37 protein-coding genes and 1 pseudogene (1 of these 38 cut by a window edge) are annotated in these 43713 nt (G+C 70.5%); 25 read left to right on the top strand and 13 right to left on the bottom strand.

The window, feature by feature from the left end; translation table 11 throughout:
- Positions 1-103 precede the first annotated feature (103 nt).
- Entirely contained in the window at positions 104-1084 is a 981-nt protein-coding gene (locus tag ACFVYN_RS22315) for a YihY/virulence factor BrkB family protein (protein WP_390001146.1), read from the bottom strand.
- Between the two features lie 79 nt (positions 1085-1163).
- On the opposite strand from ACFVYN_RS22315, the gene ACFVYN_RS22310 reads away from it, so the two are divergent.
- From ACFVYN_RS22310 to ACFVYN_RS22300, 3 genes are all read left to right on the top strand, one after another.
- Positions 1164-1865 carry an antibiotic biosynthesis monooxygenase gene (locus ACFVYN_RS22310; RefSeq protein WP_390001145.1) on the top strand — a complete coding sequence of 234 codons (702 nt, stop codon included), beginning with the start codon at positions 1164-1166 and terminating at the stop codon, positions 1863-1865.
- A 61-nt stretch (positions 1866-1926) separates the two neighbouring features.
- Positions 1927-2523 (top strand): ArsR/SmtB family transcription factor, encoded by a 597-nt coding sequence (locus tag ACFVYN_RS22305; RefSeq protein WP_390001143.1) that lies wholly within the window; start codon positions 1927-1929, stop codon positions 2521-2523.
- Between the two features lie 3 nt (positions 2524-2526).
- A complete protein-coding gene (locus ACFVYN_RS22300; protein WP_390001141.1) occupies positions 2527-3261 on the top strand; it encodes an SRPBCC domain-containing protein in 735 nt (244 codons plus the stop codon).
- A gap of 12 nt (positions 3262-3273) precedes the next feature.
- Here the strand turns inward: ACFVYN_RS22300 and ACFVYN_RS22295 are convergent, their stop codons facing one another.
- The gene (locus ACFVYN_RS22295; protein ID WP_390001140.1) at positions 3274-5097 is read right to left on the bottom strand and encodes an endonuclease/exonuclease/phosphatase family protein; all 1824 of its coding nucleotides are present in this window, start codon (positions 5095-5097) and stop codon (positions 3274-3276) included.
- 276 nt (positions 5098-5373) lie between these two features.
- Between ACFVYN_RS22295 and ACFVYN_RS22290 the strand changes: the two genes are divergently transcribed.
- The gene (locus tag ACFVYN_RS22290; RefSeq protein WP_390001139.1) at positions 5374-6798 is read left to right on the top strand and encodes a hypothetical protein; all 1425 of its coding nucleotides are present in this window, start codon (positions 5374-5376) and stop codon (positions 6796-6798) included.
- Between the two features lie 208 nt (positions 6799-7006).
- Positions 7007-8449 carry an alkaline phosphatase PhoX gene (locus ACFVYN_RS22285; RefSeq protein ID WP_390001138.1) on the top strand — a complete coding sequence of 481 codons (1443 nt, stop codon included), beginning with the start codon at positions 7007-7009 and terminating at the stop codon, positions 8447-8449.
- 1188 nt (positions 8450-9637) lie between these two features.
- On the opposite strand, the gene ACFVYN_RS22280 is transcribed toward ACFVYN_RS22285, so the two are convergent.
- Positions 9638-9769, bottom strand: coding sequence for a hypothetical protein (locus ACFVYN_RS22280; protein WP_390001137.1), 132 nt, complete (start codon positions 9767-9769; stop codon positions 9638-9640).
- Positions 9770-9881: 112 nt separating this feature from the next.
- Between ACFVYN_RS22280 and ACFVYN_RS22275 the strand changes: the two genes are divergently transcribed.
- From ACFVYN_RS22275 to ACFVYN_RS22260, 4 genes are read left to right on the top strand one after another with little or no spacing between them, the layout of a single operon-like run.
- Positions 9882-10529, top strand: a complete 648-nt coding sequence (locus tag ACFVYN_RS22275) for a GntR family transcriptional regulator (RefSeq protein ID WP_390001136.1) — start codon at positions 9882-9884, stop codon at positions 10527-10529.
- A 29-nt stretch (positions 10530-10558) separates the two neighbouring features.
- Positions 10559-11575, top strand: coding sequence for a 1-aminocyclopropane-1-carboxylate deaminase (locus tag ACFVYN_RS22270; protein ID WP_390001135.1), 1017 nt, complete (start codon positions 10559-10561; stop codon positions 11573-11575).
- Positions 11576-11593: 18 nt separating this feature from the next.
- The gene (locus tag ACFVYN_RS22265; protein WP_390001133.1) at positions 11594-12001 is read left to right on the top strand and encodes an NUDIX domain-containing protein; all 408 of its coding nucleotides are present in this window, start codon (positions 11594-11596) and stop codon (positions 11999-12001) included.
- Positions 12002-12018: 17 nt separating this feature from the next.
- Positions 12019-12585 carry a TetR/AcrR family transcriptional regulator gene (locus ACFVYN_RS22260; protein ID WP_390001131.1) on the top strand — a complete coding sequence of 189 codons (567 nt, stop codon included), beginning with the start codon at positions 12019-12021 and terminating at the stop codon, positions 12583-12585.
- Positions 12586-12747: 162 nt separating this feature from the next.
- Here the strand turns inward: ACFVYN_RS22260 and ACFVYN_RS22255 are convergent, their stop codons facing one another.
- The 7 genes from ACFVYN_RS22255 to ACFVYN_RS22225 form a co-directional block, all read right to left on the bottom strand.
- A complete protein-coding gene (locus ACFVYN_RS22255; protein WP_390001153.1) occupies positions 12748-13986 on the bottom strand; it encodes a TerD family protein in 1239 nt (412 codons plus the stop codon).
- Between the two features lie 95 nt (positions 13987-14081).
- The gene (locus ACFVYN_RS22250; RefSeq protein WP_390001130.1) at positions 14082-15071 is read right to left on the bottom strand and encodes a zinc-dependent alcohol dehydrogenase family protein; all 990 of its coding nucleotides are present in this window, start codon (positions 15069-15071) and stop codon (positions 14082-14084) included.
- Positions 15068-15940 (bottom strand): carbohydrate ABC transporter permease, encoded by an 873-nt coding sequence (locus tag ACFVYN_RS22245; protein ID WP_390001128.1) that lies wholly within the window; start codon positions 15938-15940, stop codon positions 15068-15070. The genes ACFVYN_RS22250 and ACFVYN_RS22245 overlap by 4 nt, the downstream gene beginning before the upstream one ends.
- Positions 15937-16875, bottom strand: coding sequence for a carbohydrate ABC transporter permease (locus tag ACFVYN_RS22240; protein WP_390001126.1), 939 nt, complete (start codon positions 16873-16875; stop codon positions 15937-15939). Before ACFVYN_RS22240 ends, ACFVYN_RS22245 begins: the two co-directional genes overlap by 4 nt.
- Positions 16872-18245, bottom strand: coding sequence for an ABC transporter substrate-binding protein (locus tag ACFVYN_RS22235; protein ID WP_390001124.1), 1374 nt, complete (start codon positions 18243-18245; stop codon positions 16872-16874). Before ACFVYN_RS22235 ends, ACFVYN_RS22240 begins: the two co-directional genes overlap by 4 nt.
- A gap of 77 nt (positions 18246-18322) precedes the next feature.
- The gene (locus tag ACFVYN_RS22230) at positions 18323-19090 is read right to left on the bottom strand and encodes a DeoR/GlpR family DNA-binding transcription regulator (protein WP_390001123.1); all 768 of its coding nucleotides are present in this window, start codon (positions 19088-19090) and stop codon (positions 18323-18325) included.
- Positions 19091-19396: 306 nt separating this feature from the next.
- The gene (locus ACFVYN_RS22225; RefSeq protein WP_390001121.1) at positions 19397-20206 is read right to left on the bottom strand and encodes an NAD-dependent epimerase/dehydratase family protein; all 810 of its coding nucleotides are present in this window, start codon (positions 20204-20206) and stop codon (positions 19397-19399) included.
- Positions 20207-20391: 185 nt separating this feature from the next.
- On the opposite strand from ACFVYN_RS22225, the gene ACFVYN_RS22220 reads away from it, so the two are divergent.
- Positions 20392-21339, top strand: a complete 948-nt coding sequence (locus tag ACFVYN_RS22220; RefSeq protein ID WP_390001120.1) for a 5-dehydro-4-deoxyglucarate dehydratase — start codon at positions 20392-20394, stop codon at positions 21337-21339.
- Entirely contained in the window at positions 21336-22496 is a 1161-nt protein-coding gene (locus ACFVYN_RS22215) for a hypothetical protein (protein ID WP_390001118.1), read from the top strand. The genes ACFVYN_RS22220 and ACFVYN_RS22215 overlap by 4 nt, the downstream gene beginning before the upstream one ends.
- On the opposite strand, the gene ACFVYN_RS22210 is transcribed toward ACFVYN_RS22215, so the two are convergent.
- The 3 genes from ACFVYN_RS22210 to ACFVYN_RS22200 all read right to left on the bottom strand — a co-directional run bounded on the left by ACFVYN_RS22210 (position 22433) and on the right by ACFVYN_RS22200 (position 29011).
- A complete protein-coding gene (locus tag ACFVYN_RS22210; RefSeq protein WP_390001116.1) occupies positions 22433-23740 on the bottom strand; it encodes an MFS transporter in 1308 nt (435 codons plus the stop codon). The two genes, ACFVYN_RS22215 and ACFVYN_RS22210, sit on opposite strands and share 64 nt — an antisense overlap.
- A 67-nt stretch (positions 23741-23807) precedes the next feature.
- Positions 23808-27539: a helix-turn-helix domain-containing protein gene (locus tag ACFVYN_RS22205; protein WP_390001114.1), complete on the bottom strand. Its 3732-nt coding sequence runs from the start codon at positions 27537-27539 to the stop codon at positions 23808-23810.
- Between the two features lie 161 nt (positions 27540-27700).
- Entirely contained in the window at positions 27701-29011 is a 1311-nt protein-coding gene (locus ACFVYN_RS22200; RefSeq protein ID WP_390001112.1) for a hypothetical protein, read from the bottom strand.
- A 292-nt stretch (positions 29012-29303) separates the two neighbouring features.
- On the opposite strand from ACFVYN_RS22200, the gene ACFVYN_RS22195 reads away from it, so the two are divergent.
- From ACFVYN_RS22195 to ACFVYN_RS22130, 14 genes and pseudogenes are all read left to right on the top strand, one after another.
- Positions 29304-29888, top strand: coding sequence for a TIGR03086 family metal-binding protein (locus ACFVYN_RS22195; protein WP_390001110.1), 585 nt, complete (start codon positions 29304-29306; stop codon positions 29886-29888).
- 184 nt (positions 29889-30072) lie between these two features.
- Positions 30073-30828 (top strand): MBL fold metallo-hydrolase, encoded by a 756-nt coding sequence (locus tag ACFVYN_RS22190; protein ID WP_390001108.1) that lies wholly within the window; start codon positions 30073-30075, stop codon positions 30826-30828.
- Between the two features lie 161 nt (positions 30829-30989).
- Positions 30990-31646: a GntR family transcriptional regulator gene (locus tag ACFVYN_RS22185; protein ID WP_390001107.1), complete on the top strand. Its 657-nt coding sequence runs from the start codon at positions 30990-30992 to the stop codon at positions 31644-31646.
- Entirely contained in the window at positions 31643-32554 is a 912-nt protein-coding gene (locus ACFVYN_RS22180) for a dihydrodipicolinate synthase family protein (protein ID WP_390001105.1), read from the top strand. The genes ACFVYN_RS22185 and ACFVYN_RS22180 overlap by 4 nt, the downstream gene beginning before the upstream one ends.
- Positions 32551-34287, top strand: coding sequence for an L-arabinonate dehydratase (gene araD / locus ACFVYN_RS22175; protein WP_390001104.1), 1737 nt, complete (start codon positions 32551-32553; stop codon positions 34285-34287). The genes ACFVYN_RS22180 and araD overlap by 4 nt, the downstream gene beginning before the upstream one ends.
- Positions 34288-34420: 133 nt before the next feature.
- Positions 34421-35356, top strand: coding sequence for a carbohydrate ABC transporter permease (locus ACFVYN_RS22170; RefSeq protein ID WP_390001102.1), 936 nt, complete (start codon positions 34421-34423; stop codon positions 35354-35356).
- Positions 35353-36249, top strand: a complete 897-nt coding sequence (locus ACFVYN_RS22165) for a carbohydrate ABC transporter permease (RefSeq protein WP_390001100.1) — start codon at positions 35353-35355, stop codon at positions 36247-36249. Before ACFVYN_RS22170 ends, ACFVYN_RS22165 begins: the two co-directional genes overlap by 4 nt.
- A 50-nt stretch (positions 36250-36299) precedes the next feature.
- Positions 36300-36452 (top strand): annotated as a pseudogene (locus tag ACFVYN_RS22160) (pectate lyase); the annotation flags it as partial.
- Positions 36449-37603, top strand: coding sequence for a Gfo/Idh/MocA family protein (locus ACFVYN_RS22155; RefSeq protein WP_390001098.1), 1155 nt, complete (start codon positions 36449-36451; stop codon positions 37601-37603). The pseudogene ACFVYN_RS22160 and the gene ACFVYN_RS22155, both read left to right, overlap by 4 nt.
- Positions 37600-38445 (top strand): PmoA family protein, encoded by an 846-nt coding sequence (locus ACFVYN_RS22150; protein ID WP_390001097.1) that lies wholly within the window; start codon positions 37600-37602, stop codon positions 38443-38445. The genes ACFVYN_RS22155 and ACFVYN_RS22150 overlap by 4 nt, the downstream gene beginning before the upstream one ends.
- Before the next feature lie 23 nt (positions 38446-38468).
- Positions 38469-40004: a family 43 glycosylhydrolase gene (locus tag ACFVYN_RS22145; RefSeq protein ID WP_390001151.1), complete on the top strand. Its 1536-nt coding sequence runs from the start codon at positions 38469-38471 to the stop codon at positions 40002-40004.
- Between the two features lie 33 nt (positions 40005-40037).
- Positions 40038-42017, top strand: coding sequence for a pectinesterase family protein (locus tag ACFVYN_RS22140; protein ID WP_390001095.1), 1980 nt, complete (start codon positions 40038-40040; stop codon positions 42015-42017).
- Positions 42018-42090: 73 nt separating this feature from the next.
- Positions 42091-43434 carry an ABC transporter substrate-binding protein gene (locus ACFVYN_RS22135; RefSeq protein WP_390001093.1) on the top strand — a complete coding sequence of 448 codons (1344 nt, stop codon included), beginning with the start codon at positions 42091-42093 and terminating at the stop codon, positions 43432-43434.
- 94 nt (positions 43435-43528) lie between these two features.
- Positions 43529-43713: the 5' portion of a rhamnogalacturonan acetylesterase gene (locus ACFVYN_RS22130; protein ID WP_390001092.1), read on the top strand. 616 nt of this gene lie beyond the right edge of the window; the window shows 185 of its 801 coding nt (coding positions 1-185); it begins with the start codon at positions 43529-43531; the stop codon falls past the right edge of the window.

Genomic DNA, 43713 nt, shown 5'->3' with positions numbered 1-43713 from the left:
ACTCTGTTGCCCGCGCACCGGCGGGCCCCCGCCGGGCCCGCCCCGGCCAGACTGGGGTCCCCCCCACGTCCGTGCGTGCGCGTGCCGGGTGGCCCCGGTCGGCTCACTTGCCCCTGGCCCTCCAGGACGCCCGCAGCCTCGGCGGCCACTTCCGCGTGTCCCGGGGCTCCACGTACGGCTCCTGGGTCGGCTCGGCCGCGCCGGAGGCGATCGCCCGCTCCCGGGCCAGTTCCGCGTCGAACTCCAGACCCAGCAGGATCGCCAGGTTCGTCAGCCAGAGCCACACCAGGAAGACGATGGCGCCGGCGAGGGTGCCGTAGGTCTTGTTGTAGGAGCCGAAGTTGGCGGCGTAGAGGGCGAATCCCGCGGAGGCGGCGAGCCAGACCAGGGTGGCGACGACACTGCCGGGGGAGATCCAACTGAAGCCTCGGCCACGGACGTTGGGGGCGGCCCAGTACAGCAGCCCGATCATCATGACGACCAGGAGCAGCAGCACCGGCCACTTGGCCACGCCCCAGATCGCGATCGCCGCGTCGCCGAACCCCACCGCCCTGCCCGCCCGTTCGGCCAACGGGCCCGTGAACACCACGATCAGCGCGCTCGCCGCCAGCATCAGCATCAGCGTCACGGTCAGGGCCAGCCGCAGCGGTGTCAGCTTCCACACCGGGCGGCCCTCGGGAAGGTCGTACACCGCGTTGGACGTGCGGATGAAGGCGGCGACGTACCCGGAGGCCGACCACAGGGCGGCCAGCAGTCCGAGGATCGCCAGGACACTGCCCGTGCCGCCGCTGTCGCCGAGCTGGACCACCGCGTCCCGCAGGATGTCCCGGGCCGGGCCCGGCGCGAGGTCCCCGATGTTGTCCAGGATCTTGTCCGTGGCACGCTGTCCCACCACGCCCAGCAGGGAGACCATCACCAGCAGGGCGGGAAACAGCGACAGGACGCCGTAGTACGTCAACGCCGCCGCACGGTCGGCGAGTTCGTCGTCCAGCAACTCCTTCGCCGTGCGCCGCAGTACCGCACGCCAGGCTCGCGCGGGCAACTCGGAGGGGCTGCTGGGCTGGTCGTCGGCCTGCTCGTCCATGGCGTGGCGGGTCTCCCGAAACCACCGTCCGAACCGCCGACTTGACCTGAATCGTGGTTGAGGTCGGAGGGTGGCCGGTATGACACGTCGTACCGATACTCACCCCGACCCGACCGGCCCTCGCGTCGGTGCCTCCTTCTTCAGTCACTGGCGGGTGGGCACCCCCCTGCGCCAGCGGCAGACCGTCGAGGCCGTCGCCACCGTCTGGGAGCGGCGGCCCTGGCCCGCCGACGGCCTGCTCGGCTATCACCTCTACAGCGGGCACGACACCGCCACCCTGATGCACTACTCGCAGTGGACGAGCGAGCAGGCCTACGAGGCCTTCGTCAAGACGCACCGGCAGGAGCGGGTGGACGAGATCGACACCGCCGTGCCGGGCATCGAGCGGCTGGGCCTCGGCCGCTACCGGCACTACCGCAGCGCCGTCCAGGACGGCGACCGGCGGGTTCCGGGCTGCATCGTGATCGTCGACGTCGAGTTCGACGGGCCCGACCCCGACCGGCAGCGCGCCTGGGTGGACGCCGTCCTCGGAGCGCTGGAGAGCGAGCCCAATCCGCACCCCGGCGGCATCAGCGCCCACTTCCACCTCAGCACCGACGGCACCCGCGTCCTCAACTACGCCGAGTGGGAGAGCGCCCAGGCACACCTCGACGCGCTCGCCGCGCGGGGGGACGGGATCGGCTCGGCCTCGGACCAGTGGGAGCGCGTGCAGACCTGGCCGGGGCTGAAGAGCAGCGTGGTCAGCCGCTACGACCACGCTCTCGGGCTGATTCCCGACTAGGGCACCCGCCGAACACTCGAACCGTCTGGACAAAAAAAGTGTTCGGTGAGACGGTTGACCCATGCTGGACGTCACCGTGATCGAGGACCCCGAGGCCGCAGCCGTCTCCCTGGACCCCATACGGGCGAGGCTGCTCGCCGAGCTGGCGGCCGGCCCCGCGTCGGCCGCCATGCTGGCCGGCAAGGTCGGGCTGCCCCGGCAGAAGGTGAACTACCACCTGAAGGCGCTGGAACGGCACGGCCTGGTCGAGCTCGCGGGGGAGCGCCGCAAGGGCAATGTCACCGAGCGGCTGATGCGGGCGACCGCGGCGTCGTACGTGATCTCACCGCTCGCCCTCGCCGCCGTGCAGCCCGACCCGGACCGCTTCCGCGACCAGCTCTCCGCGCGCTGGCTCCTCGCGCTGGGAGCCCGTCTGGTGCGGGACGTCGGCCAGTTGATCACCGGTGCGACGAAGGCCCGCAAGCGGCTGGCGACCTATGCGCTGGACGGCGAGGTGCGCTTCGCCTCGGCCGCCGAACGGGCCGCGTTCATCGAGGAGTTGACGGCTGGTGTCACCGGCCTGATCCGCAAGTACGACGCCCCGGACGCCGAGGGGGGTCGTGACCACCGGATCGTGGTGGCCGTCCATCCCACGCTCAAGCAGACCGAGTTGGAGTAGATCATGTCCCAAGAGTTCGAGATCGCCCGCGAGTTCGAGGTCGACGCTACCCCCGAGCAGGTGTGGGAGGCGATCACCACCGGAACCGGCGGCTATCTGTGGCCGATGGAGCCGCCCGAGCCCCGCGTCGGCGGCAGGGGCCCCTTCGGGTCCAGGGTCACCGCCTGGGACCCGCCGCACCGCTACACCAACCGGGTCGAGGACGTCGAGGGCATCTCCCAACAGTCCCTCAACCAGCTCGACTACACCGTCGAACCCCGTGACGAGGGCCGACGGGCCTGGGTGCGGTACGTCCACAGCGGGATCTTCGTCGACGACTGGGACAACCAGTACGACGGCGCCGCCAAGCACACCGACTTCTATCTGCACACCCTGCGCGAGTACCTGACCCACTTCGCGCCCCGCCCGGCCGCCTTCGCGACCTTCGACGGACCCGAGGCGTCCAAGGCGCCGGACGCCCTCGCCGTCGTGGGACGGGCCCTCGGCGTCGGCGAGGACGTGGCCGCCGGCACACATGTGACCGTCCACGGCCCGGACACCTTCGACGCCGTGGTCGACTTCCGCAACCCCTACTTCATCGGGCTGCGCACCGACCGGGGGCTCACCCGTGTCTTCGGGCGCAACCACTGGGGCCACTCGGTCGGCATCTCCCTGCACGACTTCTCGGCGGACGCCGACATCAAGGAGTGCGAGAACGAGTGGCAGGCCTGGCTGAACGGGGTGTTCAACCAGGCCTGACATCGCGGGGTGTCACGGCTTGAAGCGCAGCACCTGCGGGTCGTGGTCGCTGATCTGGTCGTGGAACTCCGAGTTGATGTGCACGCTGTCGTACTCGAAGTCGCAGCCGCGCCGGATCGACGGGCTGACCAGGATCTGGTCCAGGACCTGCTGGTTGCCCTGGTAGTCGTAGGTGTAACGCTCGCTCTTCGGCAGCGACTTGATCGCCGACCACAGCTCGCCGTCACCCTCCAGGATCTTCGCCGTGTCGGAGAACTCGAAGTCGTTGATGTCGCCGAGGGCGATGACGTCCGCGTTCTTCTGGGTGTCGAGGATGTCCTTGACGAAGGCGTTGACCAGCGTCGCCTGCTGGTGGCGCTGGATCTCCGAGCTGCGCGGCACCGGCTGGGTCGCCGAGGTCAGACCGAGGTCGCCGCCCTTGGAGTTGAGGTGGTTGGCGATCACGAAGACCGTGCGGCCCCGGAAGACGAACTCACCGGCCAGCGGCTTGCGGCTGGACTTCCAGGCGTCGTCAGCGGGGGCGACACGGCCCGGGGAAGCCGTCAGCTGCGCCTTGCCGTGGACCTTGGTGACGCCCACCGCCGTGGTGGCGTCGCCGCCCGCGCGGTCCGTGAAGGAGACCCGCTCCGGATTGAAGAGGAACACCTGACGGATGTTGCCGCCCGGCTCGCCGCCGTCGGTGTCGTTGGTCGGGTCGATCGAGCGCGACTCGTACCTCGGGCCGCCCGCCGCCACGATCGCGTCGATCAGCTTGTTCACCGTCACGTCGGCGGCGGTCGTGCCGTCGTCCTTCGCGCCGTTGTTGTCCTGGATCTCCTCCAGGGACACGATGTCGGGCGACTGCAGGTTGTTCACGATCGCGGAGGCGTGCTCCTCGAAGGTGGCGTCGGACGGGTCCAGGTTCTCGACGTTGTACGTCGCGACCGCGAGCTCCCCGTTCCGCTGCTTCTGCGTGGTCTCCCGTGCGAGGCCGGCGCTCTTGAGCGTGCCGATCTCGTTCGCCACCAGGGTGTAGCCACCGAACTGGTTGTAGTCCAGCGGGCCCGCGGTGGAGCCGGTGAGGACGTCACCGACGTTCGCGACGGGGAAGGCCGAGGTCGCGCCCAGCGACTGGATCTGCAGCCGTCCGGTGTTCTGCGAGCTGTAGGAGCCGTAGAGCGTGCCGCCCCGCGGGGTGGCGTTCTCGCGCGGCTTCACCGTCACCCACAGCTCGGTGTACGGGTCGCTCGCGCCGACCACGCGGGTGTCGGCGACCTTGACGTTCATGCCCTCCAGGGACTCGTAGTAGTCCAGGGCGTACTTCTTCGGCTGCAGCGTCAGTCCGTTGATCGAGTTGCCCGCGGCGGGGTCGCCCTCCGGGGCGTACGCGGCCGGCACCGACTTCGCGTCGATGACCGTGGCGGCGGGGACCGCGTTGCCGCTGGAGACGACCGTGACGGTCGGCTTGGTGATCTCGGTAACCGACTGGTTCCCGCTGGAGGTGCCACCCGGGACGTACTCCGAGACCGTGCCGGTGACCGTCACGGCGTCACCGACGGCGACCTTCGGGGCGGAGCTGGTGAAGACGAAGACGCCCTCACTGGTGGCCGGGTCGGCGTCGGGGTTCGGATCCTGGATCCAGAAGCCCTTGGAGGAGCCGTAGGTGCGCACACCGGTGACGATTCCGGCCACATCCGTGACCTTCTGACCGGCGTACGGGGATATCCGGGTCGCACCCTGGATGTCATGGATGCTCATCGCGGCCGCGTGGGCGGGCGAGACGAGGACGACGGTGGAGGCCGCGGACAGCGCGGCGACAGTGAGCGCGGCGAGACGCGCGGACTTCTTGTTCGGCAACGGGATCCCTCCGGGGACGAACGTAGGCGCCTGGGACGAGGGTGAACGTGGAACGGGGGAGCCGCGACCTGTGGGGCGGTGGCGACGCGCGTAGAAACTACAGTGAACAGATGTCCGCCGGATTTCTACGCGCGTCAATCTCCTGCCTGGTCAGTCCAGTTGTCAAGGTTTCAGCCATGTACGGACCCTGTCGGGGAGATGAACCGGGCGGCATAGGTGGATATCCGTCTACGCTGAGCGGCTGAGTGGCACGACGCGTCCTAGGAGAACCAGCCGATGTCAGACAGCTCCCCCCTGCCGCCAGTGCGGCTGCACCCCGAAGCGGAGCTGGCGCGGGACGCCCTGTCCACGCCGTTGCTCGCCCGGGCCGCCCGGCTCGCCCGCTGGGCCGGCGAGGACACGCGGGTCGACGCCGGGGGCGGACTCGTCGAGGAGCAGCTGCCCGCGGCGGCCGCGCACCTCCACCTGACCGGGGACGACGCGGCCGCCCACGCGAGCGAGGCCTGGCGGATCGCCGTCGACACCGGGCTCGTCGAGATCGTCGACGAGGAGGAGGGCACGGTCACCGCGGGCGCGGACCTGGCCCTGCTGTCCGGAGCCCCGCAGGACGTGCTCGCCGTGTGGCTGACCGCCCTGGAGACAGCGCTGGCCGACGCGAGCGTGCCGGATCTGGACGATCTGGTCGACGCCCTGGACGAGGGCGGCGAGGTCGATTTCGCCTCCCTGGACTGGGACCCGCAGGCCGAGCAGGAGTTCCTCGACGGCGTGCTCGGCAACCTCTACCTGCTCACGGTCAGCGCCGACGGCCCCGGCGACGGACCGGTACCCCTGCCCGCCCTGGCCGCGTCGATGATCGTGCCCAGCGACATGGGCGAGCCCACCAACGACGTCCTGGAGCAGGTGTCCGACGCGATGATGCGGCTGGACGACCAGTTCCGCATGCTGGAGCCGGTCGGGATCGTCGAGTACCAGCCCGTCGACGAGGCGCTGATGGCCGACACCGACGAGGAGCCCGCCGCGATCGTCGACGACACCGACGTCTCCCGGTACGGCATGGTCCGGCTGACCCCGCTCGGACTGTACGGGCTGCGCTCGCGGCTGCTGGAGGCCGGAACCCCGGCCCCGGCCGTCGGCGACCTCGCCGACAAGGGGGCGGACGCGCTGCTGGACGGGACCGCCGGCTTTCCTCCTTCCGCCGCCCAGGCCGAGACCGAGCAGTGGCTGGACCGGCGTGAACCTCTGGCAGCGGCGCGGGAGTTGCTGGCGGCGGCTCGGGGGAGCGACGCGGGGGCGCCGCTGCGGAGGCTGCGGTGTCAGCAGGCGCTGTCGTTGGTCGGCGCGGTGGCCGAGCCCGCGTTGCGGGAGGTCCTCGACGACCCCGAGCTGGGCGGCCTGGCCCGGGTCTGGCTGACCGAGAGCGGGTTCGGGGACGTGCCCGCGCCGTCCCAGGACCTGGTGTTCTGGCTGACCGTCGACACGATCGCCGCGCAGCTGGCCGCGGAGGGGAACTCCGAGGAGCTGCAGGGGCTGGTGGAGGGGCTGGCCCAGCAGCACGGTGGGTTCTTCGCGGCGGCCTGGCGGGTGGATCACCCGGCCACGGCGGATGTGCTGGAGGCGATGGGGCGGTTGCATCCGGACAAGCGGGTGGCGAAGGAGGCGCGGAAGGCGGCGTTCAAGGCGCGGTCGCAGCAAGGGGGTTGAGGGCGGATTGCGCGTGCGGGTTAGTTGTGGCTGGTCGCGCCGTTCCCCGCGCTCCTAAAGGGGCGCTTTTCCTGCCCTTTGTTGATTCATTGAAGTTGCTGCACTGAAGTCTCCTGGCGTTCAACCGGTGTTCAGATGTGGGCGGGAGCGTAGCGCCGACCCGAGGTCCGCCACCCTCCACGGCTTACCGACCGTCTCAGGAGACACCATGTCGCTCACCCGCAGGGACTTCGCCGCGAAATCCGCGATCACCGGGGCCGGTGTCGCCTTGGCGGGCAGTGTCGGCGCCCTCGCCACCGCCCCCAACGCGCTCGCGGCCACCGACGTCGAGGGCGCGGACGCGGAGGCCGCAGGCGCCCACCGCGGAGTCGGCTACGGCCCGTTGATCGCCGACCCCGAGGGCCTGCTCGCGCTGCCCGCCGGGTTCACGTACAAAGTCGTCACCTACAGTGGCAGGACGAAGCTGGAGTCGGGCGAGTTCACCCCCTCCAACCACGACGGTACGGCCACCTTCCGCGGCCCCCGCGGCGCGACCCTCCTGGTCAACAACCACGAGCTCAAGGGCCCGCGTGCCAACTGGCCCCACCCCGTGCCGCTCACCGAGGGCCTCGTCTACGACCCCGCCGCCTCCGGTGGCTGCACGGTCGTCGAGGTCCGCCACGGGCATGTCGCCGAGTGGGTCGGCATCGCCGGCACCTCCACCAACTGCGCGGGCGGCAGCACCCCTTGGGGCACCTGGCTCACCGGCGAGGAGACCGAGGACAAGGCCGGCCAGAACGGCATGACCAAGGACCACGGCTACATCTTCGAGGTCGACCCCGAGGACCGCCGCGCCAACCGCGACCCCAAGCCCGTCAAGGCGTTCGGCCGGTATGCCCACGAGGCGGTCGTCATCGACCCCAAGCGCGGCCACGCCTACCTGACCGAGGACGCTTCCGGCCCCAACGGCCTGCTCTTCCGCTGGACCCCGCCGACGGGCTTCCACCACGGCCGCGGCAAACTGCGCACCCTCGGCGCCGACGCGGGGGTCCTGCAGGCCTTCAAGTGCTTCGACTCCGGCGGCAAGTTCGTCGACGACCTCTCCCGCGCCACGAAGATCGGCACGGTGTACGGCGTCGACTGGGTCGACGTCCCCGACCGCGACGCCAGGACGGTCTCCGTCCGCAAGCAGTTCACCGACGGCCAGGTCACCCGCGCCCGCAAGCTCGAGGGCATGTGGTGGGGCGACGGCGGCGCGTACGTCGTCTCCTCGTACGCCCGTGAGGAGAGCCCCGTCCAGCACGACGGCCAGGTCTGGTTCTACGACCCCAAGCGCCGCACGCTGACCCTGAAGGTCCTCCTCGGAGTCAACCCCGACCCTTCCGTCGACGGCGCCTTCGACGGCCCGGACAACATCACCGTCTCCCCCTACGGCGGCCTCGTCATCGCCGAGGACGGCGAGGGCGTCCAGCACCTGTTCGGCGCCACGGAGAGCGGCCGCACCTACCCCATCGCCCGCAACGAACTGAACCAGGGCACCGAAGAGGAGCCCGAGTACAGCGAGTTCACCGGCGTCACCTTCTCGCCCGACGGAAAGACCCTGTACGCCAACATCCAGACCCCGGGGATCATGCTGGCGATCACGGGGCCGTGGAAGCGGCAGCGTCGCTGACGCTCCGTCCCTCGATCTAGTGACCTTCACCCGAAGGCACTGAACTCGCCACTCCATCGAAATATCGTTCCCTCATCGAACTGCTTGTTGGCCGAGGTGGGCGGGGGTTGTGAGAGTGCAAGCACAGGGAGGAATCGCCGTGGGGTCTCGGGTACGGCTTCCCGATGGCTCGGTGCGCGCGATCGAAGAGGTAGTGGCGCAACGCCTCCCTGTGCTTTCCTTCAGTAAGGAATGGGACTCCAGGCCAGTTCGGTATGGAGCGAATCAAGGACCACGCGACCATTCGGTTGGCGAGCTCGTCTCAAGTTCCCCCGATGCCTGGCAGGGGGGCGACCTGAGAGAGGTGCGCAGCGTCAGGTTCGTTTCCGGTCGCATTATTGAAGCTTCGCTGGACCAGCGTTGGATTACACAGCGACGAAAAGGGCGACAAGCTTGGGAGTGGAAACGAACCAGTGATCTGGTTCCAGGAGATCGAATCCTGTTTCCGCTGACGACTGGCCGCTTTGGATCAGAGGAGGAAGCTCGCGACGGATATTTTGTCGGTGCCATGCTCGGTGATGGCGGGATGACATCTTGCACGCCCGAATTTCATGGTGACCCTCTGGATGGTGCCGTGCAGTTCATGCGCGTGTTTGCTGCAGAACATGGGTGCGGTGTGCGTGAGATCCCGCAGGGGAGCATCGTCCGTGTACGGTTCCCTTTCCGGGCGGGTCATCGCAATCCCATCACGGATTGTCTCAGGCGTTTCGGTGTGTGGGGTCAGCGGTGCGACGAGAAGCAGCTCCCAGACCTGCGGTTGAGTCGCGAATTCTGGATCCTGTCGCTCGTGAAATCTCCACGATATTAATCGGCCGCCTAGGCGTTGGTCCGCCTTGCTGGGATTCTCAACCTTCGTATTGGATATAAGGCGCTCAAATTAAAAGGGCTGGCGCGTACGGTCGGTCATGTGGCTCCCGCAAAGAGTGAGATGCATGGGTACGACGAATCTGTGGCATTGGATCGGGTGAAAGACGTTTCGACGTCAGCGGTCCGACGGGTGTTCGGGGTGACGGTGAATCCCTCGTGTTTGTTCGTGGTCAATGGTCTTGTGGTGGGGGCGATGCTTGAGCCAGGTCCTGTGGCCCCGTGACGAATGGCACTGAGCGCCCTCTCCTTATGGTTAACGGAAAGGGCGCTCAGGATGGTCGGTTACTTCCGACCGCCGATCCGCTTTCGGATCGCCTTGATGAGCTTCTTGATCGCTTTGATGAGTTTCTTGTGGCGGTAGAGGATGGCTGCGATCACCATCAGAGCGGGGTACGCCACATCTCCGGATGTCACGATATGAATTTCCAGCATGAGTGCCTGTCCCGACATGTCGAAGGAAGGCCTCATGCCTGAGATCAAGGGGAGGGTTGTGCGCGAGCGAAGCTGACATCTAACATTTCAGTCCATGGAGGCCATACGACCGCTTGCCCGCACCCTTCTCCGCGACCGTGCCTACGCGTCCATCCGGGACGCCATCGTGGCCGGCGAGATCGAGCCCGGGGAGGTGGTGCGGGACGCCGATCTCGCCGAGCGGCTCGGGCTGTCGCGGGCGCCGGTGCGGGAGGCCTTCGCGCGGCTGGTCGACGAGGGGCTGCTGGAGAGCAAGCCGCAGAGCTACACCCGCGTGACGCAGGTCGTCGCCGCCGATGTGCGGGACGCCGCCGCCGTGGTCGGGGCCATGCACGAACTGGTCACACGGGTCGCGGTGCCCCGCCTGTTCGCCGCCGACATCGAGACGATGCGCGCGGCCAACGAACGGTTCGCTGCCGCCGTCACCGCCGGTGACGTGGACGAGGCCCTGCACGCCGACGACGCCCTGCACGACGTCCTCGTCCGTGTCAGTGGCAACCGCGCGGCAGCCGCCACCACCGCCCGCTACACCCCGCTCATCCGCCGGCTGGAGCGACGGCGCTTCGGCGAGGGCGGCAACTGCCGTTCGGCGGGGCTGCACGACCGGCTGATCGAGGCCTGCGCGGCCGGTGACGTGGACGAGGCGGTCCGGGTCACCGCGGAGATCTGGCGGGGCCTTGCCGAACTCGCCGACAGCGACTGAGCCCACAGCGACCCACCCGGGAGGTCCCCATGCCCCTTGCGTCCTACGACCGTTACCCCCTCCTCTTCGGACCGTCCCCCGTCCACCGCCTGGAGCGCCTCACCGCGCACCTCGGTGGTGCCGCCCTGTGGGCCAAGCGCGAGGACTGCAACTCCGGGATCGCGTACGGCGGCAACAAGACCCGCAAGCTGGAGTACCTCGTCGCGGACGCGCTCGCCAAGGGCTGCGACACGCTCGTCTCGATCGGCGGCGTCCAGTCCAACCACACCCGTCAGGTCGCCGCCTGCGCCGCTCGGGCCGGGCTCAAGTGCGTGCTGGTGCAGGAGAGTTGGGTGGACTGGCCGGACGCCGTCTACGACAAGGTCGGCAACATCCTGATCAGCCGGCTCGCCGGAGCCGACGTACGGCTGGTGAAGGCCGGGTTCGGGATCGGGTTCAAGGAGAGCTGGGAGCAGGCGCTCAGGGATGTCGAGGAGGGCGGAGGCAAGCCGTACGCCATCCCCGCCGGAGCCTCCGACCACCCGCTCGGGGGCCTCGGATTCGCCGCTTGGGCATACGAAGTGGTCGACCAGGAGCGCGAGTTGGGCGTCTTCTTCGACACGGTCGTGGTCTGCTCGGTGACCGGGTCCACCCAGGCCGGCATGGTCGCCGGGTTCCGGGCGCTGGAGGAGGCGGGCGGCCGGCCCCGGCGCGTGCTGGGCATCGACGCCTCCGCCAAGCCCGTCGCCACCCGGGAGCAGATCGCGCGGATCGCCCACCGCACCGGGCAACTCATCGGCGTGCGCAAGGAGTTGACCGAGGAGGACGTAGAGCTGGACGAGCGGTACCACGCGGGCGTGTACGGCATCCCCGACGAGACCACGCTGGAGGCGATGCGTCTCGCCGCCCGCACCGAGGGGATGGTCACCGACCCCGTGTACGAGGGCAAGTCCATGGCCGGGATGATCGACCTCGTCGGGCGCGGGGAGATCGGCCCCGACTCCACCGTGCTCTACGCCCATCTCGGCGGGCAGCCGGCGCTCAACGGGTACAGCGCGTTGTTCTAGCGTGGGTAGGGTCCGGGCATGGGGAAGCGCGAAGTCGTTCCGGAGAAGGTGGCCTGGGTTGTGGTGCGTGACGGGCGGGTGCTGGTGACACGCGACCGTGGTCTGGATGTCTTCTACTTCCCGGGCGGGAAGCGGGAGCCGGGCGAGTCCGACGCCGAGACCTTGGCGCGCGAGATCACCGAGGAACTACGGTCCCGGGTCGATACGGCCACGATGGTGCACGTCGGTACCTTCGAGACGCGGAGGGAGGGCGACGGAGGCATCGAGTTCCGGATGATCTGCTACACCGCCGAGTACACCGGTCCGCTGGTCGCCTCGAGCGAGATCGCGGAGTCGGACTGGTTCGGCTACGGCGATCGTGCGCGCGTCTCGCCGGTGGACCAGATGGTGTTCGACGCGCTGCACGCCTCCGGCCAACTGCCCTGAGGGGAAGGAGTACCCGGATGACGCAGGTCAGGCCCATGCGTGCGGACGCTCGACGCAACTACGAGCGGCTGCTGAAGGTGGCGGCGGAGGCCTTCGCCGAGCATGGGGAGGGTGCGTCGCTGGACGACATCGCCAAGCGGGCCGGTGTGGGGTCCGGGACGCTGTACCGGCACTTCCCCACGCGGCAGGCCTTGTTGGAGGCGGCGTATGTGGACCGCGTCGCGGGGTTCGCACGGCGTGCCGACGAGCTCGCGGAAAAGTTTCCGCCGGGGGAGGCGCTGGCGGAGTGGCTGTACGAGCTGTGCGTCGGGACGATCCAGGTGCGGGGGCTGAAGACGCTGCTGGGGTCCGCGATGGCGGACGGGAGCGAAGCGGTGCTCACGGTGTGCGGGACGCATGTGCGGGGGGCGGCGACGCGGCTGGTGTCGGCGGCGCAGCAGGAAGGATCACTGCGGGGGGATGTCGAGCCGATCGAGCTGCTCCGGCTGGCCCACGGGGTGGCGGGGGCGGCGGAACTGGCAGACGGGGGCGGGGAGTCGATCCGGCGCTATCTGACGCTGCTCACGGAGGGGCTGCAGGCGTAGGGGTGGCGTACGGATGTGCCTCGCGATGTCGTCCTGCGGCAGCGGCCGTGTTGTGGCTGGTCGCGCGCCGCTGCGGAGCCGCTGATGTCACATCCCCGCGCCCCCTGGGTGGGTGCTGTCAACGTCTGTCTGGCTGTACCCACCCAGGGGCGCAGGGACCTGCTAGAGCGCTTGCGCCGCCGGTTTCACCATTCCCCTCACCGTGCGGGACTTCACGAAGTCGCCGATCGCCGTCATCTCCCACTCGCCGGAGAACTGCTTGATCAGCTTGGCCATCATCACGCCCGTCTGCGCCTCCGCGTTGGTGAGGTCGAAGCGGACCAGTTCCTCTCCGCTCGCGGCGTCGATGAGGCGGCAGTACGCCTTGGCGACCTCCGTGAACTTCTGCCCGGAGAAGGAGTTGACGGTGAAGACGAGACCGGTGACCTCCTGGGGGAGCCGGCCGAGGTCCACGACGATCACCTCGTCGTCACCGCCGCCCTCACCCGTGAGGTTGTCGCCGGAGTGCTTGATCGCGCCGCCGACGATGGACAGCTTGCCGAAGTAGCAGCTGTCGATGTGGTTGCGCTGCGGGCCGTAGGCGATGACCGACGCGTCGAGGTCGATGTCCTTGCCGCGGTACGCCGGCTCCCAGCCGAGCCCCATCTTGACCTGGGAGAGAAGGGGACGACCGCCCTTGACCAGGGAGACGGTCTGGTTCTTCTGGAGGCTGACGCGACCCTTGTCGAGGTTGATCTTCCCGGCACCGGGCGCGGGAGCGGGCGGAGCCGGGGGCGCGGCGGGCGCCGGCGGCGCGGCGAGCCGCGGGTCGACAGCCGGGGCGGGCGGGGCCACCGGGGTCTGCACGGTGGGCGCGACCGGCGGAGCCACCGGTGTCGGGGCGGGTGTCGCGGCGGGCGTGGGTGCCGGTTCCTCCACCGTCACGCCGAAGTCCGTCGCGATCCCGGCCAGTCCGTTGGCGTACCCCTGCCCCACCGCCCGGGCCTTCCAGGCGCCGTTGCGCAGGTAGACCTCCACGATCACCAGCGCCGTCTCGGTGCCGAGCTGCGGCGGCGTGAACGTGGCCAGCACGCTGTTGTCGTCCGCGTTGCGGATCGTGGCCGTCGGTTCGATGCCCTGGAAGGTCTGGCCCGCGGCGTCCGGGCTGGCGGTGACGACGATCTTCTCGATGCCGGGCGGTACGGCCGACGTGTCGACGGTGATCGCGTCGGGGGCCGTACCGCCGCCCGAGCGGTACGTCACCCCCGGCCCTGAGGGCTGGTTGTAGAAGATGAAGTCGTCGTCGGAGCGCACCTTGCCGTCGGCGGTGAGCAGCAGGCCCGATACGTCGAGGCGCACGGGCGCGGCGACGTCCACCGTCACGCGGGCGGCGGACAGGGGGATGTTCGAGCCGGGGGTCATAGCTGTCATGCCCCGTGAACGATCGGGCCCACTTTGCCGTTCCCTTACCCGACGGCCAAATGGGGACCGAATCGAGCGCGAACGACCCCGCCGGGCTAAGGCACCACCACGATCTTCCGTCCCACTCCCGCCGCGAACTGCTCCAGGGCCTCCGGATACCGGTCCAGGGGGACGCGGTCGCTGATGAAGATCTCCGGGTCCAGGACACCGTTCGCGAACAGCTCCGCCGCCCGCTCGAAGCTGTGCAGGACGGCCATGGAGCCCGTGATCGTGATCTCCTGGTTGTAGATGCGGTACGGGTCGATCGTCACCCTCGTCGCGTAGTCGGCCACGCCGAACTGGAGGAAGGTGCCCGCCTTGGCCACCCGGTCCAGGCCGTCCTGGATCGCCGCCGCGTTGCCCGTCGCATCGATGACCAGGTCCCAGCCCTGGGGACGGTCCAGCTCGTCCGGGTTCGCGGCGGACGCCGACACGCCGAGGCTGCGGGCCGTCTCCAGGCGGGCCGGGTTCACGTCCACCATGTCCACGCTCGCAGCCCCGGTCCGCTTGGCCAGCTCCAGCATCATCAGGCCCATCGTCCCGGAGCCGTAGATCAGGACATGGGCGCCCAGGCGGGACTGGAGGACGTCGTAACCCCGGACCGCGCAGGACAACGGCTCCACCAGTGCCGCGTCCTGCGTACGGACGTGTTCCGGCAGCCGTACGCAGTTGGCCACCGGCGCGACGGCGTACTGCGCCGCGCCACCCGCCGTCGTGACGCCGATCGCGGCCCAGCGTTCGCAGAGGTTGTTGTGGCCCGTACGGCATTGCCGGCACTCGTGGCAGTACAGGGACGGGTCCACCGCGACCCGGTCGCCCACCGCGAGCTCGGTGACCTGGGTGCCGACCCCGACCACCGCGCCCGCGAACTCGTGGCCCGGCACGATCGGCAGCTTGGGCGCGAACTCGCCCTGGAGGATGTGCAGGTCGGTGCCGCACAGGCCGCACGCGGCGACCTCGACGACGACCTCGCGCGGGCCCGGCGTCGGGTCCGGGACCTCGGTGACGACGGCACGGCCCGCGGACTCGATGACGGCGGCCTTCATTTCACGGCTCCCAGTGACAGGCCCTGGACCAGTTTGTCCTGGGCGGCGAACCCCGCGGCGAGCACCGGCAGGGAGATGACTAGCGACGCGGCGCACACCTTGGCCAGGAACAGGCCCTGGCTGGTGATGAAGCCGGTCAGGAAGACGGGGGCGGTCTCGGCCACCACACCGGTCAGCACCCTTGCGAACAGCAGTTCGTTCCAGCTGAAGATGAAGCAGATCAGGGCGGTCGCCGCGATGCCGGGCAGGGCGATCGGGGCCACCACGCGCGCGAGGATCGTCGGGAGGCTGGCGCCGTCCACACGCGCGGCCTCGATCACGGCCACCGGAACCTCGGCGAGGAAGGACTGCATCATCCAGACGGCGATCGGCAGGTTCATCGACGTGTAGAGGATGACCAGCAGCCAGATGTTGTCGAGCATGCCGGTGTTCTTCGCGAACAGGTAGATGGGGAGCAGGCCCGCCACCACCGGGAGCATCTTCGTCGACAGGAAGAAGAACAGGACGTCCGTCCACTTCTTCACCGGGCGGATGGAGAGGGCGTAGGCCGCGGGGAGGGCCAGGAGCAGGACGAAGAGGGTCGAGGCGAGTGAGGCGACCGTCGAGTTGATCAGCGCCGGCCAGGGGCTCGCGCCGCCGCCCGTGCCGAAGAACTCGCGGTAGCCGTCCAGGGTGAGGGCGGCGCCGAAGGAGGGCGGGTTGGTGGCCGCGTCCGTCTCCGAGTGGAAGGACGTCAGGGCCATCCAGGCGATCGGCAGGAAGAAGACGATCCCCAGCAGCCAGGCCACCAGCCCGAGGCCGGCACCCTTGCGCGGTACGGCTCCCTTGCGCGCTACGGCTCCTTGGTGCTTTGCGGCGATGGTGCTCATGCCCGGCCGACCTCCTCACGGAACAGGGACGACACGACGCGCAGGGCGAAGGTCGCGATGACGATCGAGCCGATGACGACCAGGACGCCGGCGGCCGAGGCGAGGCCGTTCTCGTGGGCCTGGTAGAAGCTCTGGTAGACGGTGTAGGGGAGGTTGGCGGTGCCGAGGCCGCCGGAGGTGATCGTGAAGACCGCGTCGAAGTTCTGGACGATGTAGATCGAACCCAGCAGGGCGCCCAGCTCCAGGTACCGGCGCAGATGCGGGAGGGTCAGATAGCGGAAGATCTGCCAGTCGCTCGCGCCGTCCACCCGCGCGGCCTCCATCTGCTGCTGGTCGCGGCTCTGCAGGCCGGCCAGCAGGATGAGCATCATGAACGGGGTCCACTGCCAGACCAGGGAGGCCTCGACGGCGAGCAGCGGGGTGTTGGAGATCCAGTCCGGCTGTGGGCCGCCCACATAGTGCAACAACCCGTTGAGCAGGCCGTATTCAGGGTTGTAGAGCACGTGTTTCCAGAGCAGTGCTGCTGCCACCGGGACCACCAGGAAGGGTGCGATCAGCAGGGTGCGGACCACGCCCCGGCCCTTGAAGCGGCGGTCGAGGAGCAGGGCCAGGAGTAGTCCGAGGACCAGGCTGACCAGGACCACCGTCACCGTCAGCAGGACCGTCGTCCACACCGAGTGGCGCAGGTCCGCGTCGGTGAGGACGTCCTTGTAGTTGTCGACGCCGGTGAAGTGACGGGCCTTGGGATAGAGGGAGTTCCAGTCGAAGAACGAGATCACCACCGTGGCCACGAACGGCAGCTGGGTGACCACGATCATGAAGATCAGGGCGGGGAGCAGCGGGCCGCGGGTGGCCCAGGCGCGGAGGCGGGCCTTCGACGGGTCCGCGGTACGTACGGTCGCAGTGGCCGGCGGGGCCACGGTTGTCGCGGTCATCGTCCCTCGTACTCCTCGGAGATCTTCTCGGCGAGCTGCTGCGACTTCTTCAGGGCCGACTCGACGGACTGGCGTCCGGCGATGGCCGCGCTGATCTCCTGGGAGACCCGGGTGCCGAGATCGGTGAACTCGGGGATGCCGACGAACTGGATGCCGGGCGCGGGGCGCGGCTGCACTCCCGGGTCGTTGGGCCGGGCCTGCTCGATGGCCTCCTTGGTCATCTCCTGGAAGGCGGCGGCCTCTTTGACGTAGGCGGGGTTGGTGTACGTCGACGCCCGTTTGCCGGCCGGCACGTCGGCCCAGCCGACCTGGTCGCCGACCAGCTGCTCGTACTGCTTGCCGGAGGCCCAGGAGACGAACTTCCAGGCCTTGTCGGGGTTGCGGGAGGCGTCCTGGATGCCCCAGGCCCAGGTGTAGAGCCAGCCGGAGGACTTCGTCTCCTCGGCGGGGGCGGGGGCGTAGCCCACCTTGCCCTTGACCGGGGAGCCCTTGGCCTCCAGGGAACCGGCCGCGGAGGTGGCGTCGTACCACATGGCGACCTTGCCCTGGGTCATGTTGTTGAGGCACTCGGCGAAGCCGGACTGGGCGGCGCCGGACTCGCCGTGCTCACGGACCAGGCCGACATAGAACTTCACCGCCTTCTCGAACTCGGGGGAGTCGAGGCGGGCCTTCCAGCCCTTGTCGAACCAGGTGCCGCCGAAGGTGTTCACGACCGTGGTGAGCGGGGCCATGACCTCGCCCCAGCCGGGCAGGCCGCGCAGACAGATCCCCTTCATGCCGGACTCGGCGCCGTCCGCCTTCGCGGCCAGGTGGGCGACCTGCGTCCAGGTGGGGTGGGCCGGCATCGTCAGGCCCTTCTTCTCGAAGACGTCCTTGCGGTACATCAGGAAGGACGACTCGCCGTAGAAGGGCTGGCCGTAGAGCTTGCCGTCGTCGCCGGTCAGCGACTGGCGCATCGGGGCCAGGACGTCCTTCTCGTCGTACGACGGGTCCTTGGCCACGTACGAGTTCATCTCGTGCAGCCAGCCGTTGCGGGCGTAGATGGGGATCTCGTAGTTGGACAGGGTCGCCACGTCGTACTGGCCCGCCTGGTTGGCGAAGTCCTGGCTGATCTTGTCGCGGACGTCGTTCTCGGGCAGGACGGTGAAGTTGACCTTGATCCCGGTCTCCTTGGTGAAGTGGGCCCGGGTCAGCTTCTGCAACTCGGTCATCTGGGGGTTGTTGACCATCAGGACGTTGATGGCGTCACCGCCCGACCCCGCCCCGCCGGCTCCGACCCAGCAGCCGGAGAGCAACGGGGCGAGCAGCGTCCCTGCGGCGGCCATGGCGAGCGTGGCTCGCGGTGGCCGTCGTCGGCTCTGGGTTCGCATGGATCGCTCCTGGACATAGAGGGACATAAAGGGTGTCTTGCGGCACAAAAAACCTGCTGACCGAGCCGGTTCGAGAGTCAGACCCGGATGACCTGGGGGCCCAGCAGTGAGTACCGGTGGGCCTCGGACGAGGGCAGCAGCGTGCTCGTCACGATCGTCTCCAGCGCGCCGATCTCCGCGAAACGGCAGAAGCTGACCGCGCCGAACTTGGTGTGCACGCCGGCGAACACCGTGCGGCGCGCGGCCCGGATCGCCTGTGCCTTGACCTCGCTCACCGCGGGGTCGGGGGTGGTGAGGCCGTGTTCGCGGGAGATGCCGTTGGCGCCGATGTAGGCGAGGTCGAGGACGAAGCCGGCCAGCATCTTGGTCGTCCAGTGGTCGACGGTCGCCAGGGTGCCGGGGCGGACCCGGCCGCCGAGCAGCAGGACGGAGGTGTTCTCGGCCTCGGCGAGGGCTCCCGCGACCGGCAGGGAGGCGGTGACCACGGTCAGCGGCCGGTCCCTCGGCAGGGCCTCGGCGATGAGCTGCGGGGTGAAGCCCTCGTCGACGAAGACCGTCTCGGCGTCCCCGAGCAGTTCGGCAGCGGCGGCCGCGACCCGGCGCTTCTCGGGCACATGGCTGGTGGCCCGGAAGGCGAGCGTGGTCTCGAACCCGGCGCTCTCCACGGGGTAGGCGCCGCCGTGCGTACGGCGGACCAGGCCGTGCTCCTCCAGGGCGCGGAGGTCTCGGCGCACGGTTTCCTTGGCCACGCCGAGTTGGGTGGCGAGGGTGTTGACGTCGACGGCGCCTGTGGTGCGGGCGGCTTGCACGATGTGCCGCTGGCGGTCTTCTGCGGTGCTGGTCATTCGGTCACCTGCCCTCCCTGTCGTGCTGCCCGTTCGGGCCGTATGCAGGAAGTTGTACAGCGGGCCTGGGGTGGTGACCAGGTCTGTTGCGGCGGAGATCGTGTCCGTGTGTGCCCGTTCGGGCGGAGCGGGCCTACTGGCTCGGGTTGTGCGGTTGTGTGGCGGCTGCGGGCTCGTTGTGGCTGGTCGCGCAGTTCCCCGCGCCCCTGATTGTGCGCTTCGCGCGGCAATCAGCGGCTGTTGTCCGTGCCCGGATATGCTTGCGGGCGGGCCCGTTCGGTGCCCGCCCGCCATGACGCCGGGGTGTCAGTACGGCCAGATCGGCGGGTCCGTCACGAACTGGCCGCCCAGGTAGGCGTGGCCCTCGTTGCCGTCCTGGAGTTCGCCCTGTTCGGCGATGAGCTTCTCGGCGTAGGGCTCGGAGTCGTCCTGCGGGTCGTAGCCGAGGGACCGTGCGGTGGTCAGGTCCCACCACAGGCGGGTGTTGGCGGAGGAGCCGTAGACCACGGTGTGGCCGACGTCCTCGGCGGTCAGGGCCGCGTGGAGGAGGCGGGCGCCGTCGGCCGGGCTCATCCACACCGAGAGCATGCGCACGCTGGTGGGCTCGGCGAAGCAGGAGCCGATGCGCACGGAGACGGTCTCCAGACCGTGCTTGTCCCAGTAGAACTGCGCGAGGTCCTCGCCGAAGGACTTGGACAGGCCGTAGAAGGTGTCCGGGCGGCGCGGGATGTCGACCGGGATCAGCGCGTCGTCGCCCCGCGGGCGCGGGGTGTAGCCGACGGCGTGGTTGGAGGAGGCGAAGACGATCCGTCCGACGCCCTCCGCGTGCGCGGCCTCGTACAGGTTGTAGGTGCCCTCGATGTTCGCCTTCAGGATCTTCTCGAAGGGGGCTTCCAGGGAGATGCCCGCGAGGTGGATGATCGCGTCGACGCCCCGCACCGCCTCGCGCACTGCGTCCTTGTCGGCGAGGTCGGCGACGATCGCGTCCGGCTCGCCCTCGACGGGTCGCAGATCGAGCAGGCGCAGGTCGTAGCCGTAGGCCGGGAGCAGATCCCGCATCAGGGTGCCGAGCCCGCCGGCGGCGCCGGTGAGCAGAACGGTACGGGGAGCGGGCATTCTCGGGTCTCCTTGGGGCGACGGCCGTATGAGTGCACGGTATTCACATTCGTGGACAAGCTAAGGATCATTGCCCTGCGTCGTCAAGGGTGGCGCGACCGATGTTCATAAATATAAACTCCGATCAGAATCCCGCACGGCCGTTCCGTCCATTCCGCCCGTTCCACTCGTTCTAGGGAGAGCCTGTGACGTCTGCCGACCTCGTCCATCGACTCGGCATCCCCAGCGGGCCGCTGTTCTTCCCGGTCACCGCGTACGGCGCCGACGGCTCGGTTGACCTCGACACCTATCGCGCGCACGTGCGCGCGGGCGTGGCGGCGGGGGCCGCGGCCGTGTTCGCCTGCTGCGGCACCGGGGAGTTCCACGCGCTCACGCCCGAGGAGTTCCAGGCGTGCGTCCGGGCGGCCGTCGAGGAGACGGCGGGCCGGGTGCCGGTGGTCGCGGGCGCCGGATACGGCACCGCGCTCGCCGTACGGTACGCACGGCTCGCCGAGGAGGCCGGCGCCGACGGGCTGCTCGCCATGCCGCCCTACCTCGTCGTGGCCGGGCAGGAGGGGCTGCTGCGGCACTACCGCGAGGTGGCCGCCGCGACCGCGCTCCCGGTGATCGTCTACCAGCGCGACAACGCCGTCTTCTCCCCGGAGACCGTGGTCGAACTGGCCCGCACCGAGGGGATCATCGGCCTCAAGGACGGCCTCGGCGACCTGGACCTCATGCAGCGGATCGTCAGCGCCGTACGCACCGAGGTCCCCGGCGACTTCCTCTACTTCAACGGGCTGCCGACCGCCGAGCAGACCCAGCTCGCCTACCAGGCCATCGGCGTCCCCCTGTACTCGTCCGCCGTCTTCTGCTTCGCCCCCGAGATCGCCCTCGCCTTCCACCGCGCGCTCATCGACGGCGACCGGGCGACGGCCGACCGTCTGCTCGACGGCTTCTACCGTCCCTTCGTCGAACTCCGCGCGCGGGGCCGCGGGTACGCGGTCTCGCTCGTCAAGGCCGGGGTCCGGATGCGGGGCCTGGACGTGGGGGAGGTCCGCCCGCCGATGCACGAGCCGGACGAGGATCATGTGAAGCAGCTCGCGCAGCTCACCGAGCGCGGGTACGCGCTGCTGGAGGAGGAGAAGGAGCAGTGAAGGCGTCTACGTTCGTCTACCCCTGGGACGTCAACGGGGATCCGCGGGCCGCGGACCGCATCGCCGCGCTCGGCGTACGGCAGGCGACCCTCGCCTCCGCCTACCACTCCACGCGCGCGTTGACCCCCCGCCACCCCCGCCACCGCATCGTCACCGCCGAGCACGCGGCCGTGCTCTACCCCGTGGACGACCGCTGGTCGGGCCGCGAACTGCGCCCCTACGCGGCCGGTGACTGGGCCCCCGGGGACGCCTTCGGCGAGGCGGCGCGGGCCCTGACGGACGCGGGGCTCGAGGTGCACACCTGGGTCGTCCTCGCGCACAACTCCCGCCTGGGCGCCGAACACCCGGGCACCTCGGTCGTCAACGCCTACGGCGACCGCTATCCGTGGGCCCCGTGCATCGCACAGCCCGCCACGCGTGCGTACCTCGTCGACCTCGCCGTCGAGGCGGCACTGCGCCCGGGCGCGGCCGGCACCGAGCTGGAGTCCCTCGGCTGGTACGGACTCCAGCACCTGCACGCCCACGACAAGACCGGCGGGGTGCCCCTCGGCGACGCCGGGATGTACCTCATGGCGCTCTGCTTCTGCGGCACGTGCCGCGAGGGGTACGGCGAACAGGGCGTCGACGCCGAGGAGTTGGCAGCCGCCGTACGCACCGCCCTGGAGCCGCTGTGGCAGGGCGCGCCGGACGACGGGGGCTGGGCCGGCGTCGAGAAGCTGCTCGGCTCCGGGACCGCGGCGGCCACACGCGCGTGGCGCGACGAAACCGCCCGCACGCTCCAGGAGAGCGCGGTCCGGGCGGTCCGCGCGGCCGCACCCGAGGGCTTCCAGATCCTGCTGCACGCCGACCCCGTGACGTACCACGTCGGCGCCAACCCGGGCGTCGACCCCGGGCACATCCTGTCCGTCGCGGACGGCGTCGTCGTGCCCTGCGCGGGCGGACCGGACCTGCTCACGCCCTTCGCGCGGGCCCGCGCGGCCGCGGTGATCGCCGCCAACTTCCCCGTCGTCTCCCAGATGGGCGGCAGCCCGGGCACGCTCGCGGCGGACGCGGCCCGGGCGCGGGAACTCGGGGCCACCGAAATCCGGCTCTATCACGCCGGGTTGGCGTCGGACGGAGACCTGGACGCGATCCGCGAGGCGCTGGCCGGCCTCTGAAACAGCGGTACGGCTGTCGCGAGCCACACCACGCCGAGGACGGCCGACAGGGTTCGCTGGTCGACCAGTTCGACCAGCGCGGCGCCCGCGGCGAGGCCGAGCACGTTCGGTGTGAACACCACGGTGTTGGCCATGGCGACCGCCCGGCCCAGCAGTTCGTCCGGGGTCTCTCGCTGCACGGCGGTGAGCGCGGCGATCAGCACGCACGGGAGCCCCACCCCGACCGCCGCGCTGCACGCGAGGGCGAGCGGGTCGGAGGGGACCGCCCGCAACCCGGCGGCGACGGCCGTCAGCGCGATGCCGTACGCGGCGAACCGGCGCTCGCCCAGCCGGCGCAGGGCGGGCCCGGCAAGCAGCCCCACCGCCACGGAGCCGGCGCCCTGGACGGCGTACAGCGCACCGGCGTACGCGGGGGAGTGGCCGAGTCCGTCGATCACGGCGTACATCAGCGCGCCGTTGAGCCCGGCGCAGAGCATGGTGGTGCCGCCGGCCAGGATCAGGGGGCGCAGTGTGGGGTGGGCCCATATGTGGCGGACGCCCTCGGAGGCGGGGGCACGCCCGGGTGACTTCGGTCGGCCGTCGACGGTCGAGGGGTGTCCGGCCGCCGCCGGCCCTGCGAGGGGCGCCGGCATGCTCCCGCGGACCCGCAGCCCGGCGTACAGCACCGCGGCGAGCAGGAAGGTGATCGCGTCGAGGAGGGCCACGCCCGGGCCGCCGCAGAGCGCGTAGAGGCCCGCGCCCGCGAAGGGCGCCACCAGCTTCATGCCCTCCGTGACCGCCGTCCGCAGGCCGTTGAAGTCGCCGAGCAGCGACGGGGTGACGGCGCCCGCGACCAGGGCCGACTCCGCCGCGTCATGGACGACGCCTGCCGCGCCGTACAGGAAGAGGACCGCGAGGAGGAGCGGTACGCGGTCAGGGGAGTCGACGGTGAAGAGTACCGGCAGGAGGGCCGCCGGCAGCAGGTTCGCGCTGATCAGCAGGGGTTTGCGCGGGACACGGTCGGCGAGCGCGCCCAGCAGCGGGCCCGCAACGGTCGGCGCCCACATCGCGAGCATGCACAGCGCGGCCAGTCCGTCCGAGCCGGTGAGGTCCTTGACCCACACGCCCGACACCAGCCACAACGCCGAGGTGCCGAAGCCGGAGACCACGACCGCGGCGAGGAAGAACCCCGCGTCACGGTCGCGCACGACGCGCAGCACGGGCCATGTCCTGAATGTCTTCGGGGTCCTGGGTGTTGTCGTCATGCCTGGACATCGTGGATCTGAGGCCCCGGGTCCGGCATCGGGCAGATGCCCTGGATGTCCTCGCGGATCAGCCCCCGGCCGGGCACACGTCGAGGTAAGGGGCGTCCTGGATGTAGGTGTGCCACTGGGCCGGGGACAGCGTCGTGGCGGTGCCGGCGCAGATCGCGGTGGCCGCGTGGGAGGAGGTGACGGGGTAGCGCTGGAGGGGGGCGTGCGGGCTGGTGGCGTAGAGCGTGCCACCCCGGGGGTCGAAGGCGAGGGAGACGATGCCCTCGCCGGGGGTGGTCAGGCCGTCACCGAGGGCCTCCTGGCCGGCGGTGTCCCAGAGTTGGAGGGCGCCCAGGTCACCGGCGACGGCGAGGGTGCCGCCGTCGGGGCTGAAGGCCAGGGCGCTGACGGCTTCCGGAGCGCCGTCCGGCAGGGGCGCCGGGAAGGTGCTGGGCAGGACTCCGACCCGGTGGCCGAGGTCGCCGTCCCACAGGGCGACCCGCCCCGACGCGTCGCCGACGGCCACGCGTGAGCCGTCCGCGCTGAAGGCGACCGCCTCGATCTCCTCACCCAGGCCCAGCGTCCTCGCGCCGGCCGGACCGGAGGGCAGCCGGGCGAGCCGGTCCCCGCCGACCAGCAGGCGGCCGTCCGGCCGCAGGCCCAGCGCGGTGGGGTTCACCTCGCCCAGTCGCGCGGTCCTTCGGCGGGTCGCGGTGTCCCACACCTCACCGATCATCCCCTCGGCCGTGTCACGGACCGCCACGAGCATCCGCCCGCCGGGGCCGAGGGCGAGGCTCTCCACCGCCGCGGCGGGCGCCGACGGTGCCAGGTCCAGCGTGGACCGCACCCGGCCGGAGGCGGTGTCCCAGAGGGTCAGCGACTGCGCCGAGGCGGCCCGGCCCGGAGTCGCGACGCCGTACGCGAAGGACGCGCCCTCCGGGCCGAAGGCCATGACCGGCACGGTGTCCGCCGCCGCCACCGGACCGCCGCCGTCGGCGGCCACGGGAAGGCGCGCGGTGGGCAGGGTCCGCAGCAGGCGGCCGCTGCCCGGGTCCAGCAGCCGGAACACATAGCCCGCGCCGGACACTTCGGCGGTGGCGAGGGTACGGCCGTCCGGGCTCAGCAGTGCGTCGTAGAGCGCGCTGTCCCGCCAGCCGGAGGTGACGGCCGCGCCCAGGTCGAGGGAGTGCACCGTCCCCCCTTCGAGGTACCGCAGCACGGGCCCGTCGTGGTCCCAGGCGATCCGGTCGGTCGGCCGCTGCCCGCCCAGCGCATGGCGGAAGACGGGCGAACCCGGCGCGGACAGCCGCCAGACCGCGAACTCGGCGGGACCTGCGGCGGCCAGGAAGCCGCCGTCCTCGCTGAAGACCACGGAGTCGGTGCCCGGGAAGGCGATGTCGGCGATCCGCCGCCCCGAGGCGATGTCCCACACCCGCACGCCGGTGCCGGAGATCTGCGCGAGCCGGTGGCCGCCGCGGTCGAACTCCAGCCGTGAGTTGTCGTCGCCGCAGCCGCCGGAGCTCGCCCAGCCGCCCGCGAGGTCACGGCGGCTGACCGTTTCCCGGACCCGGACCGTCCCGCCGATGGGACACACCGCGACCAGACGGCTGTCCTCGGTGGTGGCCACGTTCGTCTCGGAGGCCACCGGCGCCTGCAGCAGCAGTCGGCCGTCCGGGACGGCGCGCAGCTCGGACCGCGGCCGATCGGGGTCGCTCACCAGGTAGCTCTCCGGGTCGGCCTCGAAGGTGACGATGTCCTGCTCCGGCACGGCACCGGCGGGCGTGGCCCAACGCCCCGCGGAGAGATCCCACAGCCGTACGCCCCAGTCACCGTCCAGTGCGAGGAGCGTGCCGTCCCGGCCGGCCGACTCGGCCCACGTGGTGCCCGCCGGGAGCCGCCCGGACGCGATCGCATGGTGGGTGACGGTGTTCCAGGTGCGCCAGGTACGGCCCCTGACGCTCAGCAGGACCCGGCCTGATCCGACGAGGAAGCGAGCGGCCGTGCCGCCTTCCCCGGGATCGGTGAAGGCGTCCTGTTCGGACTGGGCCAGGGAGCCCAGCAGTGCCGCGCGGGTCTCCGGCAGGGCCGCGATCCGCCAGGCGGCCAGGCTCAGCAGCTTGGCGGTGCGCGGATCCGTGGTCGCCATGGTGGCGGCCACCTCGGCGACCCGGCGGGCGGCGGCGACCTGGCTGTCGCGCACCTCGGTGCGGTGCTGCTGCCAGGCGACCAGGCCGATGACCAGCGCGACGGCGAGGAGCGCGGAGAGCGTGGTGAGCAGGCGCCGGGTCCGGCGCCGGACGTGCGCGACGGCGTGCCGCTCGGCCTCGCGGGTGTCGAGGGCGGCGGTGAGGAAGGCTCGCTCGGTCGCGGTCAGTTCCCGTTCGTCCGGCGTGCCGAACAGCTCGGCGGCCCGCTCCAGACGCACCCCCCGGTACAGGGCTCCCTGGTCGTGGTCGAGCTCCGTCCAGGCGAGCGCGGCCTCCCGCAGCCTGCGGTGCTCCGACAGCCGGACGCGGTCCTCGTCGATCCAGCCGCTCAGCCGCGGCCAGCAGCTGATGAGCGCCTCGTGGGCGAGTTCCACGGTGTCGCCGTCGAGGGTCAGCAGCCGGGCGGCGGCCAGCCGCTCCACGACCAGCGGGAGTTCGGGGTCGCACCACTCGTCCAGCTCCGCGCGGTCGGCCGAGCGGCGGGTGTCCGCCGTGCCCTCGCCGGGGGCGATCAGCCGCAGCAGCAGCCGGCGCGCCGTGACCTCCTGGGCGGGGGTCAGCGTGCCGTACGCCTGGTCCGCGGTGGCCGCGATCGCGCCGTGGACACCGCCCGCCGCCTCGTACGCGGCGAGGGTGAGGATGCGGCCGCGCCGCCGGCGCCAGGTCTCCAGCAGGGCGTGCGAGAGCATGGGCAGCGCGCCGGGCTGGTCGACGACCTCCTCGACGAGACGCGAGGTCAGCTCGCGTTCGACCACGAGTCCGGCCGCGCCGGCCGGACCGGTGACGGCCGCACGCAGCTCCGCCGGGCTCATCGGCCCCAGCAGCAGGCCGCAGTGGCGCAGCGCGTCGGCGAGTCCCGGGTGCTCGGCGCACTGCCCGTAGAAGTCGGCGCGCATCGCGATCATCGTGCGCAGCCGGGAGTCCGGGTCCCTGGCCGTGAGGAGCAGGTCGATGAAGCGGGTGCGCTCGGCCCGGTCCCGGCAGAGGGTGAACACCTCCTCGAACTGGTCGACGATCAGCCAGCTGTCCGGCTCACCGTCCCCGGGCGCCAGCAGCCGGCCGTACGTGGCCGCCGGCCGCTCGCCGGGGGTGACGATCCGCAGGGCCGCCGGGCGTCCCAGGTCCTGCGCGGCCTCCTGGGCGGCCGGGATCAGTCCGGCGCGCAGCAGCGAGGACTTGCCGCTGCCGGAGGCGCCGAACACCGCGGCGAAACGATGGTCCCGCACCAGGCCCAGCAGGTCGGCCACCGGGCGGTCGCGACCGAAGAACAGCGCACGGTCGCCCGGCTCGAACCGCGCAAGACCCCGGTACGGCGACGTCGTGTCGTCCTCGCGGGAACGGGCCGCCGTGTGCTCGTCGGCGGCCTCCTCGGCGGCGGTCTTCCAGCGCAGTTCCCACACGGCCGGGTCGGCGTCGCAGGCCTGCGCGTAGGCCCGTACCACCGCCGTCGAGGGGAGCCGCTCGCCGGCCGCGGCCTTGGACAGCGTGGTCACCGAGACGCCGGTGCGCCGGGACATCTCCCGGTACGTGGGGTTGCCCGCCTCCTGGCGCAGCCGACGCAGGTCGTGGGCGAGCCGCTGGACCGGACCGGCGTCAGGATCCACCGGGCGCTCGGGACGGCCCAATCGAAACTCCCCAGAAAGCAACAAACCACGTGTTGCCCCGAACTATTGCGGAGTGACCGGTACCCGAACAATGCCCGGGCCGGTGACGTCGGTCACCGGCCCGGGCCCCGTCTCTCAGCGCGCTCGGCGCCGGGATCAGGTCACGCGTGCTCGTAGTAGGACAGGTGGCGCTTCCAGTTGCCGACGGTGTCCGGGATGTAGGTGCCGCCGGGCGGGGTCACGATGAACTGGTCGTCCTTGTTGTTCGGGTTGGCCTGGTAGTTCAGTCCGTCGCAGCTCACCAGAAGGCGCTCGGAGGCGTTCTCGACCTCGTCCATGCACTTGCCGTTGTTGGCCATCAGCTCGTCGCCGTCGACGAACCACCACTGGGTGGAGTCGTTGGCGTTGCAGCCCTTGAGGACCACGTAGCCCTGGGAGGTGTAGCCGAGGCAGTTGTTGCCCTGGCCGATCAGGTAGCCGACCGCGCGGTCGCCGTTGTAGCGCGGGAGCTCGGAGACGTCCCAGTTGTAGTAGGGGCTGTTCCAGCTGCCCGACCACAGGTCGTCGTGCACGTCGGAGCCGGTGGCGTGGGAGGGGATGCGGAACTGCAGGCCGTCGGCGATCGGCTGGCCCCGCTTCTCGGCGATGACCGGCTCGACGGACCCGCCGCCGGTGTACGCGGCGGGGAAGGCCCAGGTGGTGGCGTGGGTCAGGATGTAGTCCGCGGCGTTCTGGATGCTGCCGACCATGGCGGGTCCGGCGCTGCCGATGCGGTTGCCCACCGTCTTGAGGACGTTGCCGAGTTCCTTGAACGTGGCCCTGACACCCTGGCCGACGTATTTCTCGTCCAGCTTGTCGAGACCCGAGAAGGCGATCATGGAGACCGTGGCGTCGAAGAAGGCGCCACCGACGCTCTTCCAGTTGAGGAAGCCGTCGGTCAGGTACTGGAAGGCCAGGGCGCCGACGAAGCCGCCGGTGAACGACGCGATCCGCACGCCCCACTTGCAGCCGGCCGGACCGGTGAGCGAGCAGATCAGCGTCGAGGCGAGGATGGTGACCACCGCGTCCACGGCGATCTCGACCGCCCGCGCGGACAGATAGGACCAGCCCGCCGTCTGCGCCTTGTGCAGCTTGCTCGCGCAGTCCGCGGTGGCCTGCTTCTCCTTGGTGGCCACGATCTTCGCCTGCGGGGCCCCGAGCGGTTTCGCCGGTGGGGCCGTCAGCGGGGAGGAGACGGCCCGCGCGAGGACCGGACCGGTGGTCACGGAACGGTCCGGTCTGCCGTACGCCGCCTCGATGGCGTTGACCGAGTCGTCACAGATCCGCGAGACCGAGATCTTGGGCGCCGCGGCCCTCAGGGCCGGGGCCCTCGCGTCGAGGACCGTTGCGGCCACGGCGGCGACCAGTACGGCGATGAGCAGTGTCCGTATCGGCACCCGTTGGAACGGGCGCCCACTGAACCAGGTCAGCACTGATGAGCTCCTTGGTCGGGATGAGTCGGATCAGCGGCCGTGGCGGTGCGGGTGTCGCCGGCTCGCCTGGACCCCGGCAGGGGTCCGGAACAAGCTCGATCCTGAGGTCGCCGAGGTTGTTGCCCAAGTCCCTCGCCGGGCCGGAAACAACTCCCTGACCTGCGCGGACACAGGTGCCCCGGCCGCACCGATGAGTTTTCGGGGCGCGGGCGGTCCACCCTGCACGGCCCCGGGCACCGTGCCCGGATGCCGTGCCCGGGAACAGCGCCCCGGGCACCGTGAGGAGTGACGCATGACCGGCACGATCATCGACTTCGAGCCCCAGACCCGGGTCATCGCCCGGCTGGCGGAAGCCGTGACCGACGAGCGGCTCAAGGACCCGACCCCGTGTCCCGACCTCGCGGTGCGCAATCTGCTGGGCCATCTGATCGGCCTCGCCGCGGCCTTCCGCGACGCCGCCCGCAAGGACCTCGGCCCCACGACCGACACCCCGCCGACCGACTCCGTCCCGGACATCGGCCCCGGCCGGCGCGGGGAGCTCCCCAAGGTCCTCGACGAACTCGCCGAGGCCTGGCGCGACCCGGCCGCCTGGACCGGTATGACCCGCGCGGGCGGGGTGGACCTGCCCGGCGAGGTCGCCGCCGCCGTCGCCCTCGACGAACTGGTCGTCCACGGCTGGGACCTGGCCCGCGCCACCGGCCAGACCTACGTGCCGGACCCGGCCGCGCTCCGGGTGACGTACGACTTCCTGCTCGCGGCGGTCGACGAGCCCTCACGCGGTGAGATCTTCGGCCCGATCGTCCCCGTGCCCCAGGACGCGCCGCTGCTGGACCGGGCGCTGGGCCTCAGCGGGCGGAACCCGGGCTGGACGCCGTAACGGGGCCCGGGTCCCGTGGACGCCGTCGCGGGGGCGCCCCCGGGTCGCCGTCCCCTTCTCGGTGCCTCCGACACGGGCCTTCTCCGACGCGCCGCGCCCGGCTGCCGTGGACACCGGTACGACCCTGCCCTAGAGGAACGGAAACCGGCGGCGGGCGGCAGCCCCGGACCGTACGCTCCCCACCATGCCGCCCCTGAGCCTGACCGTCCTCGGTACCGCCTCCCCGCACCCGGGGCCCGACCGCCCCTGCTCCGGCTATCTGCTGCGCGGCGGGGGCGCCGAGGTGTGGGTGGACGCGGGGCCCGGAACCTTCGCGGAGTTGCAGCGGCACACGGATCCCTCCCGGCTGACGGCGATCTGGATCTCCCACCTGCACGCCGACCACAGCGCCGATCTGCTGTCCGCCGTCTACGCCTTCGCGTACGGCGGACTCACCCCGCCCGCCCCGATCCCGGTGTACGCGCCACCCGGCTGCGCCCACCGGCTCGCCGGATTCTTCGGGCGGTCCGACCTGCGCTTCCTCGACGGCGTCCTCGACTTCCACCCCCTGTACGACGGCCACGAGGTCCGGCACTGGAACCTCCGGCTGGGTTCCCGGGCCGTCGCGCACGACACCGAGGCGTACGGGCTGCGTGCCGAGTGCGCCGGACGCGTCCTCGCGTACTCGGGGGACAGCGGGCCCTGCGCCGCCCTCGTCGAGCTCGCCGCGGAATCGGACGTGTTCCTGTGCGAGGCGGACATCGATCGTCATCGCGAAGGCGAACAGGTTCATCTGACACCAGAGGACGCCGGCGACATCGCCCGCAAGGCCGGGGCGCGCGAGCTGATCGTCACCCACGTCGGACCCACGCTCACCAGGGAAGCGGCGACCACGCGCGCCGCCGTCGCCTTCGCCGGGCGCACCAGTACGGCCTTCGAGGGCGCCACCCGGCTCGTCTGACCCTCGCGCTCACCGCAACTTCAGCTTCTTTTGCCAGAAGCATTGACGAAACATCGCGGTCCTCCCTACCTTCAACGCGTCGTACTTCGTACGTCATATATGAGACGCGATATGCGAGATCAGATACGCAAGATCCGATACGCGAGATCCGAGAGGCGCGCATGACCTCTGTGCCCACGCCGATCCCCTCCCGCACGCAGTACGTGCTGGAGGAGATCAAACGCCGCATCCTCACCGGGCGCCTGACGCCTGGTCAGGCCCTGGTCGAGACCGAACTCGCCGCACAGTTCGGGGTGTCCAAGACCCCGGTGCGCGAGGCGCTCAAGACCCTGGCCGGGACCGGGCTCGTCGTGATGAGCCAGTACAAGGGCGTCACGGTGCGCATGGTGGACGCGGACATGGCGCGCGAGGTCTACGACGTCCGGCTGCTCCTCGAACCCGAGGCGCTCAAGCGGGCCGTACGGCGCGGGGCCTCCCTCGACGCCGCACGTGACGCCCTGACGAAGGCCGACGACGCCACCGACACCGCCGAACGCTCCCTGGCCAACCGGGAGTTCCACCGCGCCCTGTACCTGCCCTGCGGCAACCCGCTGCTCGGCAGGATGCTCGACGAGGTCCGCGACCAGGCCGCCCTGGTCTCCGCCGTCGCCTGGGCGGCCTCGCCGTCCTGGGACCGGGAGGCCGGCGAGCACCGGGAGATCCTGCGGCTCGCCCTGGACGGCGACGCGGACGGCGCGGCCCGCGCCCTGCACGCCCACATCGCGTCCTTCGTGGAACGAGCGTTCCCCGGAGTGCTGGACGAGGAAGGTCAGGAATGAGCAGCGAGACGTTCGAGACCCAGCGGGCGGCCCTGGCCGACGTGGTGGCGATCCCGGTGACCCCGTTCGCCGAGGACGGCACCGTCGACCAGGACACCTACCGGGCCCTGCTGCGTCGGCTGCTCGACGGAGGGGTCACCACTCTCACCCCCAACGGCAACACCGGCGAGTTCTACGCCCTCAGCCCCGAAGAGCGCCGCCTGGTCACCGAGTGGACCGTCGACGAGGCCGGAGACCGGGCCGACATCCTCGTCGGCGTCGGACACGACGTCCCCACCGCCGTCGCCTCCGCCCGCCACGCCCGGGAGCTCGGCGCGAGCATGGTCATGGTCCACCAGCCCGTCCACCCCTACGTCTCCCAGGGCGGCTGGATCGACTACCACCGCGCGATCGCCTCGGCCGTCCCGGAGCTCGGGGTCGTCCCGTACATCCGCAACGCCCAGCTCGGCGGCGACCGTCTGGCCGAACTCGCCGACGCCTGCCCGAACGTGATCGGCGTGAAGTACGCCGTCCCGGACGCGGCCAGGTTCGCCGCCTTCGCACGGGACGCGGGACTCGAACGCTTCGTGTGGGTCGCCGGGCTCGCCGAGCCCTACGCGCCCTCCTACTTCTCGGCGGGCGCCACCGGCTTCACCTCAGGGCTGGTGAACGTCGCCCCCGCCGTCTCGCTGAACATGATCGAAGCGCTGCGCTCCGGTGACTACGCGGCCGCCATGAAGGTCTGGGAGCAGATCCGCCGCTTCGAGGAACTCCGCGCGGCGAACGGCTCCGCCAACAACGTCACCGTCGTCAAGGAGGCCCTCGCCTCCCTCGGCCTGTGCCGCCGCGAAGTGCGCCCGCCGAGCCGGGAGTTGCCGGAGAGCGAGCGCTCCGAGGTCGCCGCGATAGCCGCCGGATGGTCGATATGACGGACCGAGAGCGCCTGCGGCCGGAGGACCTGCGCAGCCACCAGTGGTACGGCGTCGAGGGCCAGTTGCGCACCTGGTCGCACAACGCCCGGATGCGCCAGCTCGGTTACGAGGCGGAGGAGCACCAGGGCCGCCCGGTGATCGCCGTCCTCAACACCTGGTCCGACATCAACCCCTGCCACGTCCATCTGCGCGAGCGCGCCGAGGCGGTCAAGCGGGGGGTCTGGCAGGCCGGGGGCTTCCCGCTCGAATTCCCGGTCGCCACCCTCTCGGAGACCTACCAGAAGCCCACCCCGATGCTCTACCGCAACCTGCTCGCGATGGAGACCGAGGAGCTGCTGCGGTCGTACCCGATCGACGCGGCGGTGCTGCTCGGCGGCTGCGACAAGTCGACGCCCGCCCTGCTCATGGGCGCGGCCTCGGCCGATGTCGCCTCGATCTTCGTGCCCGCGGGGCCGATGCTGCCGGGGCACTGGCGCGGCGAGACCCTCGGGTCCGGCACCGACATGTGGAAGTACTGGGACGAGCACCGCGCCGGCAACCTGACCGACTGCGAACTGCGCGAGCTGCAGGGCGGGTTGGCGCGCTCCCCGGGCCACTGCATGACCATGGGGACCGCGTCCACGATGACCGCGGCTGCGGAGACCCTCGGCATGACCCTGCCGGGTGCCTCCTCGATCCCGGCCGTCGACTCCGCGCACGAGCGGATGGCCGCGGCCTCCGGGCGCCGCGCGGTGGAGCTCGCCTGGACCGGCCTGAAGCCGTCCGAGATCCTCACCCGCGAGGCCTTCGAGGACGCCGTCACCACGGTGCTCGGGCTCGGCGGCTCCACCAACGCGGTCATCCACCTGATCGCGATGGCGGGACGCTCCCAGGTCCCGCTCACCCTCGACGACTTCGACCGCATCGCGCGGACCGTGCCGGTGCTGGCCAACGTCAGGCCCGGCGGACAGACGTACCTGATGGAGGACTTCTACTTCGCCGGCGGTCTGCCCGCCTTCCTCTCCCGGATCACCGACCTGCTCCACCTGGACCGGCCGACCGTCAACGGCACCCTGGGCGAGCAGATCGAGGGGGCCGTCGTCCACAACGACGACGTCATCCGCACCCGCGAGAACCCGGTCGCGGGCGAGGGCGGGGTCGCCGTCCTGCGCGGCAACCTCTGCCCGGACGGCGCGGTCATCAAGCACATCTCCGCCGAGCCGCACCTGCTCAAGCACACCGGGCCCGCGGTCGTCTTCGACGACTACAGGACCATGCAACGCACCATCAACGACCCGGCACTGGACATCACCGCCGACAGCGTGCTGGTGCTGCGCAACGCCGGGCCCAAGGGCGGCCCGGGCATGCCCGAGTACGGGATGCTGCCGATCCCGGACCATCTGCTCAAGCAGGGCGTGCGGGACATGGTCCGGATCTCCGACGCCCGGATGAGCGGAACGAGTTACGGCGCCTGCGTGCTCCACGTGGCGCCCGAGTCGTACGTCGGCGGACCGCTCGCCCTCGTGCGCACCGGGGACAGCATCACCCTCGACGTCGAGGCGCGTGCGCTCCAACTCAACGTGGACGACGAGGAGTTGGAGCGCAGGAGGGCGCAGTGGACACCGCCGCCCGCGCGGTACGAGCGCGGCTACGGCGCGCTCTACAACGAACAGATCACCCAGGCCGACACCGGCTGCGACTTCGAGTTCCTCGCCCGCCCGGGCAAGGTCACCGACCCGTACGCGAGCTGAACCACGACCCGCTGGGGCGGGCGGCAGCACCAACGCACAGCACGACCTGGCACATCCATGTGCAGAGAGAAAGCGCTTCCCGCACGACGAAAGCACGTCGCACGTCCGACGTACCGAGAACGGAGCCCCTGTCATGGCCCAAGCCGCAGCCGTGGCGAAACCGCCCGCGCCACCCCGGCGACGCCGTGTCTCCGCCACCCCGCGCAGGCTGCCCTACCTGCTGATCGCGCCGGCGGCCCTGCTGATGCTGGGCTTCATCGCCTACCCGGTCATCAGCGTCTTCTACTACAGCCTGCAGAACTACAACCCCACCAAGCCGTGGCGGAACGGCTACGCGGGCTTCGACAACTTCGTCCAGATCTTCACCAAGGACCCGCAGTTCTGGGACACGCTGACCTTCAGCGCCAAGTGGGTCTTCGTCGAGGTCGGACTACAGCTGCTGTTCGGCCTGGCGCTCGCGCTGATCGTCAACCAGAGCTTCGTGGGCCGGGGGCTGGGGCGCGCGATGGTCTTCTCGCCGTGGGCCGTCTCCGGTGTGCTGACCTCCGCGATCTGGGTGCTGCTCTACAACTCCCAGACGGGCATCACCCGTTACCTCGCCGACATGGGCATCGGCTCCTACGGCACCAGCTGGCTGTCGGACACCTCCACCGTCTTCTCCGCGGCGGTCGTCGCCGACCTGTGGCGCGGTGTCCCCTTCTTCGCGATCCTCATCCTCGCCGACCTCCAGTCCGTCTCCAAGGACCTGTACGAGGCCGCCGAGGTCGACGGGGCCAGCCGCGTCAAGCAGTTCTGGCACATCACGCTGCCGCACCTGAAGGACGCGATCATCCTGTCCACGCTGCTGCGCGCGGTGTGGGAGTTCAACAACGTCGACCTGCTCTACACGTTGACCGGCGGCGGCCCGGCGGGCGAGACCACCACCCTCCCGCTCTACATCGCCAACACCTCTGTCGACGCCCACAACTTCGGCTACGCGTCCGCCCTGACCACGGTCGCGTTCGTGATCCTGCTCTTCTGCTCGATGGTGTACCTGCGGCTGAGCAAGTTCGGAGGCGGTTCCAAGTGATCACCAAGGAGGCCACGGAGGTCGCACCCGCTCCCGTGCGCGAGGCACCCGAGCCGCCCCGCTCGGTGAAGCACCGCCGCGCCTGGGACGAGGTCCCGCGCTGGCACGTCTACCTGCCGCTGTCGATCTACCTCGTCTTCACGATCATCCCCTTCTACTGGATCCTGCTGTTCGCGCTGCGCCCGGCCGGCTCGACCTCGCTCGTGCCCTGGCCGATCACCTTCGACCACTTCGAGAAGGTGTGGACGGAGCGGGCGTTCGGCACGTACTTCGAGAACAGCGTGTACGTCGGCCTCGCCACGCTGGTGATGACGACGCTCGTCGCCCTGGCCGGCGGCTACGCGCTCGCCCGGTTCGACTTCAAGGTCAAGAACGCGTTCATGCTGGCGCTGCTGTGCTCGCAGTTCGTGCCGGGCGCGCTGCTCCTGGTGCCGCTGTTCGAGATCTTCGCCGAGCTGAAGATGATCAACTCGCTGACCAGCGTCATCATCGCCGAGACGGTCTTCCAGCTGCCGCTGTCGATGATCCTGATCAGCAACTTCATCAAGAACGTGCCGTACTCCCTGGAGGAGGCGGCCTGGGTGGACGGCTGCAACCGGTTCACCGCGTTCCGGATCGTCGTCCTGCCCCTCCTGCGGCCCGGTCTGATCGCCGTCGGCTCCTTCGCCTTCGTGCACTCCTGGAACCACTTCCTGTTCGCCCTGATGTTCCTCAACAACCAGGACAAGCAGACGATCCCGGTCGGCCTGAACACCCTGATGAGCGCGGACAGCGTCGACCTGGGCGCACTGGCCGCCGGTGGCATCATCGCCGCCGTCCCCGTGGTGATCGTGTTCGCCTTCATCCAGAAGTGGCTCATCACGGGCTTCAGTGCGGGGGCGGTGAAGGGATGAGACTCCGTCGGATCGCGCTGGGTGGCGTGGTGCTGGGCCTGCCGGGCGCAGTGCTCGCGATCCACAACGCCCACAACTCCGGCAGCGAGCGTGATCTCACGGCGGACGTCGGCCGGACGCCTACCCTGCACACAAAGATCGACAGCGCCGAGGCGGCCGACCGAGAGGTGGCGCGCGGCGCGGGCGCGGGGAGGATCCCATGAGCACCGTAGACATCGTCCTGGCGGGCGCGCGCGGCCACGGCCGCTGGCACCTGGAGAACATCCGCAGGCTGCAGGACAAGGGGATCGTACGACTGGCGGGGATCTGCGAGCTGACCCCGCTGAGCGGCGACGAGATCCCCGACGGCCTGGGCACGCCCGAGCAGTCCGGCGACTTCGGCGCGCTCCTCGACTCGACCGGCGCCCGGGTCGCGGTGATCTGCACCCCGATCCCGACCCACACGGACCTGGCGCTCGCGGCGGCCCGGCGGGGCGTGCACATCCTGCTCGAGAAGCCCCCCGCCCCGTCGTACGCCGAGTTCCGCCGCATGGCCGACGGGGTCGCCGCGGCCGGGGTCGCCTGCCAGATCGGCTTCCAGTCGCTGGGCTCGCACGCCGTGCCCGCGATCCGTGAGCTGGTCCAGGAGGGCGCGATCGGCGAGGTGACCGGGATCGGCGGCGCCGGTGCCTGGGCACGCGCCGAGGCGTACTACCGGCGCGCGCCCTGGGCGGGCAAGCGGCGGATGAACGGCGTCGACGTGATCGACGGCGTGCTGACCAACCCCCTCGCGCACGCCGTCGCCACCGCGCTCGCCCTGAACGGCAGCACCCGCGCCGAGGACGTCACCCGGATCGAGACCGAGCTGCTGCGCGCCAACGACATCGAGTCCGACGACACCTCCTGCGTCCGCGTCACCACCGCGAACGGCCTCAAGGTCACCGTCGCCGCCACCCTGTGCGCCGAGGACCCCGACGAGCCGTACGTCGTCGTGCACGGCGACCGCGGCCGGATCACCTACTGGTACAAGCAGGACCGCGTGCTGCTCCAGCGGGCCGGGCACGGCCCCGAGGAGTACGAGTACGGCCGCACCGACCTGCTGGAGAACCTGGTCGACCACGTGACCGACGGCGACGACCTGCTCGTGGTGCCGGAGGTGACGGGCGCCTTCATGAAGGTCGTCGAGGCGATCCGGACGGCCCCGGACCCGACCCCGTTCCCGGCCACGGCCTGGCACCTGCTCCCGGACGAGGAGCGCCGTGTCGTTCCCGGCATCGACGGACTCGTCGCGGCCGCCGCCGACAACCTCGCCCTCTACTCCGAGCTGGGCGCCGACTGGGCCCGGCCACATGTCGTGAACGAGGTGAGCACATGACGACCCCCGATTCCCCGGTCCTGCGTGTCGCGGGCCGCCCGGTCGGCCGCTACGTCACCCGGCCCGAGCTGCCCGCCCGGCTCTCCCCGCGCCCCTATCTGCACCCCGTCACCACCCTGGCCGGCACGGCGGTCACCGAACTCAGCCCCACCGACCACATCCACCACCTCGGCGTCGGTGTCGCCGTTCCCGACGTCGAGGGGCACAACTTCTGGGGCGGACGCACCTACGTCCGCGACCAGGGCCCGACCGAGCTCGACAACCACGGCGCCCAGCGCCACACCTCCTTCCAGCTCCGGGACCCCGACGGCTTCGTGGAGGAGCTGCGCTGGATCGCCTCGGGCGCCGAGCTGCTGCGCGAGCGCCGTACCGTCGCGGCCACCGAACTGACCGGCTCCGCCTGGGCGTTGGACTTCACCTTCTCCCTCACCAACGTCACCCGGGACCCCCTGTCGATCGGCAGCCCGGCGACCAACGGCCGCCCGGGCGCGGCCTACGGCGGCTTCTTCTGGCGGGCCCGGAAGGAAGAGGCGGCGCCGGACGTCTTCACCGTCGACCGTGAGGGCGAGGCCGCGATCCACGGCACCCGCGCCGACTGGGTCGCCCTCACCGGCGCCACCTGGACGCTCGTCTTCGCCGGGGCCACCGACCGGACCCGCCGCGACCCCTGGTTCGTGCGCGCCGACGAATACCCGGGCGTGGGCTCCTCGCTCGCCCACGATTCCAGGCTGCCGATCCCGCCCGGCGAGACCGTCGTACGCAGGATCGTCACCGTCGTCGCCGACGGCCGCCTGCCCCGGCTCGAAGCGGCGGCCCTGGTACGGAAGGCGGTCAGCCAGTGACCCCCACGGACCCCGACCTGCCGCTGACGTACACCAACCCGGTCCTGAACGCCGACTGGTCCGACCCCGACGTCATCCGCGTCGGCGACGACTTCTACCTCACCGCCTCCAGCTTCGGCCGCGTCCCCGGCCTGCCGCTGCTGCACTCTCGCGACCTCGTCAACTGGACCCTGATCGGCCACGCCCTCGAACGACTGGAACCCGCGGGGGAGTTCACCAAGCCCCGGCACGACTGCGGGGTCTGGGCGCCTTCCCTCCGCTACCACGACGAACGGTTCTGGATCTTCTGGGGCGACCCCGACCAGGGCATCTTCCAGGTCAACGCGCCCGGGATCAGGGGTCCTTGGACCCGCCCGCACCTCGTCAAGTCGGGCAAGGGCCTCATCGACCCCTGCCCGCTGTGGGACGAGGAGACCGGCGAGGCCTACCTCGTGCATGCCTGGGCCAGGTCCCGCTCCGGCGTCAAGAACCGACTCACCGGCCACCGGATGGACCTCGACGGCCGTGAACTCCTCGACGAGGGCAAGGTGATCGTCGACGGCGACCGGATTCCCGGCTGGTTCACCCTGGAAGGCCCCAAGCTCTACCGGCACGACGGTTGGTTCTGGATTTTCGCCCCTGCCGGGGGAGTGGAGACCGGCTGGCAGGGCGCCTTCCGCTCGCGCGGCTTCTTCGGGCCGTACGAGGAGAAGGTCGTCCTGGAGCAGAAGGACACCGACGTCAACGGGCCGCACCAGGGCGGCTGGGTGCGCACCCCGTCCGGCCAGGACTGGTTCCTGCACTTCCAGCACCGGGGCGCCTACGGCAGGGTCGTCCACCTCCAGCCGATGCGCTGGGGCGATGGGGGCACCTCCCGCTCGAGCGAAGCCGAGAGTGGGGGAGGCTGGCCGGTGCTCGGTGACGAGGGCGCCCCCGTCGCCGTACACGAGAAGCCGGATCTGCCGCCGCAGCCGGACGCGGCGCCCGCCACCGACGACGACTTCCCCGGCGGACGCTTCGGCCGCCAGTGGCAGTGGACCGCGAACCCGCAGCCCGGCTGGGCCACCCACCACTCCGGTGACGGGCTGCGGCTCACCTGTGTCCGCTCGGCCGACGCGCACGACCTGCGCAAACTGCCGAACATCCTCACCCAGCGGCTGCCCGGCACCCCGTCGGCGATCGAGGTGGAACTGCGCCTGCACAGCGAGGAACCCGGCGCACGGGCCGGTCTCGCCGTCCTCGGAGACGCCTTCAGCTGGATCGGACTCCAGCGGGGGGCCGACGGGAGCGTCCATCTCGTGCACCGGTTCGCCGAGGGCGTCGCCGAGCAGGAACGGGACGCCGACCATCCGCGCCTCGCCCTCGCCGACAAGGCGCGACTGCGGATCGAGATCGGCGCCGGCGCCCGCTGCCGGTTCTTCTACGACCTCGGTGACGGCCCGCGCCCCTCCGGACCCGTGTTCGCCGCCACCCCCTGGCGCTGGGTCGGAGCCCTGCTCGGACTGTTCGCCCTCGCGCCCGTCGGAGGAGGACACGCCGGCGCGGCAACCTTCTCGCACTTCAGGATCGACCACCTGTAACGCACCGAACCCGTAAGCCTGTTGGGAGCCGCAATGACGCAGCACCTTGATAGCAAGCGCTTGCAGAGACCGGGATACGGCACGGTCCTGGCCGCTGTCCTCGGCCTGGTGGCCGCGCTGAGCCTCGGGGTGATCGGGCAGGCCAAGGCCGTCGCCGCCGAGAAAGCCCCGGCCGACCGCTGGAGCGACCGGGCCCACGGCTTTGCCTCCCTGGCCGGCGGCACCACCGGAGGGGCCGGCGGCAAGGTCGTCACCGTCACCGACCAGGCCTCGCTGGCGAGGTACGCGGCGGCCGAGGAGCCGTACGTCATACGGGTCCCGGGTGCGATAGCCGTCGAACCCTTCGGCTCGGACATCGTGGTCGGCTCGAACAAGACGATCATCGGCGTCGGCGACACCGGCGAGATCGTCCACGGCGAGCTGCACCTGAACCCCGGCACACACAACGTGATCATCCGCAACCTGACGATCCGCGACTCGTACGTCGAGGGCGACTGGGACGGCAAGACGACCGACTTCGACGCGATCCAGATGGACACGGTCGACCACGTCTGGATCGACCACAACCGCTTCACGCACATGGGCGACGGGCTGCTCGACATCCGCAAGGACAGCCGGTACATCACCGTCTCCTACAACCAGTTCACGAACCACAACAAGGCGTTCGGGATCGGCTGGACCACCAACGTCCTCACCGAGATGACGATCGACCACAACTGGTTCTACGGCACCAAGCAGCGCAACCCCTCGGCGGACAACCTCGCCTACGCCCACCTGTACAACAACTACCTGTCCTCGCAGGTCGCCGACGGTGACCCGGTGTGGACGTACGGGAACTGGGCGCGCGGCAAGACGAAGATGGTCATCGAGAACAGCTACTACGACGGTGTCCAGCATCCCTACCAGGCCGACGCCACCGCGGAGTTGGTGCAGCGCGGGTCGATCCTGAAGAACACGAGCGGGCGAACGGACGCGTGGGGTACGGCATTCGACCCGCGGTCCTTCTACGACTACCGGCTGGACCCGGCCGCCGCAGTGCCCTCGCTGGTGTCGAGGTTCTCCGGACCACAGAAGCGGATCGGCGTGACCCTGCACGTCCCCGGCGACTACCCGAGCGTGCAGGCCGCCGTGGACGCCGTGCCCGACCAGAACGCCGAGCCGGTGACGATCGCCGTCGCACCGGGCACCTACCGGGCCAAGGTGTACATCCCGGCGACCAAGCCGAACATCGTGCTCCAGGGGACTGGACACGACCGGTCCGACACCGTCATCGTCTATGACACCCCCGCCGAGTACGGCGGTTCGACGGGCAGCGCGACGGTCCGGATCGCCGCGAACGACGTCACCGCCCGCCACCTCACCTTCAGCAACGACTTCGACGAGGCCGCGGTCGAGCTGAAGGGCGAGCAGGCCCTCGCGATGAAGACGACCGGCGACCGGATCGTCTTCGAGGACACCGCCTTCCTGGGCAACCAGGACACCCTGATGACCGACAGTCCCAAGCTGGACGTGATCAGCCGGGTCTACCTCCGCGACTCGTACATCGAGGGCGATGTCGACTTCGTCTACGGCCGGGCGACGACGGTGATCGAGCGGTCCGTGATCCGGGCGCTGAGCCGGGGCTCGGACTCCAACAACGGCTACATCACCGCCGCTTCGACCTGGACGGGCAACCCGTACGGGTTCCTGATCACCCGCTCGAAGGTGGTGAGCGACGCCCCGGACCGGACCTTCCACCTTGGGCGGCCGTGGCACCCGGGCGGTGAACCCGCCGCCGTGGCACAGGTGTTGATCCGCGAGACCGAACTGCCGGCCGCGGTGAAGACCTCGCCGTGGACCGACATGAGCGGCTTCTCGTGGAAGGACGCGCGGTTCGCCGAGTACCGCAATTCCGGCCCCGGCGCGGCCCCGAGCGCCGACCGGCCGCAGCTCGCCGCCGCCGACGCGAGGACGTACACCGTCGCGAACTACCTCAAGGGCACGGACGGCTGGGCCCCGCAGGCCCGCCACTGACGTCCCCCCGCCACCGACTTCCCCCCACAACGTCACATCTCCGCTGGAATCAGAAGAAGAAGAGAGCCGATCAATGAAGATCAGTATCCGCAGAAGCAGGCGCGCTGCCATAGCCGTCGCCCTCGGGTCCGTCCTGGCGCTGACCGCCACCGCCTGCGGTGACGACGGCAGCGGAGCCGGCGGTGACAAGGGCGACGAGGGCAGCGGCAAGGGCAAGATCGTCTTCTGGGACAACAACGGCGGTGTCCGCACCGACATCTGGAAGGAGGTCATCGCCGACTTCCAGAAGGCCAACCCCGACATCAAGGTCGAGTACGTCGGCATCGCGTCCACCGAGTACCAGTCCAAGGTCGACACCGCCATCCAGGGCGGCGGCCTGCCGGACGTCGGCGGTGTCGGCGCGGCCATGCTCGCCGGGTTCTCCGCGCAGAAGGCGCTGGAGCCGCTGGACGACCGGCTCTCCAAGTCCTCCCTGAACGGCAAGCTCAACGAGGACATGGTCGGCGTCCTGAAGGCCTCAGGGGGCGGGGACGGGACCCTGTACTCGATCCCGACCTCCGCCAACAACGGCGTGCTGTACTACCGGACCGACCTGTTCAAGAAGGCCGGCCTCGACGAGCCGACCACCTGGGACAAGTTCTACGAGGCCGCGGACAAGCTCACCGACGCCAAGAAGAACGAGTTCGGCTACACCATCCGCGGCGGCGCCGGGTCCATCGCCCAGGCCCTGGACGCGATGTACGGGCAGAGCGGGATCACCTCGTTCTGGAACGGTGACAAGACCACCGTCAACGACCCGAAGAACGTGGCGGCGCTGGAGAAGTACGCGGCGCTGTACAAGAAGGTCACTCCGGCGGCCGACCTCAACAACGACTTCACCAAGATGGTCGCCCAGTGGGACTCCGGCACCATCGGGATGCTGAACCACAACCTGGGGTCGTACCAGGACCATGTGAAGGCGCTCGGGGTCGGCAAGTTCCGGGGCATTCCGCAGCCGATCGGCTCCACCGGCAAGCGGGTGCAGGTGTCCAACCCCGTCGACGGGCTCGGGGTGTTCAAGAGCTCCAAGAACAAGGAAGCGGCCTGGAAGTTCATCGAGTTCGCGACCTCGCACGCGGAGAACTCGAAGTTCAACAAGTCCGCCGGGCAGGTGCCGTCGAACAACGACGCCGCCAAGGACGCCTGGATCTCCGAGGCCGAGCCCACGAAGCTGGCCGCCGCCGCGCTGACCGACGGTTCCACGACCATCGTCCAGCTGCCGTACTACCTGCCCGACTGGAACACCATCTCCAAGGCCGACAACGAGCCGAACTTCCAGAAGGTGCTGCTGGGTGACATGAGCGCCAAGGACTTCCTGGACACCATGGCCGACCAGTTGAACAAGGCTCAGGCCGAGTGGAAGGAACAGAACGGCTAGGAACTCGGGTGTCTTCGGTTGTGGGGAGCTGCCGACCGGTTGGGGCCGGTCGCGCAGTTCCCCGCGCCCCAGCGGTCAGAAAGGTGCACCTGAAATGTCACTCACTCGTAGACAAGTCACCACTGCTGCTCTCTCCGCCGTCCCGCTCGCTCTCGCGGCGAACGGGGTCGCCCAAGCTTCTCCCAGGAGGTCCCGCACGCTGTACATCGCCGGCGACTCCACCGCCGCCCAGAAATACTCCGACGCCGCGCCCGAGACCGGGTGGGGCATGGCGCTGCC

The organism is Streptomyces sp. NPDC058307, assembly GCF_042880295.1.
Classification (GTDB): Bacteria; Actinomycetota; Actinomycetes; order Streptomycetales; family Streptomycetaceae; genus Streptomyces.
This window is presented reverse-complemented; position numbering and strand designations above follow the sequence as displayed.

Excerpts from the sequence above, each read along its gene's own strand:
- ACFVYN_RS22285 (WP_390001138.1), top strand. The coding sequence starts at position 7,007 with ATGTCGCTCACCCGCAGGGACTTCGCCGCGAAATCCGCGATCACCGGG.
- ACFVYN_RS22140 (WP_390001095.1), top strand. The coding sequence starts at position 40,038 with ATGACGCAGCACCTTGATAGCAAGCGCTTGCAGAGACCGGGATACGGC.
- ACFVYN_RS22180 (WP_390001105.1), top strand. The coding sequence starts at position 31,643 with ATGAGCAGCGAGACGTTCGAGACCCAGCGGGCGGCCCTGGCCGACGTG.
- ACFVYN_RS22300 (WP_390001141.1), top strand. The coding sequence starts at position 2,527 with ATGTCCCAAGAGTTCGAGATCGCCCGCGAGTTCGAGGTCGACGCTACC.
- ACFVYN_RS22270 (WP_390001135.1), top strand. The coding sequence starts at position 10,559 with ATGCCCCTTGCGTCCTACGACCGTTACCCCCTCCTCTTCGGACCGTCC.
- ACFVYN_RS22290 (WP_390001139.1), top strand. The coding sequence starts at position 5,374 with ATGTCAGACAGCTCCCCCCTGCCGCCAGTGCGGCTGCACCCCGAAGCG.
- ACFVYN_RS22135 (WP_390001093.1), top strand. The coding sequence starts at position 42,091 with ATGAAGATCAGTATCCGCAGAAGCAGGCGCGCTGCCATAGCCGTCGCC.
- ACFVYN_RS22190 (WP_390001108.1), top strand. The coding sequence starts at position 30,073 with ATGCCGCCCCTGAGCCTGACCGTCCTCGGTACCGCCTCCCCGCACCCG.
- ACFVYN_RS22250 (WP_390001130.1), bottom strand. The coding sequence starts at position 15,071 with ATGAAGGCCGCCGTCATCGAGTCCGCGGGCCGTGCCGTCGTCACCGAG.
- araD (WP_390001104.1), top strand. The coding sequence starts at position 32,551 with ATGACGGACCGAGAGCGCCTGCGGCCGGAGGACCTGCGCAGCCACCAG.
- ACFVYN_RS22315 (WP_390001146.1), bottom strand. The coding sequence starts at position 1,084 with ATGGACGAGCAGGCCGACGACCAGCCCAGCAGCCCCTCCGAGTTGCCC.
- ACFVYN_RS22230 (WP_390001123.1), bottom strand. The coding sequence starts at position 19,090 with ATGACCAGCACCGCAGAAGACCGCCAGCGGCACATCGTGCAAGCCGCC.
- ACFVYN_RS22150 (WP_390001097.1), top strand. The coding sequence starts at position 37,600 with ATGACGACCCCCGATTCCCCGGTCCTGCGTGTCGCGGGCCGCCCGGTC.
- ACFVYN_RS22240 (WP_390001126.1), bottom strand. The coding sequence starts at position 16,875 with ATGACCGCGACAACCGTGGCCCCGCCGGCCACTGCGACCGTACGTACC.
- ACFVYN_RS22275 (WP_390001136.1), top strand. The coding sequence starts at position 9,882 with ATGGAGGCCATACGACCGCTTGCCCGCACCCTTCTCCGCGACCGTGCC.
- ACFVYN_RS22245 (WP_390001128.1), bottom strand. The coding sequence starts at position 15,940 with ATGAGCACCATCGCCGCAAAGCACCAAGGAGCCGTAGCGCGCAAGGGA.
- ACFVYN_RS22310 (WP_390001145.1), top strand. The coding sequence starts at position 1,164 with ATGACACGTCGTACCGATACTCACCCCGACCCGACCGGCCCTCGCGTC.
- ACFVYN_RS22265 (WP_390001133.1), top strand. The coding sequence starts at position 11,594 with ATGGGGAAGCGCGAAGTCGTTCCGGAGAAGGTGGCCTGGGTTGTGGTG.
- ACFVYN_RS22195 (WP_390001110.1), top strand. The coding sequence starts at position 29,304 with ATGACCGGCACGATCATCGACTTCGAGCCCCAGACCCGGGTCATCGCC.
- ACFVYN_RS22155 (WP_390001098.1), top strand. The coding sequence starts at position 36,449 with ATGAGCACCGTAGACATCGTCCTGGCGGGCGCGCGCGGCCACGGCCGC.
- ACFVYN_RS22210 (WP_390001116.1), bottom strand. The coding sequence starts at position 23,740 with ATGACGACAACACCCAGGACCCCGAAGACATTCAGGACATGGCCCGTG.
- ACFVYN_RS22305 (WP_390001143.1), top strand. The coding sequence starts at position 1,927 with ATGCTGGACGTCACCGTGATCGAGGACCCCGAGGCCGCAGCCGTCTCC.
- ACFVYN_RS22255 (WP_390001153.1), bottom strand. The coding sequence starts at position 13,986 with ATGACCCCCGGCTCGAACATCCCCCTGTCCGCCGCCCGCGTGACGGTG.
- ACFVYN_RS22185 (WP_390001107.1), top strand. The coding sequence starts at position 30,990 with ATGACCTCTGTGCCCACGCCGATCCCCTCCCGCACGCAGTACGTGCTG.
- ACFVYN_RS22225 (WP_390001121.1), bottom strand. The coding sequence starts at position 20,206 with ATGCCCGCTCCCCGTACCGTTCTGCTCACCGGCGCCGCCGGCGGGCTC.
- ACFVYN_RS22260 (WP_390001131.1), top strand. The coding sequence starts at position 12,019 with ATGACGCAGGTCAGGCCCATGCGTGCGGACGCTCGACGCAACTACGAG.
- ACFVYN_RS22235 (WP_390001124.1), bottom strand. The coding sequence starts at position 18,245 with ATGCGAACCCAGAGCCGACGACGGCCACCGCGAGCCACGCTCGCCATG.
- ACFVYN_RS22170 (WP_390001102.1), top strand. The coding sequence starts at position 34,421 with ATGGCCCAAGCCGCAGCCGTGGCGAAACCGCCCGCGCCACCCCGGCGA.